Origin of the sequence: Delftia sp. WSY_22 (genome assembly GCF_043104185.1) — a bacterium.
Lineage (GTDB): Bacteria > Pseudomonadota > Gammaproteobacteria > Burkholderiales > Burkholderiaceae_C > Comamonas > Comamonas tsuruhatensis.
Genome location: NZ_JBICKN010000057.1, coordinates 329866 through 370289, shown reverse-complemented (window position 1 = coordinate 370289; position 40424 = coordinate 329866). Strand labels below are relative to the sequence as shown.

Genomic DNA, 40424 nt, shown 5'->3' with positions numbered 1-40424 from the left:
GGGTTGGTCGGGTTCGTGGGATCCGTGGGGTTGGTCGGATTGGTCGGGTTCGTGGGGTTGGTCGGGTTCGTGGGATCCGTGGGGTTGGTCGGATTGGTCGGGTTCGTAGGATTGGTCGGGTTCGTGGGATCCGTGGGATTGGTCGGATTGGTGGGGTTCGTAGGGTTGGTGGGGTTCGTAGGGTTCGTAGGGTTCGTCGGATCCGTGGGATTCGTAGGATTCGTAGGATTCGTAGGATTCGTAGGATTCGTAGGATTCGTAGGATTCGTAGGATTCGTAGGATTCGTCGGGTTGGTGGGATCCGTCGGATTGGTCGGGTTGGTCGGGTTCGTGGGATTGGTCGGATTCGTGGGATCCGTGGGGTTGGTCGGATTCGTGGGATCGGTCGGCACCGGGGGGGCTGGGTCGTCGTCGTCGTTGCTGGCTGCGGCGATCAGGCCCACGCCGCCCGCGCCGATCAGGCCGGCCAGCAGGAAGTCGCTGAGCACGGAGCCGCCGGCTGCGGCTGCGGCGCTTTCCTTGGTCACGATCAGGCCCACGGCGTCACCGTCACTGGCGGGCGCCACCTGGACGTTGCCAGAGGCCAGGTCCAGCACCATGGCGCCTGCGCCATCACCCTCGCGCTGGGCCAGCGTGGCCTGGGTGCCGCCCTCGAAGGTGCCGACCAGGGTCTGGCCGTCCTTGCCCTGGAACAGCGCCTTGGCGCTGCCATCGGCGGGCACGATGATCTTGTCGCCGACCTGCAGGGCACTGCCCGGCTGGGCCATCAGGGTTTCCCCATTGCGCACGATCTGCACGCCCGGGCTGACCTGGGACAGCGTGGCGGGAGGCGTGCCCCGGGGCATGACCGCTGCGGCTGCGCCGGGCTGCATGTTCGACGTATTGAGCTGCGCAAGCACAACGCTGGAGGGCTGCGGGTCACCGAACTGCACGGGGCTGACGGTGGTGTTGCCGGTGGGCTGCATCGATTGGGCGGTCATTTACTCTCTCCAGACAAGGGTTGAGACGACAAGGTCAGACGGTGGCTTGGAAGCCGTGAAAAATCTGTCGAGCCCTTTTGTGCAACATGCATGCCACGTGCACGCTGCAGGTCCGGATGGCCTAGGAATCATCCTAAGATATTGATTTGTATGGATTTATCTATTGATCACAATGTCTCATCAAGGGTCTGTTACGGCACACGTTACGTAACGCTGCCGGGTCTGCTCCGTTACTCGGGCGCCGGTGCCGCGCCATGTTTCATGGCCCTTGACTCGCGGGCCCATGCAGCGGGGCAAGATGGCTTTCGCCTATAAAATCGCTGGCTTTTGGCTGCAGGCGTGTATCGGCGCATGCAGTAAGCCCAAAAGCGAACAGGCCCGTCTTCCAACTTTCATTGCGTAGAGAGCGCCCATATGCTGATTTCGTCCAGAGTTCCGTCGCGAGTGCCGGGTCGTACCTATTTGCGGATAGCCCGGCCCGTGGCCATTGCCGCCTTCAGCCTGGGGGCGGCTTTGTGCGGGGCGTTTGCCCATGCATCGCAGGAGGCGGTGGACGAGGTCTCACGGCTGCTGGAGCAGGGCAAGGCGCCCCAGGCCGCCAAGCAGGCCGAGGCCTACCTCAAGCAAAACCCGGCCGATGTGCAGATGCGCTTTCTGCAGGGCGTGATCGCCGCGGAGCAGCGCCAGAACGCCCAGGCCATCAAGATCTTCACGGCGTTGACCCGTGACTACCCCAGCCTGCCCGAGCCCTACAACAACCTGGCCGTGCTGTACGCCGCCGAAGGCCAGGAACGCAAGGCCTCGGAAGTGCTGGAGCAGGCCATTCGCACCAACCCCAGCTACGCCACGGCGCATGAGAACCTGGGCGACCTGTATGCGCGCATGGCCAGCGATGCCTATGCCAAGGCCTTGCAGCTGGACGGATCGCGCCAGGCCATCCAGCCCAAGCTCGCCCTGATCACGCAGATCTTCCCCAAGCAAGGTGGCGCCCAGGGCAAGACGGTCCAGGCTGCAGCTGCCTCGACCAAGGTCGCCGATGCCAAGGCGGCCGATGCCAAGGCCCGCGAATCCGACGCCAAGCTGGCCGAGGCCCGCGCCGCCGAGACCAAGGCGGCAGAGGCCAAGGCCGCCGAATTCAAGGCCGCTGAAGTGAAGGCCGCCGATGCCAAGGCAGCGCAGGCCAAGGCCGCAGAAGCCAAGGCCGCAGAGGCCAAGGCAGCGGAGGCCAAGGCAGCGGAGGCCAAGCTGGCCCAGGCCAAGGCAGCGGAAGCCAAGGCCGCCGAGACCAGGCTGGCCCAGGAGAAGGCTGCCCAGGCCGCACAGGACAAGGCGCGCGCTGCCGAGGAAGCCAGGCAGGCTGCGGCCAAGGCCGTCGCCGTGACCACCGCTGCGGCCCCTGCCGCCGCCGCTGTGGCCGCCGCCGAGCCCGCCAAGGCAGCGCCTGCCGTCGACGAGAAGAAGGCGGCCCAGTCGGCCGCAGCGCAGGAAGTGGAGGCCGCCGTCAAGGCCTGGTCCACCGCCTGGGCCGGACAGGACATGGACCGCTACCTGGACGCCTACAGCGACCACTTCACCCCGGCCGATGGCAGCAGCCTGGCCAAGTGGAAGGAACAGCGCCGCCAGCGCATTGTCGGACGCACCACCATCGTCGTCACCGTGCGCGACCTCAAGGTGACCGTGGACGGCGACAAGGCCACGGCCCAGTTCCGCCAGTACTACGCGTCGGGCGCGCTCAAGACCACGACCCGCAAGACCCTGCGCATGCAGCGCGAAAAGGGACAATGGCGCATCACCCACGAAGGAACCGGTTCCTGATGCCTGAAAGAGCGCGCCCCCTGGCACGGTCATCCGCCGGCTTGCTGCGCCTGCATGCGCGGGCCGCCGGCGTGGCCGTGCTGCTGGCCGCTCTGTCCACGATGTCGTTCGGCACGGCGGCCTACGCCAAGCCGGCCAAGGCCTCCAAGACGGCATCCGCCAAGCCTGCAACGGGCAAGACCAGCAAGACCGGCAAGGCCGGCGCAGCCAGGCTGCGCTCGGCGTCGGGCAAGACGGCCGTGGCCGCTGCTGCGGTGGCGGCTACGGCAGGCGGCGTCGCTGCCACGGCAGGCCAGGCCAAGGCGGCGGCCGGCTCGCAAAGCCAGGCGGAGGCCCGCCTGCTGGCCATCATCCGCCAGGTGGAGCAGCGGGATCTGGATGGCGCCCTGAAGGCGGCCGCCGATCTCACCGCCGAAGTCCCCAATTTCCGCGCAGCCCAGCTGGTGTATGCAGACCTGCTGCGCTTCAAGACCGGCCGTACCGGCGAGGTGCTGGCGGGCACGCCCGTGGCTGCGTCCGCCGCCCCCAGCCATCCGGGCCAGGGCGTGCTGGTGCGGCACAACCTGTCCGTGGGCAGCGTCACACGGCTGGAGGGTCCGGCCAGTCCCGCGCAGGCGCAGCTGCAGGATCTGCAAAACGAACTCAAGCGCCGCCTGCAGGCGGACAGCGGCGCGCCGCCTGCGGGTTCCGTTCCCGGCGAGTTTTTGATGCTGGGCGCATCCGTGCGGCATGCCATTGCCATCGACGCCAGCAAGTCGCGGCTGTACCTGTTCGCCCATGAGGCAGGCGGGCTGCGGCTGCTGGGGGACTTCTATGTCTCCGTGGGCAAGCTGGGCACCGACAAATGGCAGGAAGGCGACCAGCGCACGCCGCTGGGCATCTACTTCGTGGGCCGCCACATTCCCGGGCCCCGTCTGCCGGAGTTCTATGGCAAGGGTGCGCTCACGGTGAACTTTCCCAATGACTGGGACAAGGCCGTGGGCCGCTCGGGCAGCGGCATCTGGCTGCATGGCTCGCCGCCCGACCAGTTCTCGCGGGCGCCCGAGGCCAGCGATGGCTGCCTGGTGCTGGCCAACCCCGATCTCACCTTGCTCATGCAGACCGTGGACCGGCAGACGCCGGTGCTGATCCGCGAAAAGCTGCAATGGGTGGCCCCCAAGGCCCAGGCCCAGCAGAAGGCGGCAGACGCTTTCGTGCGCGTCATCGACGACTGGAAGAGCGCCTGGAACGGTGCGGACCCGCGCAAGCTGGCCGCCCTCTACGCGCCTGACCTGCTGCAGTCGCCGGCCTCGCGCACATCACAGGAGCGGCTGGCCGCCTACCTCAACCGCCCCGGCGTGACGCTGCAGGACCTGTCCATCTATTCCTGGAAGGACGCCAAGGGCGAGATCCGCGTGGTCAACCTGCGCGCCAGCAGCAAGTCCTTTGCCGAGGGCCTGCCGCTGCGCCAGTACTGGCGCAAGACGGGCGGGCGCTGGCAGCTTTTCTCCGAGGACGTGATGGGCTGAGCCTGGCGCAGCTCAGGTGTTCTCGTTGTGGCGGTTGCTGTCGAAGCGGCGCTCCGCATCGAACAGGTGCTGTATCAGCACATGCGAGGTCATGTTCACGCCGATGCCGCCAATCATGGCCGGCAGCAGGTACAGCGCCGTGGACAGCTCGGAGACGAAGAGGGTGTTGTCGGACAGCGAAGGCGTCGCCTTGGCCGCCGAGGCCAGGCTTTGAAGCAGGTAGACATCCACCCCCGCCATGGCCACCAGGGCCAGCCCGAACAGCAGCACCGTGGTGCGCGAGATGCTGCGCTTGGCCAGCAGGGCGGCGTAGATGGCGCAGGGAAGAACGACCGAGAAAACCACCAGGCTCCAGAATCTGGCTTCGGTGAAGACGGTGGTGCTGATGCGCAGGGCATTCATCGGTGCGGTCTTTCGGTGCGGTCTTTCGGTGCGGTCTTTCGGTGCGGTCTTTCGGTGCGGTCCTTCGGTACCTGTGGGGTCCTGCGGTTCCCTGTCGGCCGCCCAATATGCCGCGCTTGCGTAAACGCCCGGTGAACCCGGCGCAAACCGGTGGTTGCACATGCAACCAGGCGCACCGGTCGCAGTCTTGTCCGCTTCGGCCCTGCCTGGCCCGATGCCGTCCCTCAGGAGGTCACGACTGCCGCACCAGATAGGCCGGCAGCTGCGCCTCGGGCAGCACGGACAGGACCTTGAGCTGCAGCTGGGCGCGCTTGCGTGCCTGGGCAAGGTAGTCCTGCAGCGCCTGCGCGGCCCGCTCGTACTCACCATCCCACAGGGCGTCGATGACCTGGCGGCAGTTCTCGAGCAGGGGCGGGTTGGGCGACTGCGGGAACATGCGGTCAAAGGTGCTGTGGATCAGCCACGGCATCTGGCACTGCTGCAGCATGCCCACCAGCTTGTGGTTGGGGTGCCGTGCCAGCAAGGCGCCGTGCAGGTGCTGCTCCAGCCGCAAAAGCTCCTGCGCTTGCGGTGCGGCGGGGTCGTGCAGGCGGCGGCGCAGGTCTGCGAGCATGTCCCTGTCCAGGCGCGGGCCGCTTTCGCGCAGCGCCGCGGGAGCCAGCAGCGCCAGCAGCTCGAAGTCCTGGTTCACCGCGCGTGCCGTCAACGCCGCCACGCGCCAGGAGGCATAGGTGCTCTTGTCCACCAGTCCCCGGTCCACGAGCCGGCTCAGCACCTCGCGCAGGGCCACGCGGTTCACGTTGAAGTGCTCCATGGCCGCGCTTTCGTCGATCTGGAAGCGCCCGAAGATCATGGCGATGGAGATGGTCTGCTCCAGCTCGTCGTGGATGCGCTCGCTTTCCGAGGGGATGTGGATGGTGGCGTTGCCCTCCTCCAGGCCCAGGGCCCGCGCGTCCAGCGGCAGGCGCTGGGGCTGCACGGCCTGCCCGGGCCGGGCCACCAGGTAGCCGCGTCCGTCGAAGGTGCACAGCAGCCCTTCGGCATGCAGCAGCTCGAAGGCCTTGCGCACGGGTATGCGGCTGGTGCCGAAGACCTTGGCCACCGGCCCCTCCAGCAGCACCAGGCCGGGCTCGATCCGCTGCTCGACGATGGCCCCGCGCAGGCGCTGGCGTATCAGTTCATAGCGCAGCCGGCGTTCGCCGGGATCGCCGGATTCACCGGATTCGCCGGGGCCTGCTTCCTCGTCGCGGGCAAGCTGCGTGGGTGCTGGGGTGGCTCTTGTCATTCCTGCTTCATCTGCATGTACCTGTGCACCGGCCGCCGCAAAGGGGGCCGGTATCCGGCAGGACTATAAGGGGCGGGCGCGGCGCAGCAGCGTGGCCCATTGGCGCACCAGGTAGTTGTGCTCGTCCATGACGGTGTTCCAGACGGCGATGTGGCCCAGGCGCTGCTCGTAGGAGCCGCCGTCGCGCACGCTGCCGCGCGGGATCAAGATCTGTCCGTCGGTGCCCCGCAGGTCCTCGGCGGCAGGCAGGCCGGCGTACCAGTAGTCCCATTCGCTGGCGCGCAGGTGCTCGCGGCTGCGCAGCGGGTTGGAGATGTAGTAGCCCTGCCGTGCCATCGCCGCACCAGGCCAGCCGGACTGCCACCAGTTCAGGTAGCGGTAGGCGGCATCCAGCGTATCGCCCCTGGCCTGGCTGGAGATGCCCAGGCCGCCGTACCAGGCCCGGTAGCCTTCGCGCGGGCAAGCCAGCCGGTAGTCCAGTCCCGCCGCGCGGTAGTGGGCGATGGCCGGCGACCAGTGGCTTTGTATGGCGACGCCGGCATCGATCATCAGCCGCGCCGCATCGGCGTAGTTGCCCCAGAAGCCCCGGAACTGCTCCGACTCCTGCCGCTGCAGCAGCAGGGCCATCATCTGGTCGATCTCCTCCAGTCCCAGGTTGCTGATGTCGCCAAAACGCATGTCGCCGCCGGCCTGCAGGGCCAGGGCCGCATCCAGCGCGCCGATGGCCGCATCCGCCTGCAGGGCCGCACGGCCACGGCAGGCGGGAGACAGCAGCCACGACCAGCTCTCCTCGGTCTGCGCGAACAGCTTCGGCACGGCGGCGGGCAGGTAGACGAAGCTGTCGGCGTTGTGCGTCAGCGGCAGCATGCTGATGCGCGATGCGGGCGTTCCGCCCAGGGTGCCATCGGCCTGCACGTACAGACGCATGGCCGGGTTGCAGCCCGCGCCCAGGGCCGCCTGCGGCGTGATGCGCCCGGTCTTGGGCAGGGCGTTGACCTCGTCCCAATGCGCCAGCCTGCCGATGTCTATGGGTTGCAGCGCCCCTGTCGGCCACAGGCAGTCCAGGCTGTGGAACCACTGGTCGTAGAGATCGAAGCTGTCCTGGCGCATGACGGCCTGTCGCTGCGCGTCGAAGCCGTCGAGCACCTCGAAGCGGATGCGCAGGCCCAGGTCCTGCTCGGCGCGGCGGCGCATGGCCTCGGTCAGCGTCACCGAGGTGCCCAGTACCCGCAGTTCAGGCATGTTCTTGCGCATGGGGTGTTCCTTGTCAATGGAAGGCGGCCGGGCCGGGTGCGGCGCCGGGTTGCGCCCCATTGTCCTGCGCGAAGAAACGCTGGAACGACTGCCAGGAGTCGTCCACCTGCTGCCCGTTGAGCCCCGAGGCGATGAAGACCAGGCGCGAGCGGCCGTCGCCACCGGGCCATTCGGCCAGATGCTCGGGCGCATGCATCAGATGGCCCATGCCGTGCAGCACCGTCGGCTGCCCCTGCGGCCATCCTTCGGCGGCCACGGCCACGAGCCCCTTGAGCCGCAGCACCCGCTCGCCATGGCGGTGCAGCAGCCAGGTCAGCCACAGCGTCAGCGCACACCAGTCCACGGGGCCGTCGAGTTCCAGGCAGAAGGCCTGGATGCTGCCGTGCGGCTCCTGGCCCTTGCGGCTGCGAGGCGTGCCTGCAATGGCGCGTGCCAGCCAATTGCTCTCCTGCACGGGCTGCTCCTGCCAGGCTGGCAGCGCCTGGCGGCTGTTGCCGAGCACGGCCAGCGGATTGAGCCTGGCAAGCTGCGCGCGCAGCGCCTCGGCGTCCTGCGGCCGGGCCAGGTCGGTCTTGCTCAGGTACAGCCGGTCGGCGGCGGCGACCTGGGCTTGCCATTCGGGCCGCTGCGCATGCGTGGCCGCGTGCAGGGCATCGACCACGGTGGCTACATGGGCGGGCCTGAAGACCTGGCGCAATTGCGCATCCCCTATGAGGGTGGCTATCACCGGGCCGGGCGCGGCAAGGCCCGTGGTTTCGATCAGCACGCGCTGGAACGCAGGCAGCTCGCCGCGCTCGCGGCGCTGGTGCAGCCGCCACAGCGCCTCCTTGAGTTCGCCGCGGATGGCGCAGCAGATGCAGCCGTTGTCCAGCAGCACCGTGTCGGCGTCGATGCGGCCCACCAGCAGATGGTCCAGCCCCACGGCGCCGAATTCGTTGATCAGCACGGCGGTCTCGGCAGCGGGAGAGTCCTGCAGCCATTGCCTGAGCAGCGTGGTCTTGCCGCTGCCCAGAGAGCCCGTGAGCACACCCACGGGCAGGCGTGCATCGCCGGTCATGGCGCCTGCTCCGGTTGGGGCCAGGGCATGGCCAGCGGATCCAGCTCGCGGGCCAGCAGCCGCTCGGCCGCGGGCCACAACGCACCGAAGTCGGGCACCAGAACGCTGGCGCCCGTAGGCCCCTGCAGCAGGTAGGACTGGCCGTGGAAGTCGCTGAGCCGCAGCCGCCACAGCGCCAGCAGCCGGTTGGCGCGCGCAATCTGAATCAGCCGCTGGCGGCGCCCGGCCGATCCGGCCGGCGCCTGGCTCCAGTGGCCGGAGCCCTGCAGCAAACCGCACATTCCACACATGACAGAAACCCTTTCGGTTGCGAATGGAGCCGCCTGCGAAACTGGCGCAGCCAAAGAGCAGAGACACCGAGGAAGGGCCTATGCCGGCCGCGCCGCCCCGCACCGAGGGTGTCGCCGGCTGCCCGTACGCCCCCCTCCGAAGAGAGGGGGAAGGCGCGAAGCGACTCAGGGGGTGCTTCTTTTCACGGCATGACATCGCCGGAATTGGGCCCCAGCGTCTGTCCCACATACAGATTGCCACCGGGATCGGAGGCCAGCAGCACCGCCGTGGGCGCCACCTCGTCGGCGCGGCCGAAGCGGCCCAGCGGCAGGCTGGCCTCCTTGGCGCGCTTCCAGTCCGCGCTGATGCCGTCGACCAGCGGCGTGGCGATGGGGCCGGGGGCAATGGCGTTGACCAGGACATTGTCGGGTGCCACTTCCAGCGCCAGCGACTTGGTGAAGCCGATCACGCCGGCCTTGGCCGCCGCATAGTGGCTCAGCTCCACGCCGCCCTTGATGCCCAGCTGCGATGCGATGCTGATGATGCGTCCCCAGCGCTGGGCCTGCATGTGCGGCACTGCACGCCGCGCGCACAGGAAGACGCTGCGCAGGTCCACGCGCAGCATCTCGTCCCACATCGCGGTGGACATGTCGGCACAGCGCGACTGGGTGAGCATGCCGGCGTTGTTGACCAGGATGTCGATGCCGCCGAAGGCCTGCACGCAGCGGTCGATGATGCGGTGGGCCGTGGACTCGTCGCCCACGTCGCCGATGACGGTCTCGGCCTGCGTGCCCAGCGCGCGGCAGCGCCGGGCCACGTCCTCGGCCCGCGCGGCATCGATGTCGGCCAGCAGCAGCCGCGCGCCGGCCTGCGCATAGGCCAGGGCGATGGCCTCGCCGATGCCGCTGCCGGCGCCTGTCACGACGGCGCGGCGGCCGTCCAGGGGCTTGGAGGTGTTCATGTCGGATGTCCTCAACTGGGCCAGCGCACGGTCAGGCCGCCGTCGGCAATGATGGATTGGCCGGTGATGTAGGAAGCCTCGTCGCTGGTCAGGAAGCGGATCAGGGCGGCGATTTCGCGGGCCTGCCCCACGCGTCCCAGCGGGATGCCCCTGGCCGCCTGCGCCAGGCCCTCCGGCCCCAGCGAGTTGACCGGGTCCAGCGATTGCGGCGTCTCGATCAGGCCGGGAATCACGGCATTGCAGCGTATGCCGCGCGGTGCCAGCTCCATGGCCACGGCGCGGCACAGCCCGGGCACGCCTGCCTTGGCGGCCGCATAGTGGGCATGCTGCTCCCAGCCGTAGACGCCGCCTGCAATGGAGGAGACGGCCACCATGGCCCCGCCCTCCGCCATGAGGCGCGCGCTGGCCCGGAAGGTGCGCATGACGCCGCCCAGGTCGATGTTGATGACCTCCTGCCACTGCGCATCGCTCATCTCGGCCAAGGCCGCCTGGCGCAGCAAACCTGCATTGGCGACGGCGAAGTCCAGCCGGCCGAAGCGGTCCACGGCGACGCGGGCCAGGTGCTCGACCTGCTCGGCATCGCCCACATCGACCGCCTCCATCACGCACCGCCCGCCCGCGCGCTCGACAAGGTCCCGGGTCTGGCCGGGATCGTGCGGGTCCTGCGGGTAGTAGCTGCCGGCCACGGCAACGCCGGCCTGCGCGTAGGCCACGGCCAGCGCCTGGCCGATGCCGCTGGCAGCGCCGGTGATGAGGGCGACCTTGTTCCTGTCGATCTGCGGGTGCATGGCGGCCTCACTTCACGGTCTGGGGATCGACATGGGGTGCCAGGAACATCAGCAGTCCCGAGGCTGCGCAGGGAATGGCTCCCCAGTACAGCGCCGCCTGTGCCCAGTCCGCCCCCTGCGACAGCGTCCAGGTCACGCCAAAGCCTGCCGCGATGGCGCCCACCTGGCCCATGGCGTTGACGAAGGAGCTGGCCGTGGCACGGATGTGGCTGGGAAAGCTCTCGCCGATCAGGAAGAGGGCCGCTGCATAGGGGCCGATCAGGAAGAACAGCCCCAGCGAGTACAGCGGCACGATGCGCCAGAAGTCGCCCGAGGGCGCGTTCAGCATGAGCGCGAAGGCCAGGCCACCCAGCATCCAGCCTATGGCCACGGCGTTGCGCCGGCCTATGCGGTCACCGAGCCAGCCATGGAAGACATAGCCCAGGAAGCCCGCGAGATTGGAGATGATGAGCACCTGCAGCGCGCTGGAGAAATCCACGCCCTTGCCCGGCGTGCCACCGGCGCCGCCCAGCACCGAGGTGCCCAGCACCGCGAAGATCACGATGGCGAACCAGTTCAGGAAAAAGCCCAGGGCCAGCGACAGCGTGGGCCGCAGCGAGGCGCCCCGGAACATGGCCGACAGGCCGGTGTGCTGCGCTTGCTGCGGGTGGGCGCCATGGGCCTGGGCCAGGCGTGCGGCCTCTGCCTCGCGTCCGGCACGGCGCAGATCGGCAACGCGCCGCGCGGTCAGGAACTGGGGCGTTTCCACCAGCCGGCGGCCCAGCACGGCAATCACCAGGGCGGGGAACATGGCGAACACGAAGGACAGCACCCAGCCGCCGCCCTGGCCGAACCAGCGCTCGCCCAGCGGATACAGCAGGGCCACCAGCACGGCCGTGAGCACCGCGCCCACGGGCCAGCCGCCTTGCACCAGCGAGTAGATGAAGCCGCGCCGGCGCAGGGAGGCCGGGTCCGTGTAGACCAGGGAGAACAGCTCGCTCAGGTAGGTGGCGTTGATGCTTTGCTCTGCATAGCCCAGGCCCGCCAGCGAGCGCACCACGATCAGCAGCACGAAGCCCAGCCCCGCCGACAGCCCGATCACCCAGCCGGCCAGCGCCGTCAGGCCCGAGCACAGCGCGGCGCCCGCCACGGCGATGATGATGCCCTTGCGCCGGCCCAGCCGGTCGGCGATGGGGCCGATGCCGAAGGCCACGATCACCGTGCCCAGCGTCACCCAGGTGTTCAGCCGCGCCTGCTGCTCGGCGCTCCACCGGAAGTGCTCGCCCAGTTGCGGCAGCAGGGTGCCGAAGAGGATGAAGTCGTAGACGGCAAAGACCCAGGCGAAAAAGCAGACCCAGGTGGCGTAGCTGACCTGCCTGCGCGTCACGGTGGGCGCGGTCCAGGGGGCATCGATCCCGGCCGGGGCCGGATGGCCTGCGCCTGGGGCGTCGGAGGCAATGGCGGAGGTATTCATGGTGTCCTCGCTGAGGTGGGATGCGGCATCAACGCGGCTGGCGGCGCAGGAAGTCGTCGGCGATCTGGTCGCACGTCATGAAGCGCACGCCGTCGTGCGACTGGAAATGCTCGATCAGGCGCTCCAGCATCAGCAGCACCTGGGGGCGGCCGGAGACATCGGGGTGGATGGTGATGGGGAAGACCGCGTAGTCGTGCTCGCGGTAGACCCAGTCGAACTGGTCGCGCCACATCTGCTCTATGTCGCGCGGGTTGACGAAGCCGTGGCTGTTGGGCGACTTCTTGATGAACATCATGGGCGGCAGGTCGTCCAGGTACCAGTTGGCGGGGATCTCGACCAGCCGTGTCTCCTTTCCGCGCACCAGGGGCTTCATCCAGGTGTCGGGATGCTTGCTGTAGTCGATGCGGGTCCACTGGTCGCCCACGCGCACGTAGTACGGGTGGAAGTCGTTGTGCATCAGGCTGTGGTCGTACTTGATGCCTTTCTTGAGCAGCAGCTCGTTGGTGACGGGGCTGAACTCCCACCAGGGCGCCACATAGCCCGTGGGTGCGCGGCCGGCCAGCCGCGTGATGACCTCGATGCTGCGGTCGAGCACCGCTTCCTCCTGCTCGGGCGTCATGGCAATCGGGTTCTCGTGGCTGTAGCCGTGGATGCCGATCTCATGGCCCGCGTCCACCACGGCCTTCATCTGCTCGGGAAAGGTCTCGGCAGAGTGGCCCGGGATGAACCAGGTGGTCTTGAGGCCGTATTTGTCGAACAGCCTGAGCAGCCGCAGCGAGCCGACCTCGCCCGCGAACATGCCGCGCGAGATGTCGTCGGGCGAGTCCTCCCCGCCATACGAGCCGAGCCAGCCGCCGACGGCATCGACGTCCACGCCAAACGTGATCTGTATGTCCTTGCTCATTGCATGCACTCCTTTTTCACTGGGAACGGTTGAGGGAAGAAAGCGCCTGTTCGACGGCCAGGGCAATGCGCAGCAGCCGGTCGTCATCGCCCTGCGGGCGCATCAGCTGCAGGCCGATGGGAAGCCGTTCGGTGCTTGCGCCAGGGCCTTGCAGGCACAGGGCGCCGCAGGGCACGGCCACGGCCGGCGCATCCAGGAAGCTGCCGGGCATGGTCAGGCGCAGCGTGGCGAGATTGGTCTGGGCAAACAGCGCGTCGTCTTCCAGCAGGGGCTGCAGCAGCGGCGCCGGATGGCCCACCGCGGGCAGCACCAGGGTGGCGCCGCCCAGCTCCTGCGCAAACAGCGCCGTCAATGGCTGGCGCCGTGCCAGCAGTTGCAGGTAGCCGCCATGGTCCAGATGCCTTGCGGCCTCCAGCCGGCTGCGCACGCGCGGGTCCATGCGCGCGGCCTGCTCCGGGGCATCCAGGCGCTCGCGGTGCGTGGCCAATGCCTCATGCGCGCCCAGCCAGCCATGGCGCTGCGTCAGCGTCTGCACCGTGTCCAGGCTTTGCAGCCGGCGCCGCTGCACGCGGGCGCCCTGCCGCTGCAGCAGGGCCAGGCCGGCTGCAATCGCGTCGCGCACCTGCGCCTGCACGCGGTCGTCGTCCAGCATGCCGGGGTCGATGACGAACACCTGTCCCTGCAGGCCTATGACAGGGCCTGGGACGGCAGGGCCTGCAGCGGCATCGCCGGCAGGCACGGTGCTGCGCAGCACCTGGTCCAGGGCCATGCAGTCGGCCACGCCCAGGGCCAGCGGCCCCAGCGTGTCCAGGGAAGGTGACAGCGCAAAGACCCCTTGCATGGGATAGCGCCCCTGGCTGGCACGAAAGCCCACCAGCCCGTTGAAGGCTGCGGGAATGCGCACCGATCCTGCCGTGTCCGTTCCCATGGCCAGCGGCCCGCAGCCCTGCACCACGGCCAGGGCCGCGCCGCTGGAGGAGCCGCCAGGCGCCCGTGCGCGCCCACCCAGGCGGGGATTGGCGGGGGTGCCGAAGCCGGGGTTCAGGCCCAGTCCCGAATAGGCGAACTCGCTGAGGTTGGTCTTGCCCAGGCAGACCATGCCGGCCGCCGCGGCCCGCGCCACCACGGGGGCATCGGCAGGGGCTGGCGGGGCAGAGCGAAGCAGGGCCGATGCCGCCGTGGTGGGCGCGCCACGCACATCGAACAGGTCCTTCCAGCTGATGGGCACGCCGTCCAGCGGCCCGAGCGGGCGGCCCGTACGCCAGCGCTGCGTGGATTGCCTGGCCTCTTCCAGCGCGCGCTCCGCCGTGATGCGCGTGAACACGGACGGGCTTTCACAGGCCGCTTGCAGGCAATGCTCGGTGGCTTGCGTGGGCGTCAGCGTGCCGGCGGCATAGGCTGCATGCAGTTCGCAAGCCGAGGCAGGCGCTGTCCGGAGGCCGCTGTTTTTCATTGAATTTGAATGTTGTTGTCAAAGTTCATTTTTGAATTCTAGTGAGCGCCTCCATCCCGTGTCCGGGTGATTACCCGGGGGATGAGGCGCTCTGTGTTGATCTGTGAAGGAGGCCGTTTTGTGCCGCTTGCGCCGCTCTAGCGGTCCTTGTGGTCCGCCTCGCCGCACTTCCAGTAGCCCTTGGCGCTCAGCTGGCCGGGTGCGATGCCACGGTCCAGGAAATGCCGCTTCAGCGCACGCATGGCGCCGGACTCGCCCGCCATCCACAGATAGCCGTTGCCCGGCGGCAGCGGCCGGTACATCAGCCGCTGGCACAGCCTCTGCCCAGGCTGGCCCGGCGCGGCGGTGATCCACTCGGTGCGCCAGCGGGCAGCGCTGTCCATGGGCTGGCATTCGCCGTCATCGGTGATTTCCACGTAGGCCTTCACCCGCGCGGAGGCTGGCAGGCGCGCCGCGATCGATTGCATGGCCGGCAGTGCCGAGCCATCGCCCGCCAGCATGAGCCAATCGGTGCCGGCCGGCGGGGCGAAGCCGCCGCTGCGCGGGCCGGCAATGGCCACCTGCTCGCCCACGCGGGCCTGGGCGGCCCAGCGGGAGGCGGGGCCGTCGCCGCCAGCGGAGGTGCTGTTCTCATGCTTGGCATTGAACGCATCGCCATGCAGTACCAGGTCAATGTCCAGCGTGCCGGCCTGGCGGTCCACGCTGCGCAGCGTGTACGCCCGGCCCTCGCCCGTGGGCAGGAACAGCTTGACCCAGGCGGCGGGCGCATCCACGGCAGGCGCCCGCGAGAAGGCGGCGATCTGCTCGCCACCCAGCGTGATGCGGCGCATGCGCGGCGTGACGGATTGCGCCTTCACCACGGTGCCCAGCGCGCGCTGCGTGCCGGCAGGCATGTGAATCGGCTCAGCCATGGGTGGCTCCCCGGGCTGCGTTCAAGCGCAGCAGCAAGGCCACGGCGATGGACAGCGCCACGCTCACGGCGGCGGCGAAATACACGTCTCCGACGCCCGTGACACTGGCCAGCAGCCCGGCGGCAGGGGCCGTCAGCCCCATGGACAGGTCGAAGAAGGCCACATAGGCGCCCATGGCCGCGCCGCGTGCCTGGGCAGGCGCCCGGCGGACAGCTTCCACGCCGAAGGCCGGGAAGGCCAGCGAGTAGCCGAAGCCGGTGAGCGCGGCGCCGGCATAGGCCCATGGCGCATCGCCCCCGCCCCAGATCAGCAGCAGGCCGGCGGCTTCCAGCGGAATGCTGGCCAGTGCCACCCGCACGCCGCCCAGCTTGTCCGGCAGATGGCCGAAGAGCAGGCGCGCGCCGATGAAGGCCAGGCCGAAGGCCGTGAAGGCCAGCGAGGCCGCTCCCCAGCCCCGCGATGCGAACAGCAGCGCTGCAAAGGTCGTGATCACGCCAAAGCCCACGCTGGACAGGGCCAGCCCCAGGCCGGGAAGCCATACCGTGCCCAGCACCTTGTAGAACGGCGTGCGGCGCTGGGCCGCAGCCGGCGTGGCGCGCAGGCCCCAGACCATGGCCAGGGCGGCCAGCGGCAGCACGATGGTGGCCACGGCAATGCCGGAGAAGCCCCAGGCCGCCTGCACCGCCACGCCGGCCGGCGCGCCCGCCGCATAGGCGCCGTACATGGCAATGCCCACCCAGGCCATGACCTTGCCGGCGTTTTGCGGACCGATCATGCCCACGCCCCAGCTCAAGGCCCCGGTGATGATCAGGCTCTCGGCGCAGCCCAGCAGCACGCGGCCGGCGGCCAGCACCCAGACTGCGGCCGGCCCGCCCTCGAAGGCGCGTGACATCAGGTAGGCCAGGCCCGAAACGGCCGCCAGCGCCATGCCCAGCACCACGGCCTGCCTGGCGCCGCGCGTGTCGGCCAGCGACCCGGCCCAGGCCCGCGACAGCAGGGCGGCCGCGAACTGGCAGCCCATCACCGTGCCCACCCCCAGCGTGCCCAGTCCCAGGGTCTGGCTCAGGTGCAGGGGCAGCACGGGCATGGGCATGCCCAGGCAGAGAAAGCTGACGAAGACCGCCAGCGTCAGCGGCAGCAGCCGCGCGAATGCATTCACCGGCGGCGACGCGGCCGCAGATGGCGAAATTCCGGAAGACATGTGCATTCCCTTTCAAATACGAGTAAAAACTCAGATCACATGTCCAGGAGAATATGAGCCATGGCTCGCATTGAAAACTCGCATTCGCAGGCGGCGCAGCGCCAGCCGCCCCAGCCCCGCAAGCAGCCACGGCAGGCGCGTTCCCTTGCCACGGTCGAGGCCATTCTGGAAGCTGCGGCTCGCGTTCTGGCCGAGCGCGGCTATGCCGCCACCAACACCAATCTGGTGGCCGAGCGCGCAGGCGTGAGCGTGGGTTCGCTCTACCAGTACTTTCCCAACAAGGACTCGCTGATCACGGCCTTGCACGAGCGCCACGCCGCGCAGATGTACGCGGCCATTGCCGCCGTGCTTGCGGCAGAGCGGCCGCAGGGCCTGCAAGGCCATGTGCAGGCCATGGTCCGGGCGCTGCTGGCGGCGCACCGGGTCGAGCCCGATCTGCACCGGGTGCTGGAAAAGGAATTCCCCTTCTTCGACGCGCCGCGCGAGCAAAGCGCGGCCGACGGCGGCATCTTCCGCCAGGTGCGCCAGCTCCTGGAGCTGCACCGCAGTCAGCTCGCCCACCGCGATCTGGACCTGGCCACCTGGATGCTGCTGCAGACCATGGAGTCCCTGGTGCATGCCGCCGTCATCGATCCGCCTGTCATGTTCACCCCCCAGGCCCTGGAGGATGGCATCGTGCAGGTGCTGATGGGGTATCTGCGAGCGCCTGCCCTGGGTTGAGGATGCAAGGAGCGATTTGGCCGCCAGGTCCTCAGGGCGCGAAGACCTCCGGATCGAATGGGCCAAGCAGTCGGGCCACTTCGCCGGCGTCATAGGGCTGGCCCAGCATGTCCATGAGTTCTTCGCAAGGGGATTTCATGGGCACGGTGGAGATTCTCAGCACTGGAATCGTGCAATGCCGACAGGCGCGGCCGGCAAGCAGCGTATTCGTTCAGCTTTCGACGCAGTTGCCCGCATCCTCCTGCGGCGGGGTGACACGCCAGTAAAGGGAGGGAAAGCCTTCGCCCACCGGCTGGTGGCCGGGCGGCTGCGATGCCGCCAGCTGCAGATGCAGCACGCCGCAGGCATCCACCATGTGCTGGGAAATCCAGGGGCTGATGTCCATGCGGCCATCGATCAGCACCAGTGGCTTTTCGCGCAGCTTCAGGGCCAGGGCCTTGGCCTCGGCCGTGGGGCCTGAGATCACGCGGATGTCGCCTCCCAGTGCCTCGCGCGCGGGTTCGGCAAGCGCCTGGCTCAAGGCCTTTGAATCGAAGTTTCTCCAGTGCCGGCTGTTAAGCCGCAGTTCACTGCGCGCCGAGGTCATCTGGGCCACGAGCAGCAAGGCCAGTTGAAGTGCCACGAAGCACTTGATGGCGGTGGTGATCGATATGCGCGACGGCTGCAGTCTGGCACCGGCCAGCTCCATGGCGACGGGAACGGCCAGCAGCAGAAAGGGCGTGCCCCAGTGCAGCTGCAGCGACGAGCCCGCAAAGATGCCGATGGCGCAGGTCAGCACGATGGGCGTGAGGCCAAAGCACAGGATCAGCGCGCGCGATGCATCGGCTGTCCCGGGACGCTGCGGTGTGTCCTGCGGCGCAAGGCGGCTGCGGCGGTGCAATGCCATCACCAGTCCCAGCAGCACCCAGGCCAGCAATGCGCGGTTGAACAGCTGGTCGGCCAGCCAGTGCAAGGTATTGAGCAGTCTTGCGCCGCCGCCCAGGCTGGCGCCCAGCGAGGATTCGGTGGCATAGCGGATGGGGCCGAAGTCGTTCAGGAAAAGCCAGTACAGGTGCGGCGAGATGATGGCCAGAGAGATGGCCGCCGCCAGCACCAGGCCGATCATGTGGACCCGCTCGCGCCAGGCGCCTGACGCCAGCCAGAACAGGAATACCGCCACGGCGGCCAGGATCATCTGGTACTTGGCCAGTGCGCCCAGGCCCAGGCAGCAGCCCAGGGCCGCCCACCAGTGCAGTTGCCTGCTGCCCACCGCACGCCACACCAGCAGGGCACTGGCCACGAAGAAGGGCATCAGCACCACTTCATGGTTGAAGAAGTGCAGCCGCTCGTTGTAGTAGGTGATGCACAGGGCCGCCAGCAGGGCCAGCGTGGCATGGCGGCTGCCGCGCAAGGTCTGCATCAGCTTCCAGAAGACAAGCAGGCCGGCCAGCGTGAAAAGCGCGCCCGTCACATAGCTGGTGCGGGCAGACAGTCCGAACACATTGACCGGCACCGAGAACATCCAGGTCGGCAGCGGTGGATGCTTGTAGTAGCCCCATTCCAGGCTGTGCACCCAGGTCAGCTGCTCGAGGTTGTCCTTGGGTGCCGTGAGGCTGGAGCTGTCGATCTGCAGCAGCCAGACCACCGAAAAGAGAAGGAGGCCGATGAGGACCTTGATGTCCAGGGAAAGCGACGGTGCGGGCATGGCCAGCGGAGCGCTTCGCGTGATCGTGCTCGCTGCTTGTGAGGGGACGGGATGGGTCATAGGAAATGCCAGCGGCGATGACAAGTGCGCTGGCACAGGGGAAATTCCCAGGAAGGCGGTCGAACGGGAGCTTCAGCGTTGGCTACGGACTCTTGGCTTACGCGAGGCGCTATGAGTCCGGCAGAATATGTCTGCCTGGTCAATGCAATGTAAAGATTGTGTGAAGATATTGTGGAGACGCCGGCCGCGGCTCAGGCGCCGGCCGGCTCGCCGAAGTCGTGGACTGCCGCGCGCAGCAGCAGCATCGACAGGCGTTCCGCGGCGGGCGTCAGAGGCAGCGCAGCACGCGTGACCTGCACGATGTCGGGTGCCATCAGGCTCTCGCGCACGGCAATGGGCTCCAGTACACCGTTGAAGAGGGGCGTATCGGCCCACTGGCGCGGCAAGAAGGCGAGGGCGTCGCTGCTGGCCAGCAGCGCCAGCAGGGCCATCAACGATTCGGCGACCGTCACCACGCGCGGGCTGCGCAGGCCGAGCGCGGAGAACTGCTCCTCGAATTCTTCCTCGCGGCGCTCGCGCAGGCCGGTGACGATCCAGTCGGCCTCCAGCAACGCCTGCAGGCTGCCGGCGGTGCGCAGCGGATGGCCGCGGCGGGCCAGCACGACACGCTCGTTGCGGTGAACCAGGGCCACCTGGTAGCTGGCGCTCAATTGCCTCTCGGGCCGGGGGCCCAGATAGAAGTCCAGCCGGCCGTCGCGCAGCGCCGGCTCGATGGCCGGGAACAGGCCTTCGACGAAACGCAGGTGCACATCCGGCCAGTCGCGCCGGAACTGGGCATAGGCGCGGGCCAGCAGCGACAGCACGGGGGCGCTGGACAGAGCGACGGCGACATGGCCCTGCATTTCGCCGCGCGCCTGGGCGGCCTCCTCGCTGCCGCGACGCAGTTCCTCGAGCGCGGCCTGCGCGCGCAGCAGGAATCGCTCGCCCGCCACGGTCAGCGATACCCCGCGCGCATGGCGCTGGAACAGCGCCACGCCGAGCTCGGCTTCCAGCTCGCGCACGCTGCGCGTCAGTGCCGGCTGGGTCAGGCCCAGGCTGCGGGCCGCGCTGCGCAGGCTGCGTGCCCGGGCAACGGCGACGAAATTGCGAAGGTGATGAAGTTTGGGCATCGGTCGGAGCGTGTTTATGCCCGTTTCCGAGCGCGCCAAGGCCAGGGGATTTCCCGCAGGGGCCGTGCACGCGGGCTCCGCCGCGCCTGAGCCGCTGCGGAACGCTCCAGTGATAACGACCATGCATCGCTGAGGCGTTTCTGTCCTCTGCCGCAGCCGGCCTGCCAGACCTAGCATGCCCTCCATAACGTCGGCGCAGCCCGGCGACCCATAGGAGACAAGCAGCATGAGCATGAGGAAATGGGCCGGCGCCTGTGCGCTGGCAACCCTGGCGGCGGGCTCCGTCGCCGCGCAGACGGCCGCCGGCGGAACGGTGCGCATCACCAGTGCCTTTCCCGCGGGCAGCGGCCCCGACGTGGTGGCCCGGCTGGTCGCCGACAAGCTCTCGGCGCAATGGAGGCAGCCGGTCGTCGTCGACCCCAGGCCGGGTGGGGCCGGCGTGGTGGCCATCAATGCGATGAAGAACGCGCCGCCCACGGGCAACGACCTGGTGGTGGTGGACGTAGGCCACTTGTCCATCAATCCGCTGGTCTTGCGCAAGCTGGCCTATGACCCGCAAAGCGAGCTGACGCCGGTGGCGCTGCTCTACAAGACCGCCTTCTTCGTCGTGGTCGGCGCGCAAAGCCCCTTCCACAGCCTGGCCGAACTGATGGCGGCGGCGCGGCGCAGGCCCGGCATGACCTATGGCTCCAATGCGGTGGGCGGGCCGCTGCATCTGGGCGCGGCCCGGGCCGCGACCGCCATGAGTGCCGAAATGATGCATGTCCCCTACAAGGAGACTTCGCAGCTGTACGCCGCCGTGTCGACGGGCGAGGTGGACTGGGCTTACGGCAGCATTGCGACGTCCGGCCCCCTGCAGCAGGCCGGCAAGCTGCGCTTTCTTGCCGTGGCGGACAGCCAGCGTTCCCCGGCGCTGCCCGATGTGCCGACCGTGCAGGAGGCCGGTGGCCCGGCCGGCATCGATGCGCTGACCTGGGTTGCGCTCATGGCGCCCAAGGGCACGGCGCCGGCCGTCGCCGAGCGCATCAACGAGGCGGTGAACCGGGCCCTGTCCGCGCCTGACGTCAGGGATCGCCTGGCCGGTTTCGGATTCTTCACCAGCATCGGCCCCGCAAGGCAGGTCGCCGACCTCATGCAGGCCGACCGCGAGCGCTATGCCCAAGTGCTGCGCCGCGTCAAGGTGACCGTCGATTGAGCCCCGGGGAGACGCCATGAAGACCGAAGTCGCGATCATCGGAGGAGGGCCCGCAGGGCTGATGCTGGCCATCGAGCTGGGCTGCAGGGACATACCGTGCGTGCTGATCGAGGAGCGCAGCGGGCCGCCGACGCTGCCCAAGGCCAATGCCACCTCGTCCCGGACCATGGAGCATTACCGCCGCCGGGGCTTTGCCGACCAGGTACGCAGGCTGGGCCTGCCGCCCTCGCACCCCCAGGACATCGTCTATTGCACGCGGCTCACGGGGCTCGAGCTGGCGCGCTTTCGCATTCCCTCGGCCGAGGAGGCCGCCTCGGGCACGGCCTATGGCGACTACGGGGAACAGGCCTGGCCCACGCCCGAGCTGCCGCATCGGGCGCAGCAGATGTTCATCGAGCCCGTGCTCAGGGCGCAGGCCGAACGCCATGCCAGCGCCGTGCTGCGTTTTGGCCTGAGGGCCGAGGCGGTGCAGGACACCGGTTGCGCAGTCCAGATCGAATGCCGCGAGCCGGACACGGGCCGTACCGAGTTGCTGCAGGCCGCCTATGTGGTCGGCTGCGACGGGCCGCGCAGCCTGGTCCGCCAGGCCATGGGCGTCGTCTACGCAGGCCATGGCAGCGAGCGGCGGGACTTCCTGGGCGGCCCGATGATGTCCATCTACTTCCGGGCCCCCGGTCTGTACGGGCTGATCGGCAAGCCCAGGGCCTGGCAGTACTGGGCCGTCGGTCCCGGGCAGCGCGGCCTGCTGTGCGCCATCGACGGCGTGGACCGGTTCGTGCTGATCGTGCAGCTGCCCCAAGGCACCCAGCCTGCCGATTTCCATCCGCAGCAGGCGCTGCAGGCCGTCGTCGGCCGGCCTTTTGCGCACGAGCTGATCGCGCTGACCCCCTGGAACGCGGGCTATGCCCTGGTGGCCGAGCGCCTGCGGCACGGCAGGATGTTCATCGCCGGCGATGCGGCGCACCTGTTCACGCCCACGGGCGGCATGGGCTACAACACCAGCGTGGACGACGTCGTGAACCTGGGCTGGAAGCTGGCGGCGGCCATCCAGGGGGCGGCCGGCCCGGTGCTGGACAGCTATGAGGCCGAGCGGCGGCCGATCGCCCAGCGCAACACCCGTTTTGCACGCAGCATGGCCGACAGCATAGGATGCCTGCCGGTCACGGCTGCAGTGGAGCAGGAGGGGCCCGCGGGCGACAGCGCCCGCCATGCGCTCGGGCAGGCACTTTCGGAGCATGTGGCACGCGAGTTCAACATCCCGGGGCTGCAACTGGGCCTGCGCTATGCCGACAGCCCCGTCGTCGCCCGGGAGTTGGCCGAGCCCCCGCCGGACGAGCCCAACCGCTACCTGCCTGGAGGTTATCCCGGCACGCGCGCTCCGCATGTGGCAACGGGGCCGGACCGGTCCCTGCTCGATGACTTCGGACGCGATTTCACACTGCTCGCATTCGGCCCGGACGGCCCTGACGGGCTGGAACCCTGGAGGCAGGCTGCTGCGCAATACGGCATCCGGCTGGATGTGGTGAGGAGCGAAGACGGGCAGACGCGTGCGCTGTATGGCGCCGACCGCGTCCTGATCCGCCCGGACCACCACATCGCCTGGCGCGGCGACGGTGCGGCGCCGCCGACCGAGGTCCTGGCGCTGGCACTGGGCCATCGCACCCCGCCGGTGGGGCCCGGCTAGCCCCGGCCCATCCGGCCGCCTGCCCCCCGGGCCGTCCGGCCTTTCGCGTTCCTGACCCTGGCCAGTCCGGCCGGGGGACGCCGGCCTGCGCCTGAGTCTGCGCTTTCGCCGTCCTTGCCGACATCCATCACTTTCAGGAGACAACATGCCACATCCCTCCTTTCCTGTTCGCGCCGCGCTATCCGCGCTATGCCTGGCCGGTGCCGCTGCCGTGCCCTCGGCACCCGCCCTGGCCCAGGGCGTCAAGCTCTATGGCCTGCTCGATGCATCCGTCGAGCACCTGACCGATGTGGGCCAGGGAGGCGCTTCGCTGAACCGCATGCCGGGCCTCACCGGCAGCGTGCCGTCGCGCATCGGCCTGCGCGGCTCGGAGGACCTGGGCGGCGGCCTGCGTGCCCTGTTCACGATGGAGCAGGGCCTGGCGCTCGACGCGGGCGTGCTGAACCAGGGCGGGCGCGCCTGGGGGCGCCAGGCCTTCGTCGGCCTGTCCGGCGACTGGGGCAGCCTCACACTGGGGCGCCAGTACACCATGCTGTACTGGTCCCAGCTCGATGCGGACATCCTCGGCCCGAATGCCTACGGCGCGGCATCGCTGGACAGCTACCTGCCCAATGCGCGCGCGGACAACGCGCTTGCGTGGCGCGCCGGCCTTGGCGGCTTCACCGTCGGCGCGACCTACAGCCTGGGGCGTGATGCCGTCAATGCTGGCCCCGGTCCCGCGGGAACCAACTGCCCCGGCGAGCAGCCGGGCGACTCCAGCGCCTGCCGGCAATGGTCGGCAATGCTCAAGTACGAGGCCAAGGCCTGGGGCATCGCGCTGGCCGTCGATGAAATCCGTGGAGGCCCCGGCGCCTTCGCAGGCCTGACCAGCAGCGCGCGCAAGGACCGTCGCTCCACCGCCGCGGGATGGGTGCGCTGGGGGGCATGGAAGCTCGGCGCCGGGGTCATTGCCCGCCACAACGACGGCCGTCCCGATGCGCCACGCAGCGATCTCTGGTACCTGGGCGCCAGTTTCTCCGCCACACCGGCCCTGACCCTCGATGCGCAGGCCTTGGATCTGCGTTTCAGGCGAAGCGACGACGGGGCCCGGCTCTTTGCCCTGCGGGCCCGGTATTCGCTGTCCAAGCGCACCACGCTGTATGCGACCGCAGGGCAACTGTCCAACGAGGGAGCACTTGCGCTGTCGGTCAGCAATGCGGCGCCAGGCGCCGCGCCCGCCCCCGGGCGTTCGCAGAACGGCTTCGCTGCCGGCGTGCGGCATAGCTTCTGAGGCTCAACCCGCATGCAGGGCCCGCGTCCGCGTCCCGATCCATTTCCTTCCCACTTTCCACTTCCCACTTCCCGTCCCAGGAGACAGACCATGAAACTGATACGCCACGGCGCCAGCGGCTGCGAGAAGCCCGGCGCCATCGATTCCCAGGGCCAGGCGCGCGACCTGTCGGACCTGGTGCCCGATTTCACGCCCGAGTGGATGGCGCCCGGCAGGCTGGCCGCGCTGGCCGCCGTCGATCTGCAGCGGTTGCCGCTGGTGGCGCAAGGCAGCCGCCTGGGGCCCCCTGTCGCCGGCACGCGCCAGTTCGTTGCCATCGGGCTCAACTACCGGCGGCATGCCGAGGAGTCGGGTCTCGACATTCCGAAGGAGCCCGTGGTCTTTCACAAGGCGCTTTCATCGCTGGCCGGGCCGGACGACGAGGTGCGCCTGCCCGAAGCGTCGGTTGCCACCGACTGGGAGATCGAACTGGGCTTTGTGATCGGCACGCGCGCAAGCCGCATCCCCGTGGAAGGTGCGCTCGCGCATGTGGCCGGCTACCTGCTGGCCAACGACATCTCCGAGCGTGACTGGCAGATCAAGCGCAACGGCCAGTGGGGCAAGGGCAAGAGCTTCGATGGCTTCGGCCCGGTCGGGCCATGGCTGGTCACGGCCGACGAGCTGCCCGACCCCCAGGCCATCGAACTGACGCTGTCCGTCAATGGCGAGGTCATGCAGCGCAGCAGCACGGCAGACATGATTTTCCCGGTGGCCTGTCTCGTGTCCTATCTGAGCCAGTTCATGACGCTGCTGCCCGGCGACCTTGTCATCACCGGCACGCCCGAAGGTGTCGGCCTGGGCATGAAGCCGCCCCGTTTCCTGAAGTCCGGCGATGTCATGACGCTGGACGGCGGGGTTCTTGGGCGGCAGCTCCAGCGGGTGCGGTGATGGCCTCGCCCGCCCACCGGCCGCGTGGCGCTGCCCGCCGGTCTTCGCACAGTGAACATGCAAAGGAGGGGACACCATGAGCGGCCTTCCCACGCCATCTGGAACGACACCTGGAACGCCATCCGGCGCGGCCGGGCAGCCGGCCGTGCATTCGATCGATGAGTTCGTCTTCAGCGTGCCCGATCTCGAAGCGGCGCGGCATTTCTACGCCAGTTTCGGGCTCGAGGTGCGCGACATCGACGGCGCGCTGGCGCTGCACACCTACGGGCATCCCCACCGCTGGGCGCGGGTGCTGGAGGCCGCAACGCACAAGAGGCTGCAGTGGCTGAGCCTGGGCATCCATGCGGCCGATCTCGATGCCTTCTCGCACCGGATCGACGGCGCGGGGATCGCACGCATTCCTGCGCCGGCCGGTGCCCGGACCGACGGTATCTGGATCGCCAGCCCCGACGGGGTGCCCATCCAGCTGCGTGCAGCCGCCAAGAGCTCTCCGTCGGCGCCCGCACCGCACGTGCTGCCGCCGGCCTGCCGCAATGCCGGCCGCGCGCCGGCCCGCAGCCTCATGCCGCAGATCCGGCCGCTGCACCTGTCGCATGTGCTTTTGTTCTGCGCCGACGTGGATGCCGCGCTGGCGTTCTACACCGAGGTGCTGGGACTCAGGCTCTCGGACCGCTCGGGCTCGGTCATCGCCTTCCTGCACAGCCCGCACGGCAGCGACCACCACCTGCTGGCACTGGCCGCATCGCATGGACCCGGCCTGCACCACAGCAGCTGGTGCGTGCCTTCTGTCGACGCCGTGGGCAGCGGCGCCCGGCAGATGGCCGAGGCGGGCTATGCGCAGGGCTGGGGCGTGGGCAGGCATGTGCTGGGCTCCAACTTCTTTCGCTATGTGCGCGATCCCTGGGGCAGCTTCGCCGAGTACTCCTGCGACATCGACTTTGTCGAGGCGGGCGCGGTGTGGCCTGCGGCCGACCATCCTCCCGAGGATTCGCTCTACGTCTGGGGGCCGGACGTGCCCGCCGACTTCGTCACCAACCACGAGCCTCCACGCTGAGGCGCCCGCCAATGCCCCAGACGCAGGAACGCCCCGCTGCCTTGCGGCATCGGGGCGCTGTGCAACAGGGCCGGCTCTTTGGCCGCCTGTCGGTTGATACAAGGATCTGGCGGAGACTGTGAGATTCGAACTCACGGACGGTTGCCCGTCGGCAGTTTTCAAGACTGCTGGTTTAAACCGCTCACCCAAGTCTCCGAAGCTCCGTATTCTAGCCGGGCTTGCGTGGGTCCCGAGGGATGCGTGCCGATGCACGACCCGCAATCAAAAAGGCGCCCCTTCGCAGGGGCGCCTCTCGGGGGGCGCAGCGGATCAGCCGCGGGCAGCGATGGCCTGGGCTGCGGCCAGGGCCGTCATGTTGACCACGCGGCGCACGGTGGCGGAGGGGGTCAGCACATGGGCTGCGGCAGCACCGCCCAGCAGGATGGGGCCGATGGTCGTGCCGTGGCCGCCCGTGGTCTTGAGCACGTTGAACAGGATGTTCGCGGCGTCCAGGTTGGGGCAGATCAGCACGTTGGCCTCGCCGTGCAGCGAGGATTCGAGCAGGGCGCGGTCGCGGATGGCTTCGGACAGGGCGGAGTCGCCGTGCATTTCGCCATCGCATTCCACGTCGGGGTTGGCGGCGGCGAACAGGTCGCGCGCAGCGCGCATCTTCAGCGCCGAGGGGCGGCTGGACGAGCCGTAGTTGCTGTGCGACAGGAAGGCCACCTTGGGCGGCAGGCCGAAGCGGGCCACTTCCTCGGCCGCCAGGCGGGCGATGTCGGCCAACTCGGTGGCGTTGGGCGCCTCGTTGATGTAGGTGTCGGCGATGAACAGCGTGCCGCTGTCCAGCATCACGGCGTTGACGGTGGCGAATTCGCCAGCGCCTTGCTTGAGGCCGAGCACGTCGCGCACATGGGCCAGGTGGCTGTCGAACTTGCCGACCAGGCCGCAGAGCATGGCGTCGGCATCGCCCAGGTGGACCATGAGCGCGGCGATCAGTGTGTTGGAGCGGCGCACGGCGGCCTTGGCGGTCTCGGGCGTGACGCCGTTGCGGCCCATCAGGCGGTGGTAGGTTTCCCAGTACTGGCGGAAGCGCGGATCGTCCTCGGGGTTGCAGATCTCCACGTCCTTGCCCAGCACCAGGCGCAGGCCGGCCTTGGCGATGCGGGCCTCGATCACGGCGGGGCGGCCGATCAGGATGGGCTTGGCCAGGCCGTCATCGACGGCGACCTGGGCGGCGCGCAGCACGCGCTCGTCTTCGCCTTCGGCATAGGCCACGCGCTGCTGGTTGGCCTTGGCGGCGGCGAACACCGGACGCATGAACATGCTGGTCTGGTAGACGAAGCGGGTCAGGCTCTCGCGGTAGGCGTCGTAGTCGGCGATGGGGCGGGTGGCAACGCCGGACTCTTCGGCAGCCTTGGCCACGGCCGGCGCGATGCGCAGGATCAGGCGGGTGTCGAAGGGCGTGGGGATCAGGTAGTCGGGGCCGAACTTCAGCTCCTTGCCCTGGTAGGCGGCGGCGACTTCATCGCTGACGTCCTGCTTGGCCAGTGCGGCGATTTCGCGAACGCAGGCCAGCTTCATGGCTTCGGTGATCTTGGTGGCGCCGCAGTCCAGCGCGCCACGGAAGATGTAGGGGAAGCACAGGACGTTGTTGACCTGGTTGGGGTAGTCAGAACGGCCCGTGGCCATGATGCAGTCCGGGCGCACGGCCTTGGCCAGCTCAGGGCGGATCTCGGGTTCGGGGTTGGCCAGGGCCAGGATGATGGGCTTGTCGGCCATGGTCTTGACCATGTCGGCAGTGAGCACGCCGGGAGCCGAGCAGCCCAGGAAGACGTCGGCATCCTTGACGGCATCGGCCAGGGTGCGGGCGTCCGTCTTTTGCGCGTACTGGGCCTTGGAGGCGTCCAGGCCACCGGGGCGGCCTTCGTAGATCACGCCCTTGGAGTCGCACATGAAGACGTTTTCGCGCTTGACGCCCAGTCCCACCATCACGTTCACGCAGGCGATGGCGGCGGCGCCGGCGCCGGAGACGGCGATCTTGACGTTGCCGATCTGCTTGTCCACCAGCTCCAGCCCGTTGAGCAGGGCGGCGCTGGAGATGATGGCCGTGCCGTGCTGGTCGTCATGGAACACGGGGATGTTCATGCGCTTGGACAGCTCCTGCTCGATGTAGAAGCACTCGGGCGCCTTGATGTCCTCGAGGTTGATGCCGCCCAGCGTGGGTTCGAGCGAGGCGATGATCTCGATCAGCTTGTCGGGATCGCGCTCGGCCAGTTCGATGTCGAACACGTCGACGCCGGCGAACTTCTTGAACAGGCAGCCCTTGCCTTCCATCACCGGCTTGCCGGCCAGCGGGCCGATGTCACCCAGGCCCAGCACGGCCGTGCCGTTGGTGATGACGCCGACCAGGTTGCCGCGCGCCGTGTATTCGGCGGCCAGCGAGGGGTCGGCCTGGATGTCCAGGCAGGGGTAGGCCACGCCGGGCGAATAGGCCAGCGACAGGTCGCGCTGGTTGGACAAGGGCTTGGTGGGCGTGACGGAGATCTTGCCCTTGTTGGGGCTGCGATGGTATTCGCGGGCTGCGTCGCGCAGGGCTTGTTCGGCGTTGGACAGGTTTTGGGTCATACAGGAATTCTCTGCAAATGCTCTCGGAGCTTACCGGATAGCTACAGCCTATGAGGGTCAGGACAGTTTTGCCTCAGGGATTTCGACAACAAGCCCCCTGGCGCCTATGGACGGCAGGGGGCGCACGGCCCGGCGGGTAGGCCGGGCGGTTGTTGGGCGTGCCCGCCAGGGCGGGCACTGTTTCATCAGTGGGCGTCTGCCTGGCGTGCGGCCCGGACGGCAGCAGAGGTGTCGCTGCTGGCTCCGTTGAAGAAAATGTTCAATGCCACCGCGGTAATCGAGGCCAGCAGGATACCGGATTCGATCAACGGATGAATGCCGTGGGGCATCCATTGGCGGAAATTCGGCGCCACCAGCGGAATCATGCCCACGCCGATGGACACGGCGACGATCATGGCGTTGTTGCGGTTGGTCTGGAAATCCACGTTGCTCAGGATGCGGATGCCGGTGGAGGCCACCATGCCGAACATCACCAGGCCCGCGCCGCCCAGCACCACGGTGGGCAGGGACTCGACCAGGGCGCCCATCTTGGGCAGTACGCCCAGCACGATCAGGATCACGCCGCCGGCCACGCAGACCCAGCGGCTCTTGACGCCGGTGACGGCGACCAGGCCCACGTTCTGCGAGAAGCTGGTGTAGGGGAAGGTGTTGAAGATGCCGCCGATCAGCGTGCCCAGGCCGTCGGTGCGCAGGCCGCGGGTCAGCTCGTCCTGGCTGATCTTGCGATCGGTCATGTCGCCCAGGGCCAGGAACATGCCGGTGGACTCGATCATCACCACCACCATCACCAGGCTCATGGTGAGGATGAGGATGGGGTCGAACACCGGCGTGGCGATCTCGAAGGGCAGCACCATCGTGAACCATTCGGCCTTGGCGACCTTGCTGAAGTCCATCAGGCCCATGGCCACGGACAGCACGCCGCCGATCAGGATGCCCATGAGCACCGAGACGTTGGCCAGGAAGCCCTTGGCAAAGCGCGCGATCAGCAGGATGGACAACAGCACGATGGCCGAGATGCCCACGCCGGTCAGGTCGCCGTACTTGGGGTTGGGAATGGTGGGCACGACCGCGAAGCCCTTGGGCACGGGCGGCAGCGAGGAGCCTGGCGCGCCGGCCGTGGCCTGGGCGTCGGCCAGCCATTTCAGGTGCTCGGGGTTGGGCACGCTGGGCGCGGTGGGGCCGACGGGGTTGCCGAAGATCCAGTTCACGCCCACGCGCATCAGGCTGATGCCGATGACGGCAATGATGGTGCCGGTCACCACGGGCGGGAAAAAGCGCAGCATGCGGCTGATCAGCGGGGCGATGAGGATGGACACGATCCCCGCCCCGATCACCGAGCCGAAGATCAGCCCCGCGCCCGCCGAGCCGCCCGTGGTCTGCGCCATGGACACCATGGGCGCCACGCTGGCGAAGGTCACGCCCATCATCACGGGCAGCTTGATGCCGAACCACTGGGTCGCGCCCATGGCCTGGATCAGCGTGATCAGGCCGCAGCAAAACAGGTCGGCCGAGATCAGGTGGGCCACCTGCTCGGGCGGCAGGTTGAGTGCGCGGCCGACGATCAGGGGCACGGCCACGGCGCCCGCATACATCACGAGAACGTGCTGCAGGCCCAGCGCCGTGAGCTTGCCTGCGGGCAGCATCTCATCGACGGGATGAACGGAAGATTGCATGGGGATTTGTCTCCTCGGGATTTATGGGAACGGACGCCGGCGTGACAGGGTTTGGCACCAACATCCATACAAAAAGTGTATACAGATCATGGGAAATTTCTGCTCCCGGTAAACCCTGTTGCGGCAGTCGCGCCAACCCGTTTTGGTGCGCATCGCCTGCCAGGGCGGGAGTGCCATGGTGCATTGCAAGATGGATGCCAGCCGCCAGGCAAGCGCCAGGCAAGCGCCAGGCACCGTGCTGGTGCCTGGCGGCCGCTGTGGTGCGGCTCGGGCGCGGCTCGGGTGCACGGCATGGGCTGCGGAGGTGCGCGCGCCCCGATGCGGTGCCCGGACGCAAAAAAGCCCGGCGGCGCCGGGCTTGGGGGTCAGGCCTTGATGCGGGCCGTCAGGCGGTCAGGCCGTCAGGTCGCACAGCATGCGCGCGATGACCTTGGTGGCGCGGCGCAGGTCCTCCAGCACCAGGCGCTCGTCGGCGCGCTTGGCGTGGGATTCCAGCACGGTGCGCGGGCCGGCGCCGTAGATCACGCCGGGAATGCCGCGCTCCACGTACAGGCGCACGTCGGTGTACAGCGGCGTGCCCACGGCCGGGGGCTTTTCGCCGAACACGGCTTCGCCATGGGCCTGGATGGCGTCCACCAGGGGCTTGTTGCCCGCCAGCGGCGTCATGGCATTGGCCAGCAGCAGGCGCTTGATGTCCACGCGCACGGCATCCTCGCCCGTGTAGCCGCCGTTGGCGTTGAAGTCGGCAATGGCCTGGGCGATGACGGCGCGGATGCTGGCCTCGACCTCGGCCGGGTTCTCCTCGGGGATCATGCGGCGGTCGATCTTGAGCACGACCTTGCCGGGCACCACGTTGGTGTTGGTGCCGCCTTCGATGCGGCCGATGTTCAGGTAGGGGTGCTTGATGCCCGGCACCTTGGAGGTCACCTGCTGGTACTTGGTGTTCTCGGCGTACAGCGCATTCATCAGCACCACGGCGGCCTGCAGCGCGTCCACGCCGGTGTGGGGCACGGCGGCGTGGGCCATCTTGCCCTGCACGGTCACTTCCATCTGCAGGCAGCCGTTGTGGGCGGTGACGACTTCGTAGCTGAAGCCGGCGGCGACCATCAGGTCGGGTTGGGTGAGGTTGTTGGCCAGCAGCCAGCCGGGGCCCAGGATGCCGCCGAATTCCTCGTCATAGGTGAAGTGCAGTTCCACCGCGCCCTTGGAGGGCTTGGCCACGGCTTCGAGCGCACGCACGGCGTAGGTGAAGGTGGCGAAGTCGCTCTTGCTCACGGCGGCGGCGCGGCCGTAGAGCTTGCCGTCCTCGATGGCGGCGCCATAGGGGTCCTGGGTCCAGCCCTCGCCGGGCGGCACCACGTCGCCGTGGGCGTTCAGCGCAATGGTCAGGCCGCCGCCGGCGTCACCTGCGCTGCCGTAGGGGCGGCGCACGATCAGGTTGGTGATGGATTCCATGCCGTAGGCCTTGACCTCGGCCTCGGGCACGGTGTGCTTCTCGGCCTCGTAGCCGAAGGTCTTGAGCAGCTCGGCCGTGCGCTCGGCGTGGGGGGCGTTGTTGCCGGGCGGGGTGTCGGTCGGAACCTGGACCAGGGCCTGCAGGAATTGCACCTCTTCATCGAAATGCTGGTCGATCCAGGCGTCCAGGGCGGCGTAGGTGGCTTGCTTGTCTTGGTTCATGTTGGTCATTGCTGCTCTTGGGCCAGTTGGTTCAGTACGTGGGAGAAGGCATCGACGGACAGTTGCATGTCGTCGGCGGTGGAGCTTTCCAGCGGGTTGTGGCTGATGCCGGCGTTCAGGCCGCGTACGAACAGCATGGCCTGGGGCATGATTTCATGCAGCTTCATGGCGTCGTGGCCGGCGCCGCTGGGCATGCGGTACAGGGGCACGCCCAGGGCGTCCACGGCGGCTTCCCAGCGCTGCTGCCATTCGGGGGCGCTGGGGGCGGCGGCGGCCTTCATGGCCAGCTCGGTGCTGTAGCGCAGGCCACGGCGCTGGGCGATGGCCTCGATCTCGGCCAGGATGTCGGCCACCATGGCGTCGCGCTGCTCGTTGGTGGGCGCGCGCAGGTCCAGGCTGAACTGGCAGCGGCCGGGAACCACGTTGACCGAGCCGCTGGGCACATTGAGCTGGCCCATGGTGGCCACCGAGGTGCCGTCGCGCGCGGCGCGCTTTTCGATGTACAGCGCCAGCTCGGCCACGCCGCAGGCGGCATCGCGGCGGCGGTCCATGGGCGTGGTGCCGGCGTGGCTGGCCATGCCGATCATCTCGCAGATGTAGCGCGCGCTGCCGTTGATGGAGGTGACGATGCCCAGCGGGATGTCCAGCTCGTTGAGCACCGGGCCCTGTTCGATGTGCACCTCGATGAAGCCCAGGTAGCGGGCCGGATCGCGCTGCAGCTTCGGAATGTCGTCAATGCACAGGCCGGCATGCTGCATGGCCTCGCGCAGGGTGATGCCGTCGGCATCCTTTTGCTCCAGCCATTCCTGCTTGAAGTCGCCGATCAGCGCGCCCGAGCCCAGGAAGGTGGCCTTGTAGCGCTGGCCCTCCTCTTCCGCAAAGCCCACGACCTCGATGTGGAACGGCAGGCGCTTGCCCTGGCGGTGCAGCTCGCGCACGCAGGCCATGGGCACGAAGATGCCCAGGCGGCCGTCGTACTTGCCGCCGTTGCGCACGGTGTCGTAGTGGCTGCCGGTCAGCAGGGTCTTGGCGTCCTCGGTGGCCGCCTTGTAGCGGCCCACGACGTTGCCCACGGCGTCGATCTCGACCTCGTCGAAGCCGCAGTCGCGCATCCAGTGGCTGATGCGCTGGGCGCAGGCGCGGTGGGCGTCGGTGAGGTAGGTGACGGTGAGCTGGCCCTTTTCGGCATAGCCGGGGTCGCTGTGCTGGGCCAGCTTTTCCTGCCAGTCCCAGACATCGTTGCCCAGCTCGGGCGTGTAGCCGAACTTGTCGTTCAGGCGGATCTCGGCAATGCGGTGGATGTTGCGCAGCGCCTCGCCCAGCTCGAAGTCGGGGTGGTTGTGCAGGCGGCGCTCGAAGGTCTCGATGATCTCGGCCTTGGCCAGGCCCGCGCCGCGCGGACCGCGCACGGCCAGGATGAAGGGAAAGCCGAAGCGCTTGCCGTACTCGGCGTTGAGCTTGCGGATGTGCTCCAGCTCCTCGGGCGTGCAGCGGGTCAGGCCGGCCTTGTTCTGCTCGTTGGTGGATTCGGCCGTGAGCGTGTTGGTCTCCATGGCCTTGCCGGCCAGCTCCGGGTGGGCGCGGATCAGGTCGAGCTTGGCCTGCACCGGCGCCTTGTCCAGCACCTGGGCCATGGCGTACTTGATCTGTGCCAGCGAGCGGAAGGGGCGCTGGGCCAGCGCGGCCTCGGCAATCCAGGGCGAGTGTTCGTACAGGCCGTCGAGCAGACCTGTGGCGGTGGCCAGGTCGGCGGCATTGAGTTGTTCCAGCGTCAGAGCCATGCTGCGTTATTCCTTGTCGGGATGGTGGTGCGCCCAGTGGCGCGCGAGGTCGATGCGGCGGCAGACCCAGACCTTGTCGTGCCGCTGGATGTGGTCCAGAAAGCGCTGCAGTGCCGTGATGCGGCCGGGGCGGCCCAGCAGGCGGCAGTGCATGCCAATGCTCATCATCTTGGGGGAGTCATCGCCGGCCGGATCGCCCTCGGCGTAGAGGGCGTCGAACGTGTCCTTCAGGTATTGGAAGAACGGGTCGGCGTGCGAGTAGCCCTGGGGCAGGGCGAAGCGCATGTCGTTGCAGTCCAGCGTGTAGGGCACGATGAGCTGGCTGCGGGTGCTGCCGTCGCTCTTGCCGACCTTCATCCAGAAGGGCAGGTCGTCGCCGTAGTAGTCGCTGTCGTAGGCGAAGCGGCCGTCGTCGGCCACCAGGCGGTGGGTGTTGGGGCTGTCGCGGCCCGTGTACCAGCCCAGGCCGTGGTCGCCATCGTGGCCATACAGCTCGCCGAAGATCTCCATGCACTGGCGCATGTGCTCGCGCTCGACCTCGGCGGGAATGTTCTGGTAGTGGATCCACTTGAGGCCGTGGCAGGCCACTTCATGGCCCAGCTCGTGGAAGGCGGCGGCCAGTTCGCGGTGCTTTTGCAGGGCCGTGGCCACGCCGAACACGGTCAGCGGCAGGCCGCGCTTCTCGAACTCGCGCAGGATGCGCCAGACGCCTGCGCGCGAGCCGTATTCATAGATGCCTTCCATGCTCATGTGGCGCTCGGGGTAGGCGGCCGGATTGAACATTTCGGACAGGAACTGCTCGCTGGCGGCATCGCCATGCAGCACGCAGTTCTCGCCGCCCTCTTCGTAGTTGAGGACGAATTGCACGGCCACGCGGGCCTGGCCGGGCCAGCGGGCGTGGGGGGGCGTGCGACCGTAGCCGATCAGGTCGCGGGGATAGGGGGCAGTGGCGTCGTAGGTCATGCGGATACGGAGGAAAGGGCCATCGAAAGATCGCTGGTCGGCATGTCGCGGTCGAAGGTCAGGCCGGCTTCCACGTGGTCCAGGTGCTGCTGCATGAGCTGCACGGCATGGTCGGCGTCGCCGCCGGCCAGGGCCGTGACGATTTCGGCATGCTCGTCATGGGAATGCTCGGCGGCCGTGCTGGACTGGTACATCAGCGTGATCAGCGCGCAGCGCGAGATCAGCTCGCCCAGCAGCTGGGCCAGCACCTCGTTGCCCATGAGTTCGGCCATGCGCACGTGGAAGTCGCCCAGCAGCTCGGTGCGCTGGCCGACGTCGTTGCCGTCCATGGCCTTTTTCTCGGCCGCCACGTGCTGCCGCAGCGCGCGGATCTTGGCCGGCGTGCTCTGGGCGATGAAGGCGCGCACCATCTCGGCCTCGAGCATGCGGCGCACGGCGAAGACCTGGCGCGCCTCGTCCACCGAGGGCGTGGCCACGAAGGCCCCGCGCGCGGGTTCGAGCCGGATCAGGCGGTTTTGCGACAGCTGGAACAGCGCCTGGCGCACCAGGGTGCGCGAGACGCCGAAATGGTCTGCCAATTTCTGCTCGGCCAGCTTGGTGCCGGGCAGAAGACGGTGTTCGACGATGGCCCGGGTCAGGCTCTCGACAATGAAACTGGTGGTGGAAGTCTCCATCCGGCCATCATAGCGGCTGGCCACAAGAGTTGTATACAGTTTCTGTCTACTGCTTATTGGCGTTTCCCCGCATACGGCATGCCTTTTCAGAAACCGGGCGCGGCCGTATCGAAGTGCCGTGCCAGGTGCTCGACAAAGCGCTGCACGCGCTGGGTTGCCGCATGCCGCTGCGGATAGACCACATGGATGTCGGCCGGTGCCGTGGCATGGTCGGCCAGCACCTGCACCAGGCGGCCGCTGCGCAGGTAGCGGGCGATATCCCATTCGGCCCGCATGACGATGCCCAGGCCGGCCAGGGCCCAGCCCACGGCGATCTCGCCATCGTTGGTGCTCAGGCTGTCGCGCAGGCGGATGGCTTCGGTCTTGCGGCCGGGGCCGTTGTGGGTGAAGCGCCAGACGCCGTGGGCGTCGTCGCCCTGGCGGATGTCGATGCAGTCGTGCTGCATCAGCTCGCGCGGGGTGGCCGGCGTGCCGCGCCGCGCCAGGTAGGCGGCAGACGCGCACAGCAGCCGCCGGTTGGGCGCCAGGCGGCGCGCGATGACGCGCGCGTCCGGCGGCTCGCCAAAGCGTATGCACAGGTCGAAGCTGTCATCGACCAGGGGCGGCGGCGAGGCCGACAGCTGCAGCTGCACCTGGATCTGCGGGTGCCTGCGCACGAAGCTGGCGATCAGCGGCGCGATATGGCTGCGCCCGAATCCCAGCGTGGCATTGATGCGCAGCAGGCCCTGCGGCTGCCCGGGCATGCTGGCCACGGCCTGCTCCATGGCGGCAATGTCGTCCAGGATGCGCCGCGCATGGGCCAGGTAGGTCTGGCCCTCATCGGTCAGGCCCAGGCGCCGCGTCGTGCGGCTGACCAGCTGCACGCCCAGCCGCGCCTCCATCTGGGACAGGCGCTTGCTGGCCGCCGGCGTGGTGATGCCCAGCTCGCGGGCCGTGGCCGACAGGCTGGCGCTGCGGGCCAGCAGGCAGAAGAAGGCCATCTCCGATGGCGCCGAGACGGGTGTGCTCATTGTTGAATCAAAGTGAACGATGCCATCACTCTAGAGGCGCGCGCGGCGTTGTTTCATCGATAGATTCACGGACAAGGCCATGGATCCGCATGGCGCTTCATCCACCGCAATCCAAGGAGCCTTCATGACAAAGACATACCGCATCGCCTGCATTCCCGGCGATGGCATCGGCAAGGAAGTGGTGCCCGCAGGGCAGGAGGTGCTGCAGGCGCTGGCCGAAACCCAGCCCGGCCTGGGCTTTGCCTTCACCAGTTTCGGCTGGGGCGGCGACTGGTACCGCGCGCACGGCGAGATGATGCCGGCCGACGGGCTGGACGCGCTGCGCGGCCAGGACGCCATCCTGTTCGGCTCGGCCGGCGACCCGCACATTCCCGACCATGTCACGCTGTGGGGCCTGCGCCTGAAGATCTGCCAGGGGTTCGACCAGTACGCCAATGTGCGGCCCACGCGCATCCTGCCCGGCATCGATGCGCCGCTCAAGCGCTGCGCACGCGAGGACCTGGACTGGGTCATCGTGCGCGAGAACTCCGAAGGAGAATACGCGGGCGTGGGCGGCCGCGCCCACCAGGGCCATCCCATCGAGGTGGCCACCGACGTGAGCATGATGACCCGCGCGGGCGTGGAGCGCATCATGCGCTTCGCCTTCCGCCTGGCGCAGTCGCGGCCGCGCAAGCTGCTGACGGTGATCACCAAGTCCAACGCCCAGCGCCACGCCATGGTGATGTGGGACGAGATCGCGGTGCAGGTGGCCGCCGAGTTTCCCGACGTGCGCTGGGACAAGGAACTGGTGGACGCAGCCACGGCGCGCATGGTCAACCGCCCCGCCTCGCTGGACACCCTGGTTGCCACCAACCTGCATGCCGACATCCTCAGCGACCTGGCGGCCGCGCTGGCCGGCAGCCTGGGCATTGCGCCCACGGGCAACATCGATCCGGAGCGCCGCTATCCCAGCATGTTCGAGCCCATCCACGGATCGGCCTTCGACATCATGGGCCAGGGCCTGGCCAATCCCGTGGGCACCTTCTGGAGCTGCGTGATGCTGCTGGAGCACCTGGGCGAGCACCGCGCCGCGCAGCGCCTGATGCAGGCCGTGGAGCAGGTGACCGCCGATGCCGCGCTGCACACGCGTGACCTGGGCGGCAAGGCCACCACGCGCCAGGTCACCGACGCGGTCTGCGCACGGCTGCGCGCGCAGACCGCCGAGGCCCAGGCCGAGCCCGTGCCTGCCTGAGCGCGCGCTGCATGGTCCGATGACAGACAACAGAACAGACAGGAGACAAGCCATGAACCGCATCACCAGGGTTGCCGCAACATGCGCGCTGGCCGCCGCCTTCCCTGCCGCCTGGGCCCAGGCCTGGCCGGCGCGCCCCGTCAACCTCATCGTGCCGTTTCCCGCAGGCGGCACCACCGATGTGCTGGCGCGCGCGCTGGGCCAGGAGCTGTCCAAGAGTCTGGGCCAGCCCGTGGTCGTGGAAAACCGCCCCGGCGCGGGCGCCACCCTGGGCGCCGACCATGTGGCCAAGGCGAAACCTGACGGCTACACCCTGCTCATGGGCGCCGTGCACCACACCATTGCCACCAGCGTCTACCGCAGGCTGGGCTATGACTTCCAGAAGGACCTGGCGCCCATCACCGTGGTGGCCGTGGTCCCCAATGTGCTGGTGGTCCATCCGCAGGTGCCCGCCAAAACCGTGCAGGAGCTGCTGGCCCAGGCCCGGGCCCAGCCCGGCAAGCTGGCCTATGGCTCCAACGGCGCGGGCACGGGCCAGCACCTGATCGGCGCGCAGTTCGAGTCCATGGGCGGCGTGCAGCTGCTGCACGTGCCCTACAAGGGCAGCGGGCCGTTGACCACGGATCTGCTGGGCGGGCAGATCGCCATGTCCTTCGATACCGTCACGCCTGTGCTGCCCCACATCAAGGCCGGCAAGCTGCGCGCGCTGGCCGTGACCACGGCCCGGCGCTCGGTGGCCCTGCCCGATGTGCCCACGCTGGACGAGGCCGGCCTCAAGGGCTTCGACATGGGCACCTGGTTCGGCGTGCTGGCACCGGCCGCCACGCCCAGGCAGGTACTGGCGCGGCTGGGCGCAGACATGAACCGCATCATCGAGTCCCCGCAGTTCCGCAGGAAGATGGAAGAGATAGGCGCCGAGCCCATCGGCGGATCACCCGAGCAGATGGCGCGCCAGATCCGCGACGACACCGACCGCTTCGCCAGGCTGGTCAAGGACGCCAAGGTGGCCCTGGATTGAGTTGAGTTGGCACGAGGAACGAGGCCGGGCGAATCAGTTGTGACTTGACCGCATGCCACCGCCGGTGCAGGAAATTCCATAATGCCCGGCGGAGACAACACACCATGACCAGCACCACGGACCTGCACCTCACCGATCCCCAAGCCTTTCTGCTCGACCTCTACCGCGCTGCGGTCAAGGATGCGCAGCCCCTGTACAGCATGGCCCAATGCCTGCCAAAGCCTCCCAAGGGCCGCACCCTGGTGCTGGGCGCGGGCAAGGCCGGCGGCTCCATGGCCCAGGCGCTGGAGGCGCTGTGGCCAGCGGACGCGCCGCTGTCCGGCCTCGTGGTCACGCGCTACCACCACATCCCGCCGCGCCCCGAAGGCCTGGCGCAGCGCATCGAGGTGGTCGAGGCCGCCCACCCCGTGCCCGATGCGGCAGGCCTGGCCGCCGCCGAACGCATCCTCGCGCTGACCGAAGGGCTGACCGAGGACGACCTCGTGCTGTGCCTGATCTCGGGCGGCGGCTCGGCCCTGTTGACCCTGCCGGCCGAAGGCATCGACCTGGAGGAAAAGCAGCGCATCAACCGCGCCCTGCTGGAAAGCGGCGCCGCCATCGGCGAGATGAACTGCGTGCGCAAGCACCTGTCGCGCATCAAGGGCGGGCGCCTGGGCGCGGCCTGCGCGCCCGCGCGCGTGGTCACGCTGACCATCAGCGACGTGCCGGGCGACGACCCCTCCATCATCGCCAGCGGCCCCACCGTGCCCGATGCCAGTAGCTGCGCCGACGCGCTGGCCATCCTCGCGCGCTACCGCATCGACGTGCCTGAATCCGTGCGCCGCGCGCTGGAGGCGGGCGAGCTGGAAACCCCCAAGCCCGGCGACGCGCGCTTCGACGGCCACGAGGTCCACATGATCGCCACGCCCCAGCACTCGCTGGAGGCGGCCGCACGCGTGGCCGAGGCCGCAGGCCTGCGCGCCCATGTGCTGTCCGACGAGATCGAGGGCGAATCGCGCGAAGTCGCCAAGGTCCACGCCGCCCTGGCGCGCGCCGTGTCCCGCCACGGCCAGCCGTTTGCAAAGCCCTGCGTGATCCTGTCCGGCGGCGAAACCACGGTCACCATCCGGCAGCGCCCGGCCGGCACGCCCAAGGGGCGCGGCGGCCGCGCGGGCGAGTTCTGCATGGGCCTGGCCCAGGCCCTGCAGGGGCAGGACAAGGTCTGGGCGCTGGCGGCCGATACCGATGGCATCGATGGCGTGGAAGACAACGCGGGAGCGCGCGTGTCGCCGGATACGCTGGCGCGGGCCCAGGCCCAGGGCATGCGGATTGCCGAGTACCTGGACCGCAATGATGCGTATGGGTTCTTTGATGCGCTGGGGGATCTGGTGGTGACCGGGCCCACGCATACCAACGTGAATGACTTCCGGGCGATTCTGGTTCTCTAGGTTTTTGTCCCTGCCGGGTGGTTGTTTTTCGAGGCCGGGACGTGCGCCCGGCCACTTGTTTCAGGCCCGCTTGTTTCAGGCCCGCTTGCTTCAGGCGCTCACGCCCCGCGCGGCAGCGTCTCCCACCATTCGGCATCGAACCGCCCCTGCAGGAAGGCGATGAAGGACTGCACCTTCTGCGGCACCAGGCGCGGCGAGGGGTAGACGGCGTGGATTTCCTGCTCGGGCAGGCGGCAGGTCTTGAGCACTTCGACCACGCGGCCGGCCTGCAGCGAGTCGTGGGCCACGTAGCGGGGCAGGGCGGCGATGCCCATGTGCGAGCGTGAGGCCGCCAGCAGGGCCGAGAGGTTGTTGGAGCGCAGGCGGCCGGTGACGGGCACGGACACGGGCTCGCCGCTGGCGTTGCGCAGGCGCCAGA

Annotated in this window: 33 protein-coding genes, 1 tRNA gene and 1 pseudogene (1 of these 35 running past the window's edge); 11 read left to right on the top strand and 24 right to left on the bottom strand. The window is 68.7% G+C overall.

What is annotated here, in order from left to right; all coding sequences use genetic code 11:
- Positions 1-980: pseudogene (locus tag ACF8NF_RS25710) on the bottom strand (hypothetical protein); the annotation flags it as partial.
- A 480-nt stretch (positions 981-1460) separates the two neighbouring features.
- Between ACF8NF_RS25710 and ACF8NF_RS25705 the strand changes: the two are divergent.
- Together ACF8NF_RS25705 and ACF8NF_RS25700 are read left to right on the top strand one after the other, a co-directional pair.
- Entirely contained in the window at positions 1461-2795 is a 1335-nt protein-coding gene (locus ACF8NF_RS25705) for a tetratricopeptide repeat protein (RefSeq protein WP_392451518.1), read from the top strand.
- Entirely contained in the window at positions 2795-4303 is a 1509-nt protein-coding gene (locus ACF8NF_RS25700; protein WP_392451517.1) for a murein L,D-transpeptidase family protein, read from the top strand. The genes ACF8NF_RS25705 and ACF8NF_RS25700 overlap by 1 nt, the downstream gene beginning before the upstream one ends.
- Positions 4304-4315: 12 nt before the next feature.
- On the opposite strand, the gene ACF8NF_RS25695 is transcribed toward ACF8NF_RS25700, so the two are convergent.
- The 12 genes from ACF8NF_RS25695 to ACF8NF_RS25640 form a co-directional block, all read right to left on the bottom strand.
- The gene (locus ACF8NF_RS25695; protein WP_016449810.1) at positions 4316-4705 is read right to left on the bottom strand and encodes a hypothetical protein; all 390 of its coding nucleotides are present in this window, start codon (positions 4703-4705) and stop codon (positions 4316-4318) included.
- 232 nt (positions 4706-4937) lie between these two features.
- Positions 4938-5990 carry a GntR family transcriptional regulator gene (locus ACF8NF_RS25690; protein ID WP_047217835.1) on the bottom strand — a complete coding sequence of 351 codons (1053 nt, stop codon included), beginning with the start codon at positions 5988-5990 and terminating at the stop codon, positions 4938-4940.
- A gap of 63 nt (positions 5991-6053) precedes the next feature.
- Entirely contained in the window at positions 6054-7244 is a 1191-nt protein-coding gene (locus ACF8NF_RS25685) for a PotD/PotF family extracellular solute-binding protein (RefSeq protein WP_392451516.1), read from the bottom strand.
- A gap of 13 nt (positions 7245-7257) precedes the next feature.
- Positions 7258-8301, bottom strand: coding sequence for a GTP-binding protein (locus ACF8NF_RS25680; RefSeq protein WP_016449807.1), 1044 nt, complete (start codon positions 8299-8301; stop codon positions 7258-7260).
- The gene (locus ACF8NF_RS25675; RefSeq protein WP_016449806.1) at positions 8298-8591 is read right to left on the bottom strand and encodes a hypothetical protein; all 294 of its coding nucleotides are present in this window, start codon (positions 8589-8591) and stop codon (positions 8298-8300) included. The genes ACF8NF_RS25680 and ACF8NF_RS25675 overlap by 4 nt, the downstream gene beginning before the upstream one ends.
- A gap of 182 nt (positions 8592-8773) precedes the next feature.
- Positions 8774-9532 carry an SDR family NAD(P)-dependent oxidoreductase gene (locus tag ACF8NF_RS25670; protein ID WP_070080603.1) on the bottom strand — a complete coding sequence of 253 codons (759 nt, stop codon included), beginning with the start codon at positions 9530-9532 and terminating at the stop codon, positions 8774-8776.
- An 11-nt stretch (positions 9533-9543) separates the two neighbouring features.
- Entirely contained in the window at positions 9544-10320 is a 777-nt protein-coding gene (locus ACF8NF_RS25665; RefSeq protein ID WP_209800842.1) for an SDR family NAD(P)-dependent oxidoreductase, read from the bottom strand.
- Positions 10321-10327: 7 nt separating this feature from the next.
- A complete protein-coding gene (locus ACF8NF_RS25660; protein ID WP_212646188.1) occupies positions 10328-11773 on the bottom strand; it encodes an MFS transporter in 1446 nt (481 codons plus the stop codon).
- Positions 11774-11801: 28 nt separating this feature from the next.
- Complete coding sequence (locus tag ACF8NF_RS25655; RefSeq protein WP_016449802.1) at positions 11802-12677, bottom strand: polysaccharide deacetylase; 876 nt, start codon at positions 12675-12677, stop codon at positions 11802-11804.
- 16 nt (positions 12678-12693) lie between these two features.
- Positions 12694-14130 (bottom strand): amidase, encoded by a 1437-nt coding sequence (locus tag ACF8NF_RS25650; RefSeq protein WP_392451515.1) that lies wholly within the window; start codon positions 14128-14130, stop codon positions 12694-12696.
- A 137-nt stretch (positions 14131-14267) separates the two neighbouring features.
- Positions 14268-15041, bottom strand: a complete 774-nt coding sequence (locus tag ACF8NF_RS25645) for a siderophore-interacting protein (RefSeq protein WP_392451514.1) — start codon at positions 15039-15041, stop codon at positions 14268-14270.
- On the bottom strand, positions 15034-16242 hold the full coding sequence (locus ACF8NF_RS25640) for an arabinose transporter (protein WP_026062431.1): 1209 nt from the start codon (positions 16240-16242) through the stop codon (positions 15034-15036). The genes ACF8NF_RS25645 and ACF8NF_RS25640 overlap by 8 nt, the downstream gene beginning before the upstream one ends.
- A 60-nt stretch (positions 16243-16302) precedes the next feature.
- On the opposite strand from ACF8NF_RS25640, the gene ACF8NF_RS25635 reads away from it, so the two are divergent.
- Positions 16303-16962 (top strand): TetR/AcrR family transcriptional regulator, encoded by a 660-nt coding sequence (locus ACF8NF_RS25635; protein ID WP_016449798.1) that lies wholly within the window; start codon positions 16303-16305, stop codon positions 16960-16962.
- A 211-nt stretch (positions 16963-17173) separates the two neighbouring features.
- Here the strand turns inward: ACF8NF_RS25635 and ACF8NF_RS25630 are convergent, their stop codons facing one another.
- Complete coding sequence (locus ACF8NF_RS25630; protein WP_392451513.1) at positions 17174-18706, bottom strand: glycosyltransferase family 39 protein; 1533 nt, start codon at positions 18704-18706, stop codon at positions 17174-17176.
- A gap of 191 nt (positions 18707-18897) precedes the next feature.
- Positions 18898-19815, bottom strand: a complete 918-nt coding sequence (locus tag ACF8NF_RS25625; protein WP_392419012.1) for a LysR substrate-binding domain-containing protein — start codon at positions 19813-19815, stop codon at positions 18898-18900.
- A gap of 226 nt (positions 19816-20041) precedes the next feature.
- On the opposite strand from ACF8NF_RS25625, the gene ACF8NF_RS25620 reads away from it, so the two are divergent.
- From ACF8NF_RS25620 to ACF8NF_RS25600, 5 genes are all read left to right on the top strand, one after another.
- Positions 20042-21010 carry a Bug family tripartite tricarboxylate transporter substrate binding protein gene (locus tag ACF8NF_RS25620; protein ID WP_392451512.1) on the top strand — a complete coding sequence of 323 codons (969 nt, stop codon included), beginning with the start codon at positions 20042-20044 and terminating at the stop codon, positions 21008-21010.
- 16 nt (positions 21011-21026) lie between these two features.
- Complete coding sequence (locus ACF8NF_RS25615; RefSeq protein WP_392451511.1) at positions 21027-22694, top strand: FAD-dependent monooxygenase; 1668 nt, start codon at positions 21027-21029, stop codon at positions 22692-22694.
- Between the two features lie 145 nt (positions 22695-22839).
- Positions 22840-23964, top strand: coding sequence for a porin (locus tag ACF8NF_RS25610; protein WP_287142307.1), 1125 nt, complete (start codon positions 22840-22842; stop codon positions 23962-23964).
- Positions 23965-24054: 90 nt separating this feature from the next.
- Positions 24055-24891: a fumarylacetoacetate hydrolase family protein gene (locus ACF8NF_RS25605; RefSeq protein WP_126312408.1), complete on the top strand. Its 837-nt coding sequence runs from the start codon at positions 24055-24057 to the stop codon at positions 24889-24891.
- 76 nt (positions 24892-24967) lie between these two features.
- The gene (locus tag ACF8NF_RS25600) at positions 24968-25945 is read left to right on the top strand and encodes a VOC family protein (RefSeq protein WP_374005908.1); all 978 of its coding nucleotides are present in this window, start codon (positions 24968-24970) and stop codon (positions 25943-25945) included.
- 107 nt (positions 25946-26052) lie between these two features.
- Here the strand turns inward: ACF8NF_RS25600 and ACF8NF_RS25595 are convergent.
- The 8 genes from ACF8NF_RS25595 to ACF8NF_RS25560 form a co-directional block, all read right to left on the bottom strand.
- A tRNA-Ser gene (locus ACF8NF_RS25595) sits at positions 26053-26140 on the bottom strand.
- Positions 26141-26254: 114 nt separating this feature from the next.
- Positions 26255-28552, bottom strand: coding sequence for an NADP-dependent malic enzyme (locus tag ACF8NF_RS25590; RefSeq protein WP_012204029.1), 2298 nt, complete (start codon positions 28550-28552; stop codon positions 26255-26257).
- Between the two features lie 185 nt (positions 28553-28737).
- Positions 28738-30225, bottom strand: coding sequence for a nucleobase:cation symporter-2 family protein (locus ACF8NF_RS25585; RefSeq protein WP_016449790.1), 1488 nt, complete (start codon positions 30223-30225; stop codon positions 28738-28740).
- Between the two features lie 393 nt (positions 30226-30618).
- Entirely contained in the window at positions 30619-31911 is a 1293-nt protein-coding gene (locus ACF8NF_RS25580) for a M20/M25/M40 family metallo-hydrolase (protein ID WP_313283507.1), read from the bottom strand.
- Entirely contained in the window at positions 31908-33683 is a 1776-nt protein-coding gene (gene uraD / locus ACF8NF_RS25575) for a 2-oxo-4-hydroxy-4-carboxy-5-ureidoimidazoline decarboxylase (RefSeq protein WP_160854190.1), read from the bottom strand. The genes ACF8NF_RS25580 and uraD overlap by 4 nt, the downstream gene beginning before the upstream one ends.
- 6 nt (positions 33684-33689) lie before the next feature.
- Positions 33690-34646, bottom strand: coding sequence for an allantoinase PuuE (puuE, locus tag ACF8NF_RS25570; RefSeq protein ID WP_016452629.1), 957 nt, complete (start codon positions 34644-34646; stop codon positions 33690-33692).
- The gene (locus ACF8NF_RS25565) at positions 34643-35320 is read right to left on the bottom strand and encodes a GntR family transcriptional regulator (RefSeq protein WP_012204034.1); all 678 of its coding nucleotides are present in this window, start codon (positions 35318-35320) and stop codon (positions 34643-34645) included. The genes puuE and ACF8NF_RS25565 overlap by 4 nt, the downstream gene beginning before the upstream one ends.
- A gap of 86 nt (positions 35321-35406) precedes the next feature.
- Complete coding sequence (locus ACF8NF_RS25560; protein WP_338497588.1) at positions 35407-36330, bottom strand: LysR family transcriptional regulator; 924 nt, start codon at positions 36328-36330, stop codon at positions 35407-35409.
- Positions 36331-36454: 124 nt separating this feature from the next.
- Here ACF8NF_RS25560 and ACF8NF_RS25555 point away from each other — a divergent pair, with 124 nt between their 5' ends.
- The 3 genes from ACF8NF_RS25555 (at position 36455) to ACF8NF_RS25545 (ending at position 40006) form a co-directional block, all read left to right on the top strand.
- Positions 36455-37561, top strand: coding sequence for a tartrate dehydrogenase (locus ACF8NF_RS25555; RefSeq protein ID WP_034391100.1), 1107 nt, complete (start codon positions 36455-36457; stop codon positions 37559-37561).
- Between the two features lie 52 nt (positions 37562-37613).
- Complete coding sequence (locus ACF8NF_RS25550; RefSeq protein ID WP_392451510.1) at positions 37614-38579, top strand: tripartite tricarboxylate transporter substrate binding protein; 966 nt, start codon at positions 37614-37616, stop codon at positions 38577-38579.
- Between the two features lie 104 nt (positions 38580-38683).
- Positions 38684-40006, top strand: a complete 1323-nt coding sequence (locus ACF8NF_RS25545) for a glycerate kinase (RefSeq protein WP_392451509.1) — start codon at positions 38684-38686, stop codon at positions 40004-40006.
- Between the two features lie 98 nt (positions 40007-40104).
- On the opposite strand, the gene ACF8NF_RS25540 is transcribed toward ACF8NF_RS25545, so the two are convergent.
- On the bottom strand, positions 40105-40424 hold the end of the coding sequence (locus tag ACF8NF_RS25540) for a LysR family transcriptional regulator (RefSeq protein ID WP_016449783.1). 598 nt of this gene lie beyond the right edge of the window; the window shows 320 of its 918 coding nt (coding positions 599-918); its start codon lies beyond the right edge, outside the window; the stop codon is at positions 40105-40107.

What these genes read in the sequence shown, in the direction of transcription:
- ACF8NF_RS25700 (WP_392451517.1), top strand. Translation starts at nt 2,795, where the DNA reads ATGCCTGAAAGAGCGCGCCCCCTGGCACGGTCATCCGCCGGCTTGCTG.
- ACF8NF_RS25695 (WP_016449810.1), bottom strand. Translation starts at nt 4,705, where the DNA reads ATGAATGCCCTGCGCATCAGCACCACCGTCTTCACCGAAGCCAGATTC.
- ACF8NF_RS25690 (WP_047217835.1), bottom strand. Translation starts at nt 5,990, where the DNA reads ATGACAAGAGCCACCCCAGCACCCACGCAGCTTGCCCGCGACGAGGAA.
- ACF8NF_RS25685 (WP_392451516.1), bottom strand. Translation starts at nt 7,244, where the DNA reads ATGCGCAAGAACATGCCTGAACTGCGGGTACTGGGCACCTCGGTGACG.
- ACF8NF_RS25680 (WP_016449807.1), bottom strand. Translation starts at nt 8,301, where the DNA reads ATGACCGGCGATGCACGCCTGCCCGTGGGTGTGCTCACGGGCTCTCTG.
- ACF8NF_RS25675 (WP_016449806.1), bottom strand. Translation starts at nt 8,591, where the DNA reads ATGTGTGGAATGTGCGGTTTGCTGCAGGGCTCCGGCCACTGGAGCCAG.
- ACF8NF_RS25670 (WP_070080603.1), bottom strand. Translation starts at nt 9,532, where the DNA reads ATGAACACCTCCAAGCCCCTGGACGGCCGCCGCGCCGTCGTGACAGGC.
- ACF8NF_RS25665 (WP_209800842.1), bottom strand. Translation starts at nt 10,320, where the DNA reads ATGCACCCGCAGATCGACAGGAACAAGGTCGCCCTCATCACCGGCGCT.
- ACF8NF_RS25660 (WP_212646188.1), bottom strand. Translation starts at nt 11,773, where the DNA reads ATGAATACCTCCGCCATTGCCTCCGACGCCCCAGGCGCAGGCCATCCG.
- ACF8NF_RS25655 (WP_016449802.1), bottom strand. Translation starts at nt 12,677, where the DNA reads ATGAGCAAGGACATACAGATCACGTTTGGCGTGGACGTCGATGCCGTC.
- ACF8NF_RS25650 (WP_392451515.1), bottom strand. Translation starts at nt 14,130, where the DNA reads ATGAAAAACAGCGGCCTCCGGACAGCGCCTGCCTCGGCTTGCGAACTG.
- ACF8NF_RS25645 (WP_392451514.1), bottom strand. Translation starts at nt 15,041, where the DNA reads ATGGCTGAGCCGATTCACATGCCTGCCGGCACGCAGCGCGCGCTGGGC.
- ACF8NF_RS25640 (WP_026062431.1), bottom strand. Translation starts at nt 16,242, where the DNA reads ATGTCTTCCGGAATTTCGCCATCTGCGGCCGCGTCGCCGCCGGTGAAT.
- ACF8NF_RS25635 (WP_016449798.1), top strand. Translation starts at nt 16,303, where the DNA reads ATGGCTCGCATTGAAAACTCGCATTCGCAGGCGGCGCAGCGCCAGCCG.
- ACF8NF_RS25630 (WP_392451513.1), bottom strand. Translation starts at nt 18,706, where the DNA reads ATGACCCATCCCGTCCCCTCACAAGCAGCGAGCACGATCACGCGAAGC.
- ACF8NF_RS25625 (WP_392419012.1), bottom strand. Translation starts at nt 19,815, where the DNA reads ATGCCCAAACTTCATCACCTTCGCAATTTCGTCGCCGTTGCCCGGGCA.
- ACF8NF_RS25620 (WP_392451512.1), top strand. Translation starts at nt 20,042, where the DNA reads ATGAGCATGAGGAAATGGGCCGGCGCCTGTGCGCTGGCAACCCTGGCG.
- ACF8NF_RS25615 (WP_392451511.1), top strand. Translation starts at nt 21,027, where the DNA reads ATGAAGACCGAAGTCGCGATCATCGGAGGAGGGCCCGCAGGGCTGATG.
- ACF8NF_RS25610 (WP_287142307.1), top strand. Translation starts at nt 22,840, where the DNA reads ATGCCACATCCCTCCTTTCCTGTTCGCGCCGCGCTATCCGCGCTATGC.
- ACF8NF_RS25605 (WP_126312408.1), top strand. Translation starts at nt 24,055, where the DNA reads ATGAAACTGATACGCCACGGCGCCAGCGGCTGCGAGAAGCCCGGCGCC.
- ACF8NF_RS25600 (WP_374005908.1), top strand. Translation starts at nt 24,968, where the DNA reads ATGAGCGGCCTTCCCACGCCATCTGGAACGACACCTGGAACGCCATCC.
- ACF8NF_RS25590 (WP_012204029.1), bottom strand. Translation starts at nt 28,552, where the DNA reads ATGACCCAAAACCTGTCCAACGCCGAACAAGCCCTGCGCGACGCAGCC.
- ACF8NF_RS25585 (WP_016449790.1), bottom strand. Translation starts at nt 30,225, where the DNA reads ATGCAATCTTCCGTTCATCCCGTCGATGAGATGCTGCCCGCAGGCAAG.
- ACF8NF_RS25580 (WP_313283507.1), bottom strand. Translation starts at nt 31,911, where the DNA reads ATGACCAACATGAACCAAGACAAGCAAGCCACCTACGCCGCCCTGGAC.
- uraD (WP_160854190.1), bottom strand. Translation starts at nt 33,683, where the DNA reads ATGGCTCTGACGCTGGAACAACTCAATGCCGCCGACCTGGCCACCGCC.
- puuE (WP_016452629.1), bottom strand. Translation starts at nt 34,646, where the DNA reads ATGACCTACGACGCCACTGCCCCCTATCCCCGCGACCTGATCGGCTAC.
- ACF8NF_RS25565 (WP_012204034.1), bottom strand. Translation starts at nt 35,320, where the DNA reads ATGGAGACTTCCACCACCAGTTTCATTGTCGAGAGCCTGACCCGGGCC.
- ACF8NF_RS25560 (WP_338497588.1), bottom strand. Translation starts at nt 36,330, where the DNA reads ATGAGCACACCCGTCTCGGCGCCATCGGAGATGGCCTTCTTCTGCCTG.
- ACF8NF_RS25555 (WP_034391100.1), top strand. Translation starts at nt 36,455, where the DNA reads ATGACAAAGACATACCGCATCGCCTGCATTCCCGGCGATGGCATCGGC.
- ACF8NF_RS25550 (WP_392451510.1), top strand. Translation starts at nt 37,614, where the DNA reads ATGAACCGCATCACCAGGGTTGCCGCAACATGCGCGCTGGCCGCCGCC.
- ACF8NF_RS25545 (WP_392451509.1), top strand. Translation starts at nt 38,684, where the DNA reads ATGACCAGCACCACGGACCTGCACCTCACCGATCCCCAAGCCTTTCTG.